This is a genomic window from Streptomyces sp. NPDC058000 (assembly GCF_042886435.1).
GTDB lineage: Bacteria > Actinomycetota > Actinomycetes > Streptomycetales > Streptomycetaceae > Streptomyces.
This window is the reverse complement of sequence record NZ_JBHVQS010000043.1, coordinates 1-56,573: the sequence shown is the minus strand read 5'-3', so window position 1 is coordinate 56,573 and position 56,573 is coordinate 1. Positions and strand designations below refer to the sequence as shown.

Annotated in this window: 50 protein-coding genes, 1 tRNA gene and 1 riboswitch (1 of these 52 running past the window's edge); of the genes, 30 read left to right on the top strand and 21 right to left on the bottom strand. The window is 71.5% G+C overall.

From position 1 onward, the window contains the following. The 6 genes from ACFVT2_RS30965 to ACFVT2_RS30940 form a co-directional block, all read left to right on the top strand. On the top strand, positions 1-86 hold the 3' portion of the coding sequence (locus ACFVT2_RS30965) for a transglycosylase family protein (protein WP_390023129.1). 988 nt of this gene lie to the left of the window's left edge; the window shows 86 of its 1,074 coding nt (coding positions 989-1,074); its start codon lies beyond the left edge, outside the window; the stop codon is at positions 84-86. A 249-nt stretch (positions 87-335) separates the two neighbouring features. Further along, a riboswitch (cyclic di-AMP (ydaO/yuaA leader) is annotated at positions 336-511 on the top strand. A gap of 7 nt (positions 512-518) precedes the next feature. Then, positions 519-1,199, top strand: a complete 681-nt coding sequence (locus ACFVT2_RS30960) for a transglycosylase family protein (RefSeq protein ID WP_390023127.1) — start codon at positions 519-521, stop codon at positions 1,197-1,199. A 347-nt stretch (positions 1,200-1,546) separates the two neighbouring features. After that, positions 1,547-2,827 carry a phosphopyruvate hydratase gene (eno, locus tag ACFVT2_RS30955; RefSeq protein ID WP_390023126.1) on the top strand — a complete coding sequence of 427 codons (1,281 nt, stop codon included), beginning with the start codon at positions 1,547-1,549 and terminating at the stop codon, positions 2,825-2,827. Positions 2,828-3,081: 254 nt separating this feature from the next. Continuing rightward, positions 3,082-3,597: a septum formation initiator family protein gene (locus ACFVT2_RS30950; protein ID WP_390023161.1), complete on the top strand. Its 516-nt coding sequence runs from the start codon at positions 3,082-3,084 to the stop codon at positions 3,595-3,597. Between the two features lie 121 nt (positions 3,598-3,718). Then, positions 3,719-4,321, top strand: coding sequence for a DUF501 domain-containing protein (locus ACFVT2_RS30945; protein ID WP_390023125.1), 603 nt, complete (start codon positions 3,719-3,721; stop codon positions 4,319-4,321). Next, the gene (locus tag ACFVT2_RS30940; protein WP_390023123.1) at positions 4,318-5,271 is read left to right on the top strand and encodes an exopolyphosphatase; all 954 of its coding nucleotides are present in this window, start codon (positions 4,318-4,320) and stop codon (positions 5,269-5,271) included. Before ACFVT2_RS30945 ends, ACFVT2_RS30940 begins: the two co-directional genes overlap by 4 nt. A gap of 52 nt (positions 5,272-5,323) precedes the next feature. Here the strand turns inward: ACFVT2_RS30940 and ACFVT2_RS30935 are convergent, their stop codons facing one another. Together ACFVT2_RS30935 and ACFVT2_RS30930 are read right to left on the bottom strand one after the other, a co-directional pair. Beyond that, on the bottom strand, positions 5,324-5,593 hold the full coding sequence (locus ACFVT2_RS30935; protein WP_390023121.1) for a type II toxin-antitoxin system RelE/ParE family toxin: 270 nt from the start codon (positions 5,591-5,593) through the stop codon (positions 5,324-5,326). Beyond that, positions 5,590-5,862, bottom strand: a complete 273-nt coding sequence (locus ACFVT2_RS30930) for a type II toxin-antitoxin system Phd/YefM family antitoxin (RefSeq protein WP_390023120.1) — start codon at positions 5,860-5,862, stop codon at positions 5,590-5,592. The genes ACFVT2_RS30935 and ACFVT2_RS30930 overlap by 4 nt, the downstream gene beginning before the upstream one ends. Positions 5,863-6,427: 565 nt before the next feature. Between ACFVT2_RS30930 and ACFVT2_RS30925 the strand changes: the two genes are divergently transcribed. Both ACFVT2_RS30925 and ACFVT2_RS30920 read left to right on the top strand, forming a co-directional pair. Further along, positions 6,428-7,816 (top strand): NAD(P)/FAD-dependent oxidoreductase, encoded by a 1,389-nt coding sequence (locus tag ACFVT2_RS30925; RefSeq protein WP_390023118.1) that lies wholly within the window; start codon positions 6,428-6,430, stop codon positions 7,814-7,816. Between the two features lie 199 nt (positions 7,817-8,015). After that, a complete protein-coding gene (locus ACFVT2_RS30920) occupies positions 8,016-9,344 on the top strand; it encodes a class I SAM-dependent methyltransferase (RefSeq protein WP_390023117.1) in 1,329 nt (442 codons plus the stop codon). 130 nt (positions 9,345-9,474) lie between these two features. Here ACFVT2_RS30920 and ACFVT2_RS30915 read toward each other — a convergent pair whose 3' ends face one another. After that, positions 9,475-12,006: an ABC transporter permease gene (locus tag ACFVT2_RS30915; protein ID WP_390023116.1), complete on the bottom strand. Its 2,532-nt coding sequence runs from the start codon at positions 12,004-12,006 to the stop codon at positions 9,475-9,477. A gap of 63 nt (positions 12,007-12,069) precedes the next feature. After that, positions 12,070-12,906 (bottom strand): ABC transporter ATP-binding protein, encoded by an 837-nt coding sequence (locus ACFVT2_RS30910; protein WP_390023115.1) that lies wholly within the window; start codon positions 12,904-12,906, stop codon positions 12,070-12,072. 486 nt (positions 12,907-13,392) lie between these two features. Between ACFVT2_RS30910 and ACFVT2_RS30905 the strand changes: the two genes are divergently transcribed. After that, a tRNA-Leu gene (locus ACFVT2_RS30905) sits at positions 13,393-13,474 on the top strand. Between the two features lie 115 nt (positions 13,475-13,589). On the opposite strand, the gene ACFVT2_RS30900 is transcribed toward ACFVT2_RS30905, so the two are convergent. Then, positions 13,590-14,759, bottom strand: coding sequence for a glycosyltransferase (locus ACFVT2_RS30900; protein WP_390023114.1), 1,170 nt, complete (start codon positions 14,757-14,759; stop codon positions 13,590-13,592). Beyond that, complete coding sequence (locus ACFVT2_RS30895) at positions 14,759-17,608, bottom strand: CDP-glycerol glycerophosphotransferase family protein (protein ID WP_390023158.1); 2,850 nt, start codon at positions 17,606-17,608, stop codon at positions 14,759-14,761. The genes ACFVT2_RS30900 and ACFVT2_RS30895 overlap by 1 nt, the downstream gene beginning before the upstream one ends. Positions 17,609-18,165: 557 nt before the next feature. Here ACFVT2_RS30895 and ACFVT2_RS30890 point away from each other — a divergent pair. Further along, positions 18,166-19,002, top strand: coding sequence for a Bax inhibitor-1/YccA family protein (locus ACFVT2_RS30890; RefSeq protein ID WP_390023113.1), 837 nt, complete (start codon positions 18,166-18,168; stop codon positions 19,000-19,002). Between the two features lie 80 nt (positions 19,003-19,082). Here the strand turns inward: ACFVT2_RS30890 and ACFVT2_RS30885 are convergent, their stop codons facing one another. Next, positions 19,083-19,310, bottom strand: coding sequence for a DUF4287 domain-containing protein (locus ACFVT2_RS30885; protein ID WP_100605152.1), 228 nt, complete (start codon positions 19,308-19,310; stop codon positions 19,083-19,085). Positions 19,311-19,408: 98 nt separating this feature from the next. On the opposite strand from ACFVT2_RS30885, the gene ACFVT2_RS30880 reads away from it, so the two are divergent. Then, entirely contained in the window at positions 19,409-19,801 is a 393-nt protein-coding gene (locus tag ACFVT2_RS30880; protein ID WP_390023111.1) for a hypothetical protein, read from the top strand. On the opposite strand, the gene ACFVT2_RS30875 is transcribed toward ACFVT2_RS30880, so the two are convergent. The 3 genes from ACFVT2_RS30875 to ACFVT2_RS30865 form a co-directional block, all read right to left on the bottom strand. Next, complete coding sequence (locus ACFVT2_RS30875) at positions 19,765-20,784, bottom strand: hypothetical protein (protein WP_390023110.1); 1,020 nt, start codon at positions 20,782-20,784, stop codon at positions 19,765-19,767. The genes ACFVT2_RS30880 and ACFVT2_RS30875 overlap by 37 nt on opposite strands. A gap of 458 nt (positions 20,785-21,242) precedes the next feature. Next, on the bottom strand, positions 21,243-22,463 hold the full coding sequence (locus ACFVT2_RS30870; RefSeq protein WP_390023109.1) for an acetyl-CoA C-acetyltransferase: 1,221 nt from the start codon (positions 22,461-22,463) through the stop codon (positions 21,243-21,245). A gap of 265 nt (positions 22,464-22,728) precedes the next feature. Further along, the gene (locus ACFVT2_RS30865) at positions 22,729-23,766 is read right to left on the bottom strand and encodes an SGNH/GDSL hydrolase family protein (RefSeq protein WP_390023107.1); all 1,038 of its coding nucleotides are present in this window, start codon (positions 23,764-23,766) and stop codon (positions 22,729-22,731) included. 227 nt (positions 23,767-23,993) lie between these two features. Here ACFVT2_RS30865 and ACFVT2_RS30860 point away from each other — a divergent pair, with 227 nt between their 5' ends. Further along, the gene (locus tag ACFVT2_RS30860) at positions 23,994-25,382 is read left to right on the top strand and encodes a cystathionine beta-synthase (RefSeq protein ID WP_390023106.1); all 1,389 of its coding nucleotides are present in this window, start codon (positions 23,994-23,996) and stop codon (positions 25,380-25,382) included. Between the two features lie 371 nt (positions 25,383-25,753). Here the strand turns inward: ACFVT2_RS30860 and ACFVT2_RS30855 are convergent, their stop codons facing one another. Next, a complete protein-coding gene (locus tag ACFVT2_RS30855) occupies positions 25,754-26,158 on the bottom strand; it encodes a hypothetical protein (RefSeq protein WP_390023105.1) in 405 nt (134 codons plus the stop codon). Positions 26,159-26,199: 41 nt separating this feature from the next. Continuing rightward, positions 26,200-27,612 (bottom strand): purine-cytosine permease family protein, encoded by a 1,413-nt coding sequence (locus tag ACFVT2_RS30850; RefSeq protein ID WP_390023104.1) that lies wholly within the window; start codon positions 27,610-27,612, stop codon positions 26,200-26,202. Between the two features lie 192 nt (positions 27,613-27,804). On the opposite strand from ACFVT2_RS30850, the gene ACFVT2_RS30845 reads away from it, so the two are divergent. The 3 genes from ACFVT2_RS30845 (at position 27,805) to ACFVT2_RS30835 (ending at position 30,363) form a co-directional block, all read left to right on the top strand. Beyond that, positions 27,805-28,860, top strand: coding sequence for a sigma-70 family RNA polymerase sigma factor (locus ACFVT2_RS30845; RefSeq protein WP_390023103.1), 1,056 nt, complete (start codon positions 27,805-27,807; stop codon positions 28,858-28,860). A 153-nt stretch (positions 28,861-29,013) separates the two neighbouring features. Beyond that, complete coding sequence (locus ACFVT2_RS30840) at positions 29,014-29,241, top strand: hypothetical protein (protein WP_390023101.1); 228 nt, start codon at positions 29,014-29,016, stop codon at positions 29,239-29,241. A 195-nt stretch (positions 29,242-29,436) separates the two neighbouring features. Beyond that, positions 29,437-30,363 carry a MurR/RpiR family transcriptional regulator gene (locus ACFVT2_RS30835; protein WP_390023100.1) on the top strand — a complete coding sequence of 309 codons (927 nt, stop codon included), beginning with the start codon at positions 29,437-29,439 and terminating at the stop codon, positions 30,361-30,363. Between the two features lie 233 nt (positions 30,364-30,596). On the opposite strand, the gene ACFVT2_RS30830 is transcribed toward ACFVT2_RS30835, so the two are convergent. The 5 genes from ACFVT2_RS30830 to ACFVT2_RS30810 form a co-directional block, all read right to left on the bottom strand. Continuing rightward, complete coding sequence (locus tag ACFVT2_RS30830) at positions 30,597-31,931, bottom strand: diaminopimelate decarboxylase (protein ID WP_390023098.1); 1,335 nt, start codon at positions 31,929-31,931, stop codon at positions 30,597-30,599. A gap of 381 nt (positions 31,932-32,312) precedes the next feature. After that, the gene (locus tag ACFVT2_RS30825; protein ID WP_390023097.1) at positions 32,313-33,296 is read right to left on the bottom strand and encodes an ABC transporter permease; all 984 of its coding nucleotides are present in this window, start codon (positions 33,294-33,296) and stop codon (positions 32,313-32,315) included. Between the two features lie 11 nt (positions 33,297-33,307). Next, a complete protein-coding gene (locus ACFVT2_RS30820) occupies positions 33,308-34,291 on the bottom strand; it encodes an ABC transporter ATP-binding protein (protein ID WP_390023096.1) in 984 nt (327 codons plus the stop codon). Continuing rightward, on the bottom strand, positions 34,288-34,632 hold the full coding sequence (locus ACFVT2_RS30815) for a transcriptional regulator (RefSeq protein WP_390023094.1): 345 nt from the start codon (positions 34,630-34,632) through the stop codon (positions 34,288-34,290). Before ACFVT2_RS30815 ends, ACFVT2_RS30820 begins: the two co-directional genes overlap by 4 nt. Positions 34,633-34,657: 25 nt before the next feature. Next, positions 34,658-35,149: a hypothetical protein gene (locus ACFVT2_RS30810; RefSeq protein WP_390023092.1), complete on the bottom strand. Its 492-nt coding sequence runs from the start codon at positions 35,147-35,149 to the stop codon at positions 34,658-34,660. Positions 35,150-35,386: 237 nt separating this feature from the next. Between ACFVT2_RS30810 and hutU the strand changes: the two genes are divergently transcribed. The 4 genes from hutU to hutI all read left to right on the top strand — a co-directional run bounded on the left by hutU (position 35,387) and on the right by hutI (position 40,882). After that, positions 35,387-37,051: a urocanate hydratase gene (gene hutU / locus ACFVT2_RS30805; RefSeq protein WP_390023091.1), complete on the top strand. Its 1,665-nt coding sequence runs from the start codon at positions 35,387-35,389 to the stop codon at positions 37,049-37,051. Positions 37,052-37,068: 17 nt separating this feature from the next. Next, positions 37,069-38,286 (top strand): allantoate amidohydrolase, encoded by a 1,218-nt coding sequence (locus ACFVT2_RS30800; protein ID WP_390023155.1) that lies wholly within the window; start codon positions 37,069-37,071, stop codon positions 38,284-38,286. A gap of 17 nt (positions 38,287-38,303) precedes the next feature. Beyond that, a complete protein-coding gene (locus ACFVT2_RS30795; protein WP_390023089.1) occupies positions 38,304-39,632 on the top strand; it encodes a formimidoylglutamate deiminase in 1,329 nt (442 codons plus the stop codon). A gap of 68 nt (positions 39,633-39,700) precedes the next feature. Continuing rightward, positions 39,701-40,882 carry an imidazolonepropionase gene (gene hutI, locus ACFVT2_RS30790; RefSeq protein WP_390023088.1) on the top strand — a complete coding sequence of 394 codons (1,182 nt, stop codon included), beginning with the start codon at positions 39,701-39,703 and terminating at the stop codon, positions 40,880-40,882. A 116-nt stretch (positions 40,883-40,998) separates the two neighbouring features. Here the strand turns inward: hutI and ACFVT2_RS30785 are convergent, their stop codons facing one another. Then, positions 40,999-41,937 (bottom strand): RNA polymerase sigma factor SigF, encoded by a 939-nt coding sequence (locus ACFVT2_RS30785; RefSeq protein ID WP_390023086.1) that lies wholly within the window; start codon positions 41,935-41,937, stop codon positions 40,999-41,001. A gap of 272 nt (positions 41,938-42,209) precedes the next feature. On the opposite strand from ACFVT2_RS30785, the gene ACFVT2_RS30780 reads away from it, so the two are divergent. From ACFVT2_RS30780 to ACFVT2_RS30755, 6 genes are all read left to right on the top strand, one after another. Next, a complete protein-coding gene (locus ACFVT2_RS30780; RefSeq protein WP_390023085.1) occupies positions 42,210-42,578 on the top strand; it encodes an STAS domain-containing protein in 369 nt (122 codons plus the stop codon). Positions 42,579-42,749: 171 nt separating this feature from the next. Continuing rightward, on the top strand, positions 42,750-43,238 hold the full coding sequence (locus ACFVT2_RS30775) for an ATP-binding protein (protein WP_390023084.1): 489 nt from the start codon (positions 42,750-42,752) through the stop codon (positions 43,236-43,238). 245 nt (positions 43,239-43,483) lie between these two features. Next, positions 43,484-44,197 carry an LPXTG cell wall anchor domain-containing protein gene (locus ACFVT2_RS30770; protein WP_390023082.1) on the top strand — a complete coding sequence of 238 codons (714 nt, stop codon included), beginning with the start codon at positions 43,484-43,486 and terminating at the stop codon, positions 44,195-44,197. Between the two features lie 19 nt (positions 44,198-44,216). After that, positions 44,217-45,287 (top strand): hypothetical protein, encoded by a 1,071-nt coding sequence (locus ACFVT2_RS30765; protein WP_390023081.1) that lies wholly within the window; start codon positions 44,217-44,219, stop codon positions 45,285-45,287. Continuing rightward, positions 45,284-46,684, top strand: coding sequence for a hypothetical protein (locus ACFVT2_RS30760; RefSeq protein ID WP_390023080.1), 1,401 nt, complete (start codon positions 45,284-45,286; stop codon positions 46,682-46,684). The genes ACFVT2_RS30765 and ACFVT2_RS30760 overlap by 4 nt, the downstream gene beginning before the upstream one ends. After that, a complete protein-coding gene (locus tag ACFVT2_RS30755) occupies positions 46,684-48,123 on the top strand; it encodes a hypothetical protein (protein ID WP_390023079.1) in 1,440 nt (479 codons plus the stop codon). Before ACFVT2_RS30760 ends, ACFVT2_RS30755 begins: the two co-directional genes overlap by 1 nt. Positions 48,124-48,260: 137 nt before the next feature. On the opposite strand, the gene ACFVT2_RS30750 is transcribed toward ACFVT2_RS30755, so the two are convergent. Beyond that, positions 48,261-49,790 (bottom strand): peptide MFS transporter, encoded by a 1,530-nt coding sequence (locus tag ACFVT2_RS30750; RefSeq protein WP_390023078.1) that lies wholly within the window; start codon positions 49,788-49,790, stop codon positions 48,261-48,263. A 510-nt stretch (positions 49,791-50,300) separates the two neighbouring features. Between ACFVT2_RS30750 and ACFVT2_RS30745 the strand changes: the two genes are divergently transcribed. Next, positions 50,301-50,981 (top strand): response regulator transcription factor, encoded by a 681-nt coding sequence (locus ACFVT2_RS30745; protein WP_390023077.1) that lies wholly within the window; start codon positions 50,301-50,303, stop codon positions 50,979-50,981. A 6-nt stretch (positions 50,982-50,987) separates the two neighbouring features. Next, complete coding sequence (locus tag ACFVT2_RS30740; RefSeq protein WP_390023075.1) at positions 50,988-52,235, top strand: ATP-binding protein; 1,248 nt, start codon at positions 50,988-50,990, stop codon at positions 52,233-52,235. Positions 52,236-52,242: 7 nt separating this feature from the next. On the opposite strand, the gene ACFVT2_RS30735 is transcribed toward ACFVT2_RS30740, so the two are convergent. Together ACFVT2_RS30735 and ACFVT2_RS30730 are read right to left on the bottom strand one after the other, a co-directional pair. Continuing rightward, positions 52,243-52,752, bottom strand: a complete 510-nt coding sequence (locus ACFVT2_RS30735) for a GtrA family protein (RefSeq protein WP_390023074.1) — start codon at positions 52,750-52,752, stop codon at positions 52,243-52,245. Positions 52,753-52,914: 162 nt separating this feature from the next. Next, complete coding sequence (locus ACFVT2_RS30730) at positions 52,915-53,355, bottom strand: protease inhibitor I42 family protein (protein WP_390023073.1); 441 nt, start codon at positions 53,353-53,355, stop codon at positions 52,915-52,917. A gap of 161 nt (positions 53,356-53,516) precedes the next feature. On the opposite strand from ACFVT2_RS30730, the gene ACFVT2_RS30725 reads away from it, so the two are divergent. Genes ACFVT2_RS30725 through ACFVT2_RS30715 form a run of 3 tightly spaced genes read left to right on the top strand, consistent with a single transcriptional unit; the run spans position 53,517 to position 56,430 of the window. Then, positions 53,517-54,722, top strand: coding sequence for a 5-(carboxyamino)imidazole ribonucleotide synthase (locus tag ACFVT2_RS30725; protein ID WP_390023071.1), 1,206 nt, complete (start codon positions 53,517-53,519; stop codon positions 54,720-54,722). Then, entirely contained in the window at positions 54,719-55,258 is a 540-nt protein-coding gene (gene purE, locus ACFVT2_RS30720) for a 5-(carboxyamino)imidazole ribonucleotide mutase (RefSeq protein ID WP_390023069.1), read from the top strand. The genes ACFVT2_RS30725 and purE overlap by 4 nt, the downstream gene beginning before the upstream one ends. Continuing rightward, on the top strand, positions 55,255-56,430 hold the full coding sequence (locus tag ACFVT2_RS30715; protein WP_390023067.1) for a dipeptidase: 1,176 nt from the start codon (positions 55,255-55,257) through the stop codon (positions 56,428-56,430). The genes purE and ACFVT2_RS30715 overlap by 4 nt, the downstream gene beginning before the upstream one ends. The last annotated feature ends 143 nt before the right edge of the window (positions 56,431-56,573 follow it).

The following is a 56,573-nucleotide window of genomic DNA, read 5'->3' as shown; positions in this document are numbered from 1 at the left end:
ACCACCGCAACCAGGGCCTCATCGGCTCCGATGCGGACCTCATCCACCCCGGTCAGCTGCTCGATCTCGGCCGACCCCAGGGGTAGTTACCGCCGGTTCGCCCGGTTTCGTAAAAGTGAGATATGGCTCTCGTTGCGGGGGATGGGTCCAGGCCCGTCCCCCGTTTCCATACTGGGGCCTACCTGCGGAAATGCTGGCCGCGATGATCAAAAACGGTCAACTTGGTTCAGAAGATGGGGTTTGAACACCAACGGGATTACTGCTTACGGTCAGGACCGCTCGCCAAAGCGGGCCCTCCGATCGCACGCCGAGTCCTGCCGGCGGTTGGAGTCGACGACGCGCAAGCGCCGAAGGCAGGAGCGGGGGACCCAAGGTAAGTGCCGGCCCCGCCCGTGAAAACGGGTCGACCGGCTTGGGGTGAAGCCCTGCGTGTCGCATCCGCGGCACGCACGGCCGGGCAGCTCACGCCCGAACCCGACAGCTCACCTCGTAGGCGTCGGTGAGGAAACGAACGCACGATGCTGATCAACAAGGGCAAGCACCGCCGCAGCTCCAAGGCCGTCCGCGTCGCCACCCTGGCCGGTGTCGCCGGCGCCGCCGTCGCCGTCCCGCTGCTGGGCGCCACCTCCGCTTCCGCCGCCTCCGTCGCCACCTGGGACAAGGTCGCCCAGTGCGAGTCCGGCGGCAACTGGTCGATCAACACCGGTAACGGCTACTACGGTGGCCTGCAGTTCTCGAACTCCAGCTGGGCCGCCGCCGGTGGCACCCAGTACGCGGCCCGCGCCGACCTGGCCACCAAGTCCCAGCAGATCGCCGTCGCCGAGAAGCTCCTCGCCCTCCAGGGCCCGGGTGCCTGGACCTGCGCCGGCGCCGGCAACCTGACCGCTGGTGGCCCGGCCGCCAACGTCGACACCTCCGGTGCCACCGTCAAGAAGAGCCAGGGCGCCTCCGAGGCCCGCAAGCAGACCCAGGGCACCACCAAGAAGTCCGCCCCGGTCCGCGAGAAGGTCGAGAAGGCCCAGCCGGCCCCGCAGCACTCGCACCGCTCCGGTGACACCTACACCGTCAAGTCCGGTGACACCCTCGCCAAGATCGCCAAGGCGCACGGCACCAACTGGAAGGCGCTCTACGCCGCCAACAAGTCCGTCGTCGGCGGCAACCCCAACCTCATCTTCCCGGGCCAGAAGCTCAGCATCTGAGCCGTCCCGGTTGCCCCAGAGAGCTGCCCCGCCGCGGCGCGTACCCCCGAGCGCGCCACGGCGGGGCTTCTTTCGTTGTCCGGGTCCGGACGCCGCGCCGCGGCCCGTCCACCTGCCCGGCGCCGCCCGGCTGGCACACGTCCTGACGTGCAGCGTTTCCCGATGCCCCGGGCGGCCGGGCGCGGCGTTCCCCGCATAGCGAACATCGTGCGGAAACCTCCCGTGAACTGGGCTTTTGGGCAGCTTGTTGGGTAATTCCGTCCCACGGAGCGGGCCACAGGCGAGCGGATCCGCCCGGGGCCGTTAGGCTCATGCCGAGACCTCCAGACACCCATGAAGGAGACAACGTGCCGTCCATCGACGTCGTCGTAGCCCGCGAAATTCTCGACTCGCGAGGTAATCCCACGGTCGAGGTCGAGGTCGGCCTCGACGACGGCAGCACCGGCCGTGCCGCTGTTCCGTCCGGCGCCTCGACCGGCGCCTTCGAGGCCGTCGAGCTTCGCGACGGCGACCCGAACCGCTACCTCGGCAAGGGCGTGGAGAAGGCCGTCCTCGCCGTCATCGAGCAGATCGGCCCGGAGCTCGTCGGCTACGACGCGACCGAGCAGCGGCTGATCGACCAGGCGATGTTCGACCTGGACGCCACCGACAACAAGGGCTCGCTGGGCGCCAACGCCATCCTCGGCGTCTCCCTCGCTGTCGCGCACGCCGCCTCCGAGGCCAGCGACCTGCCGCTGTTCCGCTACCTGGGCGGCCCGAACGCGCACGTCCTGCCCGTCCCGATGATGAACATCCTGAACGGCGGCTCGCACGCCGACTCCAACGTGGACATCCAGGAGTTCATGATCGCGCCGATCGGCGCGGAGTCCTTCTCCGAGGCCCTGCGCTGGGGCGCCGAGGTCTACCACACCCTCAAGAAGGTCCTGAAGGCCAAGGGCCTGGCCACCGGCCTCGGCGACGAGGGCGGCTTCGCCCCCAACCTGGGCTCCAACCGCGAGGCCCTCGACCTCATCCTTGAGGCCATCAAGGAGGCCGGCTACGCCCCCGGCCAGGACATCGCGCTCGCGCTGGACGTCGCCGCCTCCGAGTTCTACAAGGACGGCAAGTACCAGTTCGAGGGCAAGGAGCGCTCGGCCGCCGAGATGACCGAGTACTACGAGGAGCTGGTGGCGGCCTACCCGCTGGTCTCCATCGAGGACCCGCTCTTCGAGGACGACTGGGCCGGCTGGAACGTCATCACCCAGAAGCTCGGCGCGAAGGTGCAGCTCGTCGGCGACGACCTCTTCGTCACCAACCCCGAGCGCCTCGCCCGCGGCATCGAGGAGAACTCCGCCAACGCCCTCCTGGTCAAGGTCAACCAGATCGGTTCGCTGACCGAGACCCTGGACGCCGTCGAGCTGGCCCAGCGCAACGGCTTCAAGTGCATGATGTCGCACCGCTCCGGTGAGACCGAGGACGTCACCATCGCCGACCTCGCCGTCGCCACCAACTGCGGCCAGATCAAGACCGGCGCCCCGGCCCGCTCCGAGCGCGTCGCCAAGTACAACCAGCTGCTGCGCATCGAGGAGATCCTCGACGACGCCGCGGTGTACGCCGGTCGTAGCGCCTTCCCGCGCTTCAAGGGCTGACCCCCTCAAAGCCCGGCGTGCAGCGCTTCACGGGCTGACGACCACCCCGCCGTCGGCGACCCGCGCGCCGCACGGCAGCACCACAGCACCGCCCGGCTGCGCTCCCGAGGACTCGACCGAGGACTCGACGGGGGAGCAACGCCGCGATGAAGCGCACCGTCCCCGGCGCCGGTCCCGTACCGTTGCCGGGGACGTACGTCATGATGGTCGCCGTGACGACGTCGGGACGGAAGCTGAAGGGGAGGCGAGGCGACGTGCCCGCGGACCGGTTCTCCACCGCGACCCGGCTCAAGGCGCTCGGCGAACAGGCCGCCGCCCGCGTCTACCGCGCCAAGCGGCGGCCCCGCCGCAACCGCCTCACCGGCCGCGCCGCCCTGCTGGCGCTGGTGATGTGCTCGCTGGTGGTCGCCCTCGCCTACCCGATAAGGCAGTACATCTCCCAGCGCTCGGACATCTCCGACCAGCGCCGCAAGGCCCAGGACGCCGCCGCCGCGCTCGACCGGCTGCGCGACGAGAAGGCCCGCTGGCAGGACCCGGCGTACGTCCAGCAGCAGGCCCGCCGACACCTGCACTACATCATGCCGGGCGAGACCGGGTACATCGTCCAGGACGGCTCCGGTGTCCGCGCGGCACCCAAGGCGGCCAAGGCGGCCCAGCTCCCCTGGTACGACAAGCTCTGGGAATCCGTGGACAGGGCCGACACGGCTCACGCCGCCGGCACGGCTCACGCGGCTGACCCGGCTCACGCCGCCGTCGCGGACAAGCGGTAGCCCGCACCGGCCGGTACCGGCGAGACTGTACGGGCGGGTCCGCACGCGGCCCTACGGGACGCCACCGGCTGCCCGCCGTCCGCCACCCGCCCAGTCCCTCCGCCACCCACCGAAAGCGCACATGGACACCGCCCCGCCCCAGACCGAGCCCACCGAGCCCACCGCCGCGGACATCGCCGCCTTCAAGGACCAGCTCGGCCGCCCGCCGCGCGGCCTGCGCGCCATCGCGCACCGCTGCCCGTGCGGGCAGCCGGACGTCGTGGAGACCGCGCCGCGCCTGGAGGACGGCACCCCCTTCCCCACGCTCTACTACCTCACCTGCCCGCGCGCCGCATCCGCGATCGGCACGCTGGAGGCCAACGGCGTGATGAAGGAGATGACCGAGCGACTGGCGAACGACCCGGAACTGGCCGCCGCCTACCGCGCGGCCCACGAGGACTACATCCGCCGGCGGGACGCCATCGAGGTGCTCCAGGGCTTCCCGAGCGCGGGCGGGATGCCCGACCGGGTCAAGTGCCTGCACGTGCTCGTCGGCCATTCGCTGGCCGCCGGCCCGGGCGTCAACCCGCTCGGCGACGAGGCCCTGGCGATGCTCCCCGAGTGGTGGCGCAAGGGCCCCTGCGTGACGCCTTGCGCGGAGGGCGGCCCGAGCCCCGCGCACACCTCCGAAACCCAGCGGAACGCCACCGAAGGCGCTGACGGTCCCGAAGGAGACGCCAAGTGAAGCGGGTCGCCGCCATCGACTGCGGTACCAACTCCATCCGCCTGCTGGTCGCCGATCTCGACCCGGAGACCGGTGAACTGAAGGACCTGGACCGCCGGATGGAGATCGTCCGGCTGGGCCAGGGCGTGGACCGGACGGGGCGGCTGGCGCCCGAGGCGCTGGAACGCACCTTCGCGGCCTGCCGGGAGTACGCCGCGGTGATCAAGGGGCTGGGCGCGGAGCGGCTGCGGTTCGTGGCGACGTCCGCCTCCCGGGACGCGGAGAACCGCGACGTGTTCGTCCGCGGGGTGATGGACATCCTGGGCGTCGAGCCCGAGGTGATCAGCGGTGACCAGGAGGCGGAGTTCTCCTTCATCGGCGCCACCAAGGAACTGACCGGCCACCCGCACATCGAACTCCCCTACCTCGTCGTGGACATCGGCGGCGGCTCGACCGAGTTCGTGCTCGGCGAAGGGACGGTCCGGGCGGCCCGTTCGGTCGACGTCGGCTGCGTCCGGATGACCGAGCGCCACCTCCTCCACGACGGCGAGGTCTCCGACCCGCCCACGGCGGGGCAGATCGCCGCCATCAAGGCCGACATCGCCGCGGCCCTGGACCGCGCCGAGGAGACCGTCCCGCTGACCGAGGCCGCCACGCTGGTCGGCCTGGCCGGCTCGGTGACCACCGTCGCCGCGGTCGCGCTCGGCCTGGACCACTACGAGTCCGCGGCCATCCACCACTCCCGGATGTCCCGGGCCACGGTCGCCGAGATCACCGAGCGGCTGCTGACCTCCACCCACGCCGAGCGCGCGGCGATCCCCGTCATGCACCCCGGCCGGGTCGACGTCATCGCGGCCGGCGCCCTCGTGCTGCTGTCGATCATGGAGCGGGTCGGCGCCGATGAGGTCGTGGTCAGCGAACACGACATTCTGGACGGAATCGCCTGGCATGCCGCACTCGACGACGAGTGACCCTCCAGCTGGGGAGGCAGCCCGGATCCTGCGGGCTCCGGGCTGTCCGCTCTCAGATGTTGCGATAGATGTCGCGCCGGTCACCGACCTTGACGACGAGGATGATGAGTTCGCCGTCTTCGACCTGGTAGGCGATCCGGTAGTTGCCGACGTGGAGCCGATAGAGGCCCGAGGGGCCGGTGAGTTTCTTGATGTCGGCGTCCTCGCGGTACGGATCGTCGCCGAGCGTGGTCAGCGCGGCAAGGATGCGCATGGCGGCAGGCCGGTCGATGGCTCGAAGTTGCCGCTGTGCCGCCATGGTGAACCGGAATGCGTACTTCACGCCGCGCCTTCGGTGCGCTCGGCGAACAGGTCTGCCAGCAGCTCGGCCATGGTCACGGTCGGGCCGCTTTCGGCCAGGACCGCTTCCGCCTCCCGGGCCAGCAGCACATCGGCGGCCTCCTCAAGCGCGTCGAAGTCCGCGATCGGCACCACGGCTGCCACCGGTACGCCATTGCGGGTGATCACCGTAGGTGAGCCCTCCTCGGCGCGATTGATGTGGTCCGCCAGGTGTGCACGGGCTTCCCGTACGGTCACAGTGCTCTCAGCCATAAGGGAAGTGTACGCAGCTTTGTGTACACGCACCCAGGGAAGTAAATGGCGCTTTGAAGGCGATGCTCGACGGAATCGCCTGGAGCATCGCCTGACCGGTGTGCCGGTCGGGCACTCGGAGTGGCGCCGCAACCGCCGTCCGCACCGCGGTTCTTGAGCGGGCGCGGCGCCGTCCGGGGGTGTTTCGGGGGCCCTGGAGGGGTCTCGGAAGGGCGCCCGGAAAGAAAGTTCGTGAAATCCTTCACATGAAAAACCCGCCTCTCGGGCGAACTGTCGGGCCATCCGTCCCTCATTCGAAGGTCCTAGGACTCATCTGCCCGAGAATGGCGGGGTCTACGGTGGGTCTCCGCCGTGTTACGACAGTGCCCTCCAGGGGCCTGGTAGAGCCGCTCGGAGGGGGACAAGCCCTGATCAACAGGGGTATCCAACGTGTCGCGTTATACCGTGGTTCCCCTATCGCGCTATGGCGTCGGTCACGAAGCCGGCGGAGTGTAGCAGATGCCTCCGTCATTCTTGTGAAGGGGCTCACGAGCGACCCCCCATGTGGGGGTGGATACTCGATTGCATGAGCACCACGGAGCGTCCCAGGATCCTCGTTGTAGGCGGTGGGTACGTTGGCCTGTACGCGGCGCGCCGCATCCTGAAGAAGATGCGGTACGGCGAGGCGACCGTCACGGTCGTCGACCCTCGCTCGTACATGACGTACCAGCCCTTCCTCCCTGAAGCTGCGGCCGGCAGCATCTCCCCCCGCCACGTTGTGGTCCCGCTGCGGCGCGTGCTGCCCAAGGCGGAGGTCCTCACCGGCCGGGTGACCACCATCGATCAGGACCGCAAGGTCGCCACCATCGCCCCGCTCGTGGGCGATGCGTATGAGCTGCCCTTCGACTACCTGGTCGTCGCGATGGGCGCGGTCTCCCGTACCTTCCCGATCCCCGGCCTGGCCGAGAACGGCATCGGTATGAAGGGCGTCGAGGAGGCCATCGGCCTGCGCAACCACGTCCTGGAGCAGCTGGACAAGGCCGACTCCACGACCGACGAGGAGGTCCGCCGCAAGGCGCTGACCTTCGTCTTCGTCGGCGGTGGCTTCGCCGGTGCGGAGACCGTCGGCGAGGTCGAGGACATGGCCCGCGACGCCGCGAAGTACTACAAGAACGTGAAGCGCGAGGACATGCGCTTCCTGCTGGTCGACGTGGCGGACAAGATCCTCCCCGAGGTCGGTCCGAAGCTCGGCGCCTACGGCAAGGAGCACCTGGAGTCCCGAGGTATCGAGATCTACCTCAAGACCGGCATGGACTCCTGTGTCGACGGCCACGTCATGCTCAACAACGGCCTTGAGGTGCTGTCCAACACCATCGTCTGGACCGCCGGCGTCAAGCCGAACCCGGCGCTCTCCCGCTTCGGTCTGCCGCTGGGTCCGCGCGGTCACATCGACGCCGAGCCCACCCTTCAGGTCAAGGGCACCGACTACATCTGGGCGGCCGGCGACAACGCCCAGGTCCCCGACCTGGTCGGCCGCAAGAACGGCAACGAGAACGCCTGGTGCCCGCCGAACGCGCAGCACGCGCTGCGGCAGGCCAGGGTCCTCGGCGACAACGTGGTCTCCGGTATGCGGGGCTTCCCGCAGAAGGAGTACAGCCACGCCAACAAGGGTGCGGTGGCGGGCCTCGGCCTCCACAAGGGCGTCGCGATGATCGTCATGGGCAAGGTGAAGATCAAGCTCAAGGGCCGTCTCGCCTGGTACATGCACCGCGCGTACCACGGCATGGCGATGCCGACGTTCAACCGCAAGATCCGGGTCTTCGCCGACTGGACGCTGGCCACCTTCCTCAAGCGCGAGGTGGTCTCGCTCGGCGCCATGGAGAACCCCCGCGAGGAGTTCTACGAGGCTGCCAAGCCGGCCCCCGCGCCGGCCGCCGCGGCCGACGGAGGCAAGCCGAAGGCCAAGGCTTCCTGAATCATCGGTCGGTACTCCGACCAGCCCGAAGGGCGTCCGCCATCCGTGGGGCGGGCGCCCTTCGGCGTGCTCGGGTGTGGCTGAAAGTGCACGGTGTGTTGTTCTCTGTCAGGCGAACGGGACTATCAGGGCGCCCACTTGGCGTTTACGTGGTGGGTGAAACTTCTTTGCCCGACTCGTCATGACGGAGGTGTGCGACATGGCCGGTGCCGCTGGACGGCTCACCAAGCTCGCCGAGGAGGTGCTGGGGGACCCGCTCCCGGTGCGGATCCGCGCCTGGGACCGTAGTGAGTCCGGCCCGCCGGGGGCCCCTACGCTGGTCATCCGCAATCGCCGGGCGCTGCGGCGACTGCTGTTCAAACCAGGCGAATTGGGCCTGGCCCGGGCCTGGGTGGCCGGCGACATCGACGTCGACGGGGACCTCTACGAGGCGCTGGACCTGCTCGCCGGGACGATCTGGGAGCGCGGCGGCGACGCCCCCAAGCCGCAGCGCGCCGCCGTGCTGCGCGCCCTGGCCCGCCCCGAGATCCGGGCCGCCGCCAAGGAACTGCTGTCCCTGGCCGGTCTGCCCGTCCCGCCCGCGCCGCCCGCCGAGGAGGCCCGCCCGCGCCGCGGGGCGCTGCACTCCCTGCTCCGCGACCGGCAGGCCATCAGCCACCACTACGACGTCGGCAACGACTTCTACGCGCTGGTGCTCGGCCCGTCCATGGTCTACTCCTGCGCCTACTGGGAGCCCGATGCGGAAGCGGCCGACGGCGTCGCCACCCTGGAGGACGCCCAGCGCGACAAGCTCGACCTGATCTGCCGCAAGCTCGGCCTGACGGAGGGTCAGCGGCTGCTGGACGTGGGCTGCGGCTGGGGCTCGATGGTGCTGCACGCGGCCCGCGAGTTCGGCGTCCGGGCGGTCGGCATCACCCTCTCCGAGGAGCAGGCCACCTACGCCCGTAAGCGGATCGCCGACGCCGGGCTCGCGGACCGGGTCGAGATCCGGGTGCAGGACTACCGAGAGATCACCGACGGGCCGTTCGACGCGATCTCCTCGATCGGGATGGCCGAGCACGTCGGCCGGGCCCAGTACGCGGAGTACGCGAACGCGCTGTACGCCCTGCTGAAGCCCGGCGGGCGGCTGCTCAACCACCAGATCGCGCGGCGTCCGCTGTCGGACGAGGAGACGTACCGCGTCGACGAGTTCATCGACCGCTACGTCTTCCCCGACGGTGAGCTGGCGCCGGTGGGGCGGACGGCCGGCCAGTTGGAGGACGCCGGCTTCGAGGTGCGGGACGTGGAGGCGATCCGGGAGCACTACGCGCTGACGCTGCGTCAGTGGGTGGCCAACCTGGAGGACCACTGGGCGGAGGCGGTCCGGCTCACCTCCCCCGGCCGGGCCCGGGTCTGGCGGCTCTACATGGCCGCCTCGGCGCTGTCGTTCGAGCGCAACCGCATAGGGGTCAACCAAGTCCTGGCGGTCCGCACGCCGGACTCCGGCGCCGCCGGGATGCCGCTGCGGGCCCGCGACTGGCGGGACTGACCCGGCGGGCGCCCCCGCGGCCGGTGCGGCGCGGCGGGGGCGCACACGGCGAAGGGCCCCGGTCCCACCCGACAGGGCGGGGGACCGGGGCCCTCGGGCCGTCCGGGGCCGCCGGGCGACGGCGGCCGGGCTACTCCGCCTTGATGGCCTGGAGCATGTTGAGCTTCGCCGCCCGGCGGGCCGGCCACAGCGCGGCCAGCACGCCCACCAGCGCGGCCACCGCGAGGAAGACGGCCATCCGGCCCCAGGGCATGACCAGTTCGTACGTCGGCAGCGAGCCGCCGATCAGCTCACCGGCCGCCCAACCGAAGAACACGCCCAGGCCGATGCCCAGCACCCCGCCGAAGAGCGAGATCACCAGCGACTCCAGACGCACCATCCGCTTGATGCCGCGGCGGTCCAGGCCGATGGCGCGCAGCATGCCGATCTCCTGGGAGCGCTCGAAGACCGACATCGCCAGGGTGTTGATCACGCCGAGCACCGCCACGATCACCGCCATGGCCAGCAGGCCGTAGACCATGTTCAGCATCAGCGTGAACGTCTGGGCGATGGCGTTGGAGACGTCCTTCTTGTCCGCGACGGTGATCGCCGGGTTCTTGCCGAGCGCCTTGACCAGGGATTCCTTGGCCTCGGGGGTGGCGCCGTGCTGCGTCTTGACCATCACCTGCATGTCGGTGGCGTGCTTCTGGTGCGGGGCCAGCGTGCCGTTGTCCAGGAGGATGCCGCGGATCACCTGGTTGCCCTCGTAGACCCCGCCGATGGTCAGCGTGCCCTTCTTGCCGTCCTCGAAGGTCACCGGGACGCGGGAGCCGGGGTGCCAACCCTTCTCCTTGGCGAGGGTGTCGTCCACGACGGCCCGGTCGCCGTGCAGCGCCCCGAGGGCGCCCTCGGTGAAGTCGAGCCGGGTGAGCTGGCCGAACTCCTTGCCGTTGACGCCGGTCAGGTACTCGGTGGTGGTGCCGATCCGGGACGGGGAGTTGCGCAGCGGGCTGGACGCGGTGACTCCGTCCGCGGCCGCGAGCTGCTTCGCCACGTCCGGGGAGAGCGGCGAGCGGTTCGCCATGGAGACCACGTAGTCGGCCTTGAGCGCGGAGGTGGCCATCTTGTCGATGCCCTGCTGCACACTGCCGGCGATCACCGTCAGGCCGGTGATCAGGGTCAGCCCGATCATCAGCGCGGAGGCGGTGGCGGCCGTCCGACGCGGGTTGCGGACCGCGTTCTGCCGGGCGAGGACGCCGGAGATCCCGAAGAGCCGCAGCACCGGGGAGGCCAGCGCGATCAGCGGGCGGGACAGCAGCGGCGTCAGCACGAACACGCCGATCAGCAGCAGTGCCGCGCCGGCGCCCATGGTGACCTTGCCGTCGGACATTCCGGTGGCGACCAGGACCGCGGCCGTGCCGGCGGCGGCGAAGAGCGCACCGATGGTGTTGCGGACCACCAGCGACTTGGTGGTGGCGGTGGCGTGCAGGCTGTTCATCGCGGCGACCGGCGGGATCTTCGCGGCCCGGCGGCCGGGCAGCCAGGCGGCCAGGACCGTGACGACGATGCCGACCACCAGGGCGGTCAGGATCGTGGTGGGCGAGACCACCAGCGGGCCGTCGGGCACCGTGGCGCCGGTGGCGACCATCAGCGAGCGCAGGGCGGCGCCGATGCCGATACCGGCCAGCAGACCGGTCACCGCGGCCACCACGCCGACCACGAACGCCTCGGTCAGCACCGAACGGGTGACCTGGCGGCGGCTGGCGCCGACCGCGCGCAGCAGCGCCAGTTCCTTGGTGCGCTGGGCGACCAGCATGGTGAAGGTGTTGGCGATGATGAAGATGCCGACGAAGAGCGCGATGCCGGCGAAGCCCAGCAGGGCGGTCTTCACCCCGTCCATGCTCTGGGCGATCATCTTCGCCTGGTCGTCGGCGAGTTGACGGCCGGTGGTGGCCTCGGTGCCCTGGGGGAGCACCTTCTCCACCGCGTCCTTCAGCGCCGTCTGGGAGGTGCCCGGCGCGGCCTTGATGTCGATCTCGTCGAACTGGCCGGGGGCCGCGAACAGCTTCTGGGCGGTGGCGGTGTCGAACAGCGCGAGGCTGCCGCCGGCGTGGACCCGGGCATCGGCGGTGGTGAAGATGCCGGTCAGCTTCTGCTCCCGGACCGGGCCGTCGACGGATATCCGGACGGTGTCGCCGACCTTGTAGCCGCCGAGGTCGGCGGTGCGGGCGTCCAGCGCGAACTCGTGCGGGCCCTTGGGGACGGCGCCGCTGCGCAGCGGGTAGCGGGCGTCGGTGCCGTCGTGGCCGGGGGAGTAGTTGCTGCCGGTGGTCGAGAAGCCGTCACCGATCATCGTGCCGTTCTTGTCGGCGATGGCGGTGAAGCCGGAGACGGTGCCGGTGACGGAGGCGGCGCCGGGCAGCTGCGCGGTCGTGTCCAGCAGCTTCGCGTCGAGCGCGGAGCGCGCTCCGGGAGCGGCGTCGGGGCGGTCGGAGCCACCCCGCTGGATGGCCACGTCGACGTTGTCGAAGCCCTTGCGGGCGGTGGACTGGAGGGCGTCGGAGATGGTCGAGGTGAAGACCAGGGTGCCGGAGACGAAGGCCACGCCGAGCATCACGGCGAGAACGGTCATCAGCAGCCGGGCCTTGTGCGCAAGCACATTGCGCAAGGCGGTACGGAACATGGGTGGGTCAGTCCTGGAGGAGTGGTCCGGGGTGTCCGGGGTGGGGAAGGTGGCTGCTGCCGGTCAGCTGACGCGGCCCGTGGTGTCGAAACCGGGGGTTCGGGGCCGTGCGGCGGAGCCGCCGGCGCCACCGCCCCCGGAGAAGCCCAGCATGCGCTCCAGCACCATGTCGGCGCTGGGGTCGGACATGTCGTCGACGATCCGGCCGTCGGCGAGGAATATCACGCGGTCCGCGTACGACGCCGCGACCGGGTCGTGCGTCACCATCACCACTGTCTGGCCCAGCTCGCGCACGGAGTTGCGCAGGAAGCCGAGGACCTCGGCGCCGGAGCGGGAGTCGAGGTTGCCGGTGGGCTCGTCGGCGAAGATGATCTCGGGCCGGGAGGCCAGGGCGCGGGCCACCGCCACGCGCTGCTGCTGGCCGCCGGAGAGCTGGCTCGGGCGGTGCTTGAGCCGGCCGGAGAGGCCGACGGTCTCCACGACCTGCTCCAGCCAGGCGCGGTCCGGCTTCCGGCCGGCGATGTCCATGGGGAGGGTGATGTTCTCCAGGGCGGTGAGCGTCGGGAGGAGGTTGAACGCCTGGAAGACGAAGCCGATCTTGTCGCGCCGGAGCTGGGTGAGCTTCTTGTCCTTCAGCCCGGTCAGCTCGATGTCACCGATCTTCGCGGACCCGCCGGAGATCGCGTCCAGGCCGGCCATGCAGTGCATCAGCGTGGACTTGCCGGACCCGGAGGGGCCCATGATCGCGGTGAACTGGGCCTGCCGGAAGTCGACGGAGACCGCGTCCAGGGCGACCACCTGGGTCTCGCCGTGTCCGTAGACCTTGGAGAGATCCGTGGCGCGGGCGGCCACCGCGGTGCTGCGGCCGGCGAGCGAGACGCCGGAGTGGGTGGTGGTCACGGGAAGGGACTCCTGTCGGGACGGGAACGGGCCGCTCCCGCGCCGGCACGGTGCCGCGGCGGGTGGGCGGTGGAACATCGGCTTCCATCGTCCGGCAGCTCACCGGGCCCGGACGTCAACCCGTGTGACCGTCCTTGGGCCACCCCCAGGGATTAGCTCCCCCCGCTTCGTCATCCCTGGGTATGAGGCCCGTCCCTGAGGCCGGCGGCGCAGATGGGGAGCCGCGCGGGCGGTGCCGGAGGGGCTGGGAAGGGCATCGAGGAGCCCTCGCGCGGGCGTCGAGTTTTCGTCAATTCAGGGTCGAATTTCGCCCTGGCAGTCACCGGCGAACATGGGCTTCAGGCATGTGCCGGGGGCCCTGGCGGTCACTGATGCACCCTCAGTTGCCAATAAAATAAGACAACCTCGGGAAGAGCGGCCGATCTGCTTGGTGCACTGCGGGCTACGCTCGTGCTGCCTTCTTTGAGGTGGCATGGGGGACCCCAAGCCCGGATGGTGGAATGCAGACACGGCGAGCTTAAACCTCGCTGGCCTTCGGGCCGTGCCGGTTCAAGTCCGGCTCCGGGCACCTCTCGCGGGCAGCGGGACAAAGACCCGTAAGTACCTGAATATTCAACTTGCTTGTCGAGGAGGGGCCGCCGGGAAAACCCGGCGGCCCCTCCTCGGTATTGCGCGCTCCGCGCTCAGCGCTCCACGAGCGCGAACAGCGCCTCCCAGCGGGCGACAATCTCGTCGGTCGAGAACCGCTGGATGTTCTCCCGGGCGGTGACGCCCATCCGGTCCCGCAGCTCCTCGTCCGACATCAGGGTGTCGAGGTGCCGGGCGAATTCGGTGATGTTGCCCGGCGGGGCCAGGAAGCCGTCGGTGCCGTCCGTGATGATCTCGCGGACGCCCGGCGCCACGTCGAACGCCACACACGGCACCGCGGTGGCCATTGCCTCCATCGGCGCGAGCGGGAAGCCCTCACCGCGCGAGCTCAGTGCGAAGACCGCGCTCTCCCGCAGCGCACCGGCGACGTCGCCGGTCCGCCCCATCCACTCGACCGAATCGGCCACCCCCAGCTCGGCCGCCTGCTTGCGCAGCGCCTCGGCCTCCTCACCGGAGCCGTAGATCCGCAGCGTCCAGTCCGGGTGCTGCGGCGCGACCTTCGCCCATGCCTCAAGGAGCAGGTCGACGCCCTTCTCCTCGTGCAGCCGGCCGATGCTCGCCACGACCTTCCGGGAGCGGTCCGAGGGGACGTCGGGGAAGAACGGCAGCGGGTTCGGCATGAAGCCGACGTTGTCCATCCGCTGCCGGATCCACTTGTCCGCGTCCTCCCGGGTGAGCGGCAGCATTCGGTCGACGTCCTGGTAAAACCGCTTGACGCGGGTGAACCGGGACGACTTGCGGCAGGTCTCGAACGATTCGTGGCTCATCCCGATGACCGCCAGCCCGGCGGTGTCGGCCAGCGCCACCCACTCCATCGCCCACACCTGGGTGACGATCACCACGCCGCCCGGCTGCGCGGCCCGGAACAGCGCGCTCATCTTGGCGGCCTGCTCGTGCATCCCGGCCTCGCGGGCGGCCCGGCGGCGCTGCTCGACGACGTTCAGCTTGTCCTTCAGGCTCCGCACCGGGCGGACGCTCGGCGGGTGCGCGTCGTACAGAGTGGTGGTCTCGTAGGGCAGGTCGGGGCCGAGCTCGTGGACCCGGCCCTCGGGCGGCGGCACGATCCCGACGACGTGCACCCGGTGGCCCTGCTCGGCGAACAGGCGCGCCATCTGGTGCGACCAACTGGTGATGCCGCCCAGCTCGTTGACGCTGTTGGAGACGAAGAAGATGTCCCGCGGCTCGGCTGCGTTCGACTTGGTCATCAACGGCTCCACTGCGCAAAGAACTGGTCGACGATGCTCTGTGCGGCGTCGCCCTGGTCGTATTCCCCGAACTTGGCGACGAATTCCTTGCGGTCCTTGGCGTATTCCAGCTGCTGGGACTCGAAAGACTCCATGGCCTCGAAGAAATCTTCCTCGGTGCGCGCTACCGGGCCCGGTGCGTGCTCCAGCAGATCGAAGTACGTTCCGCGGCCCTCGTGCACGTATTCGTCGTAGTCGTAGGTGAAGAACATCAGCGGCCGGTCGAGCAGTGCGTAGTCGAACATCACCGACGAATAGTCCGTGACCAGGCCGTCGGCCAGCTCCAGGATCGGGGTGATGTCGTGGCGCGCGGAGACGTCGATGACCCGGCCCTGCACGGTCGGCGGCAGCACCACGTGGTTGAGGTAGTGCGAGCGGACGAGCAGGACGTAGCGGTCGCCGAACTCGTCGGCGAAGCGCTCCACGTCGAAGGGGAGCGCGAACCGGCCGTGCCGGCCGCCCGCCTTACGGAACGTCGGCGCGTACAGCAGCACCTTCTTGTCCGCGGGGATGCCCAGCTCCGCCGCCAGCGCGCCGCGCTCGCGGTGGCCCAGCTCGGCCTCCCGCAGCCGGGCCCGCACCAGGGCGTCGTTGCGCGGGTAGCCCACCCGCAGCAGGGTCTTCTCCTTCAGGCGGAACGCCTTGGCCAGCGTCCGGGCATCGTGCTCGGTGCGGCACAGGAACCGGTCGAAGCGGTCCAGCGACTCCTGCTGCTCGGCCTGCTGCTGGCGGGTCTGCGCCTTGAGCGAGGGCTGGTCGAAGCCCATGTTCTTCAGCGCCGAGCCGTGCCAGGTCTGGATGTAGGTGGTCTCGGGGCGCTTGGTCAGCTTGAGCGGGTAGCTCTGGTTGTCCACCCAGAACTCGGCCTGCGCGAGCGCCTTGAGGTACGGCAGCGACCAGCGCTTGACCAGCGTGGCGTCCTTGGGGAAGTCCTTCGGGGACCCGGCGTAGGCCCAGATCGCCTCGAACTTCAGGCCCTGCCGGCGCATCTCCTCGTAGATGGCGCGCGGGCTGTCGCTGTACTGCTTGCCCAGGTGGCTCTCGAAGACCACCGTGCGCTTCTTGATCGGCAGCCGGCTGAACACCTCGTGGTACGCCCGGAGCTTGGTGTCCCCGGAGGTCAGCGTCTTGCGCAGGGCCTTGGCCTTGCGGTAGCCGCTCTTGGCCAGCGTCCCCGGCTTGCCGCGGACGCTCTTGGCGATGAGTTCCTGCACGCGCTCGGCGTTCTGGCTCTGGCTGGTCAGCCGGAACGCCAGGTGGCCCTTGGAGGAGACGTGCGGCTCGATGTGGTCGGCGACCATCCGGGTCAGCCGCGGCCGGATCGGCAGTGGCCCGCCGGCCAGCTCGGTGTCGGCCACCGTCAGCCGGGACGTGGTGGACACCCCGTCGACGTTCAGACGCAGCCGGACGTCCCAGATGGTGTCGACGATGCCCAGCGGGCGCAGCCGCGCGGTGACGTCCGCTGCGGTCTCCCACACCACGGCGTCGCCCTCGTGGCGCAGCGTCTGGATCGGGAAGCTGAAGGACTGCAGGCTGCGGCGGCGGGCGCTGAACTCCAGCGCGCCGCTGAGCTTGGCGCCCTCGGGGATCACTCCGAGCGGGTTGGTGATCCGCCCGGCCAGCGAGACGGTGCTGCCCGCCTCGGAGAACCGGGTGAGCTGGTTGCGCAGGAACAGCTGGTTGACCGGCTTCTCGTGGTAGCCGACCTCGGTCACGTCCAGCACCTGGCGGCCGAACGCGTCGTCGAAGTGCCCGCCGCACCAGTAGATCCGGCCGTCGTGCGGGGCGAGCGGCGAGGAGAGCTTGTCGCGGTTGATGAGGGTGTCGACGGCCGGGATGAGGTTGTCCCAGTCGCCCTTCTGGAGCAGGTAGGCGCAGATGGCCTGTATCGGCAGGACCCGCTCGTACGCCTCGGGCGCGAGGCCGGCGAGGTACTCCTGGGAGAGCGCGGCGAACTCCTGGCGGTACGCCTCGTCCCGGAAGGGCAGGTCCCGCAGGTGCAGCACCAGGTCGTGCTTGAGGAATTTGACGTCCTTGGCGAGCTTCATCTCGGTGAGCCCGCGCTCCACCAGTGCGGCGTCGATCCGCCGGTGGACCTCCAGCCGGTGGATGTAATTGGTCATCTCGTGCCGTCGGTTCGTCACCGACTTCACGGCGGCCTTCTCGAAGACGTTCCAGAAGTAGACCTGATTGGGGATCAGGGTGATGCGCTTCGCCGCGAGATAGGCGTCGGCGATAAACATCAGGTCCTCGTAGAACATCCCCTTGGGGAAGCGGAGATCGTTCTCGATGAGGAATTCGCGGCGGTAGCACTTGTTGGTGGAGAGGGTGTCCCAGACGAAAAGGTCCGGCAATTCCGTAACGGACTCAAAGGTGCGCGTCGTGGAATACAGCCAGGCGTACCACTCGTCACGCTTCTGGTTCCGGGTGTCCTTGTGGATCCGGACGCAGAGGCCGGAGACGATGTCCGAGCCGGTTTCCTCGGCGGCCTCCAGCATATTGCGGCAGGCGTTGTGCTCCAGGACGTCATCGCTGTCCAGGAACATGACGTACTGTCCCCGGGTGTGCTGAATGCCGAGGTTCCGCGGCTCTCCGCCGGCGCCGCTGTTCTCCGGCAGCTGGAAGGCTCTGACCCGCCCGGGGTGGGCAGCAGCGAGCGCCTGCGCGACCTCGAAAGAACGGTCGGTGCTGCAATCGTCGACGATCACCACCTCGACGTCCCGGAGTGTCTGATCCAGCACGGACTGGACCGCGGTCGGCAACCGGTCGGCGTCGTTGTAGACAATGACGACTACTGAGACGTCAGGCACAGGCACCTCAACCCTCTTTCGCTGCTGTTTCCGGCCAGAATAGCCCCATCTGCACACGGGGTTTACGACCACCCGCACCCGGACCGCTACACGTGGTGACGGGGTACTGCCCGGGGAAGGGCAGGTACCGGCTAGCCAGTATGACGGCGACTCTGGTCAATCGGTTGCGTAGGCGCGGCGCGATCAGACATTTATCGGATTCGGATCATGCCGGTGACCCCCAGCTCCCGGAGTTGACGGGGTGGGGAAATGCTCGTTCGACGGCGACGGGAAAAGATCGATTACCCGGATTTTGTCCGGACTATCTGGCGGCCGGACCCGACCGCCCGGTGGGCCGGCGAGTGGCATATGACACAGCGGCAGATGTGACGAAGCCGGCGTCGGCCGGTAGTCGATCGGCCGGTTCGGGCACCTTGGCGCCTCCCTGAACGTCCTCCCTGTAGAGGACGCGTACTCCGTGGGGGTGGGGGAAGATCCTGCCCAAGAACGAGAGACGCGTCTTTGCCAAGCCATTACGCTTGCGTCAAGGCCGCGCAGGGCGGCCATGGAGGAGTGAGATGAGGAGCAGCAACCCGGTCTTCTCGCGACGGGGGTTCAGCCGAGGCAGCGGCTACGCGGGCTTCACCGCACCGCCGCAGGCCGGGGGTCCCACCGCCACCCCGTACGCCGGGGCGAACCCGTACGCCGGAACCAACCCGTACGCCACCCAGGCGCCGCAGTACACCCCGCAGACCCGCCCCATGACGATGGACGACGTCGTCCTGCGCACGGGCCTGACACTCGGCACGGTCATCGTCGGTGCCACCGTCGGCTGGCTGTTCCTGACCGGACAGCTCGGCTTCGCGATCGGCGCCGGTCTGGCCGCGACGGTGCTCGGCTTCATCCAGTCCTTCAAGCGCAAGCCCGCCCCGGCGCTGATCCTGGGCTACGCGGCGCTGGAGGGCGTCTTCCTCGGCGCGCTCAGCGGCTTCATCAACGACCTGCCGAAGATGAACGGCGCCCCCATGCAGGCGGTGCTGGGCACGATGGCGGTCTTCGTCGCCATGCTGGTCGCCTACAAGACCCGGATCGTCCGGGTCACCGCGCGGTTCACCCGCTTCGTGATGATCGCGGCGCTGGGCTTCGTACTGCTGTCGATGGTCAACCTCCTGTTCATGGTGTTCGGCGGGGGTGACGGCCTCGGCTTCCGCAGCGGCGGCCTGGGCATCCTCTTCGGCGTCGTGGGCGTGGTCCTCGGCGCGCTCTTCCTCGCCATGGACTTCAAGCAGGTCGAGGACGGCGTCGCGTACGGCGCACCGCGCGAGGAGTCCTGGCTGGCCGCGTTCGGTCTCACCACGACCCTGGTGTGGATCTACTGGGAGATGCTGCGGCTGATCTCGATCCTGCGCGACTGACACCCCGTACAGCGGACGAGGGGCCCGCGGGCGACTGCCCGCGGGCCCCTCGCGCGTTCCGGGACACGCCCCGGGCCCGGTCAGAACTTGCGGGCGGCGCGCCGGAGATCGTGTTCGTGGACGATCGCTTTGGCGTGGCCGTGCGAGAGATTGTGCGCGCCGCGCAGCCAGCTGACCTTTTCGTCGAAGCGGACGAGAGCGGGGCCCTCGTCGACGGTACGGAGCCAGTCGGAGATATCCCGGCCGGTGCAGTGCGGGATACGGGAGAGCATGTTCCGGTGGGTTTCTTCGGAGAAGGACTGGGACATCGGCGCCTCCGGACGCGGTCGATGCTGGTTCTTCCGCCCACCGTGCCTGAGGGTTCGGGCATTGGCAACCACCCGGGAGTTGCGCCTAGGCTCACGCTGTGCTTGACGTGACGCCTTTGCAGACCGCCGTGGACGCGCTCGCCGACCGCCTCCGGGCGCTGCCGCAGAGCGCCCTGCGCCGCGGTGCCGCGGCCGAAGGGCTCGCGCTGGCGCGGGACTTGGCGGCCCGCGCGCAGCTGATCGAACGCCCTGGGGAGCGGCCCCGGGAGCTTCCGGACGCTGGGATGTTCGCGGCCGGCGACCAACTGGCCGTGGCCGGTCACGACCTCGTCGAGGCGCTGCGGACCGTCGCCGCCCTGGCGGCGACGGATGGCCGGATCGGCCCGGAAGCTGACGCGAAATCAGCCCTCGCCGAGCAACTGGCCCAGGCCGTGCAACGGGTCCGGGACGCGGCTCAGAGCGAGGCGATGACCCGGTCGGCGAGGATGTAGACGTTCTCGTCGCGGCGCTCGCCCCACGAGAACGTCAGGGCGTAGGCCCCGGAGATCCCCGAGCCGCCGAGCAGCACCGGGGTGTGGCCGTCGCGCAGCGCACCGGCCACGCTCTCGGCGGTCTCGCGGTGCCCGGGGGTCAGACACAGCGTCGTGCCGTCGGCGAAGACGTACACGTCCAGGGTGCCCAGCGGGCCGGGGCGGACGTCGGCGAGCGGGGTGCCCGCACGGGCCAGCTCCGCCAGGCGCGCCACGGTGCGCTCGTGGTCGGCGATGGCCGGGACGGGGGAGAAGTCCGGGTGCGAGGGGTGGCGCCGGCGGGCGGCGGCCAACTCGGCGGACTCGGTCTCCTCGGCCAGCTCGAACTCCGGCGCGTCCAGGGACTCCAGCGCCTCGACGGACTCCAGGGCCTCCAGCGACTCCAGCGACTCCAGGGCCTCGACGGGCTCCAGTGCGGGCAGCGGCTCCAGGGCCTCCGGGCCCAGCAGCGACTCCAGCCCGGCCAGGTCCGCCTGGCGCGGCACGAACGGATGGCCGTCGAACCGGTCCAGCTCCAGCCGCTCGGACGACTCCCGCCGGCCCTCGCGGCCGTCGAGCGGGCCGTCGTCGCCGAGCCCGGGCAGCGGCCCGGACAGCGACGGGGCGTCCGCCGTGTTCATGGAGTCACGGGCCTCCTGCGCGGCCCAGAAGGCGCGCGCCTCGGCCAGCTCCCGCTCCCGCTCCTCGGCCAGCGCGTCCGCGACGGCGGCGCGTATGTCCGCGAGCGGGGTCTCGACGGCCGGCACCCCGCGGGCGGCCGGGACCGCCGCGGCGGCCACGCTCGCGGCCTCGGCGCGGGCGCTGGCGTCCGCGCGGGCGGCGACGAGTTCGGTGTGCAGCGCGGTGATCTGGCCGCGCAGCACACGGGCGGTGTACAGGGCGACGGCGCCCAGCACCACGGCGACCGCCGCGGTCAGCAGCAGGACGAGGGTGGTGACAGTCATGCCGAAACCTCGCTTCGCTCGGCCTCGCACTCGCGAGGCGCGCACCTTTCGGTGGTTCGCTCACTTCCGGGCATACGCACACACTGTCGCGGACCGGTCACCGGCGTACTCCCGTTAGCAGATTGTTCTCCGACTTCCTACAACAGCGTGACCGAAGTCGGCGACAGATCGCAGGGTGGTATGTCCTGAAAAGGGGGTGGCATGGGGGCTCCTGGGGTGTAGTGGCCCCCTGCTGAGCTGCAAGAACGCTGCTCCCTCGGGATGTTGGTCACAATCCTGGGGGCGATTGGGTCGCGATCTTGTCACCGAGTGGCCTGGGTCACTCTCCGTCGCGGACGGTGCCCGGACGAGCGCGAAGGGTGCGCGGGGAACGGGAGTTGGTCCGTTTCCCCGCGCACCCTTCGGCGCGCTTGCGGGTGGGCCCGCGTCGACCCGGCCCGGCCGCGCGTGCCGGCTGCTCAGCTCAGCCGCTCGATGACCATCGCCATGCCCTGGCCGCCGCCGACGCACATGGTTTCCAGGCCGAACTGCTTGTCGTGCCACTGGAGGGAGTTGATCAGGGTGGTGGTGATCCGGGCGCCGGTCATGCCGAAGGGGTGGCCGACGGCGATCGCGCCGCCGTTGACGTTCAGCCGGTCCAGGTCGATGCCCAGGTCGCGGTAGGAGGGGATCACCTGGGCGGCGAACGCCTCGTTGATCTCCACCAGGTCGATGTCGGAGACCGACAGACCGGCGCGCCGCAGGGCCTGCTTGCTGGCCTCCACCGGGCCGTACCCCATGATCTCGGGGGACAGGCCGGAGACGCCGGTGGAGACGATCCGGGCCAGCGGGGTCAGGCCCAGCTCACGGGCCTTGGTGTCGGACATGATCACGAGCGCGGCGGCGCCGTCGTTGAGCGGGCAGCAGTTGGCGGCGGTGACCAGGCCGTCGGGACGGAAGACCGGCTTCAGGCCCTGCACGCCCTCCAGGGTCACGCCGGCGCGCGGGCCGTCGTCCTTGGAGACGACCGTGCCGTCGGGCAGCTCGACCGGGGTGATCTCGCGCTCCCAGAAACCGTTCTTGATCGCCTGCTCGGCGAGGTTCTGGGACCGGACGCCGAACTCGTCCATGTCCTGGCGGGTGACGCCCTTGAGGCGGGCGAGGTTCTCCGCGGTCTGGCCCATCGCGATGTACGCGTCCGGGACCAGGCCGTCCTCGCGCGGGTCGTGCCAGTCCGCGCCCTCCTGCTCGGCACGGGCGGCGGTGCGCGCCTCGGCGTCCGCGAAGAGCGGGTTGTGGGTGTCGGGCAGGCCGTCGGAGCTGCCCTTGACGCTGCGCGAGACCGTCTCGACGCCCGCCGAGATGAAGACGTCGCCCTCGCCGGCCTTGATGGCGTGCAGCGCCATCCGGCTCGTCTGGAGCGAGGAGGAACAGTAACGGGTGACGGTGCAGCCCGGCAGGTGGTCCATCCCCATCTGGACGGCCACGATGCGGCCGAGGTTGTGGCCCTGCTCGCCGCCGGGCAGACCGCAGCCGAGCATCAGGTCGTCGATGTCGGTCGGGTCCAGCTCGGGCACCTTGGCGAGGGCGGCCTGGATGATCGTCGCGGTGAGGTCGTCGGGGCGCAGGTCCTTGAGGGAGCCCTTGAAGGCGCGGCCGATCGGGGAGCGGGCGGCTGAGACGATCACGGCTTCGGGCATCACGGCTCCAAGGGGTGAGTGGGTGCGGCGTCCGGTGCCCCGCCCGCGTGATGGCGGCCGGGCGGTGGGCGGCAGAACAGGGCGGACCGTCTGGGAAGTTACCTGCACGTAGTGCAAGAGGTCACGGGGTGTGCGCTGTGATGCGGGCCTCTTTTCTAAGCGGGCGCTTATGGAAACGGGGGAGGTGGGGCGGCTATTCCCGTATTTCCGCAGGGAGGCTCGGCAAGGGGCGGTCCGCGCCCGTGACGTGCACCGGCGCGCGCTGCTACCCCGTGATCGACGGCCGGTCCGCGGTGCCCTCCTCCGGTGCCGGCAGCTGACGGCGCCGACGGTGCTTGAGCAGGGCCCAGGGGGCGCGGGAGGCGGTGACCTCCGTGCCGCCCTCGGAGGCGGCCCGGGCCGCGGCCTGCTCGACGGGGAGGATGCCCTCGCGCCGGGCGGGCTCCGGCCGTTCCTCCTCGGGCCACAGCCCGAGCGCCGCGCACAGTGTCGGGAACACGGCCATCGCAGCGGTGGCGTACCCCTCGGCCGAGGGGTGGTAGTTGTCCGGACCGAACAGCTCCCGGGGGCGGGCCTCGAACTCCGGGCCGAGCAGCGCGCCCAGCGAGACCGTCCGGCCCCCGTTCTCGACCACGCCGATGGTCTGGGCGGCCGCCAGCTGCCGGGACAGCCGGCGGGCCACCCACCGCAGCGGCTGGTAGACCGGCTCGATGGTGCCCAGGTCGGGGCAGGTGCCGACGATCACCTCGCAGCCCGCCGCGCGCAGCGCCCGCACCGCCTCGGACAGGTGCCGCACCGACTCGGCGGGCGGCAGCCGGCGGGTGACGTCGTTGGCGCCGATCATGACGACGCAGAGGTCGGGGGTCTCCGCGCCGTCCGCGAGCAGCAGCTCCACCTGGCGGGGCAGGTCGTCGGACCGGGCGCCGGGCAGCGCCACGTTGCGGAAGTCGACGGGGAGTTCGGCGAGCGCGGCCAGGCCGGAGGCGAGCAGCGCACCGGGCGTCTGCGAGGGGCGGTGGACGCCCTGGCCGGCCGCGGTGGAGTCGCCGAGGAAGCCGAGCCGCAGCGGGGGCCGGTCGGTGCGGTGGCCGAACGCCTCGAACGCTGTGCCGTAGCGGCCGTCGGCGCACGGTGGGATGTCGCTGGAGCCGCCGACCGTGCGGCGGGCCAGCCGGACCTCGGTCAGCAGCAGCCCCACGGTGGCCACGCCCAGCAGCCCGATCCCGCCGCCGCCGAACGCGGCCGCGGTCGCGATCCGCCGTGCCACCCTCGCCCTGGACCCCGTCGTCACCGTCGTCACCATCGGCCGGCACCTCCCCGTGCAGCGCGGGCGCGCCGCGGCCCGCCGGCCGGACGCGCTCGTGAAACGCCAACAACTCCTTCACTGGGTAAATGCCCGTTCCGGCGGCGGCGCAACGCACCGGACCTCCGATGGAGCCCTCCGAACGAACCCGCGGGCCCTTGGTCCACCAGGGCAATAGGCTGGCGGTACGGGCGCAGGAGAGCGTGCCCCCGACCGCGGAGACCACCGTGCAGTTTTACGATTCGATGATTGAGCTTGTCGGCAACACCCCGCTCGTGCGGCTCAACAACGTCACTCAAGGGATCCAGGCAACCGTCCTGGTGAAGGTCGAGTACTTCAACCCCGGAGGTTCGGTCAAGGACCGGATCGCGGTGCGGATGATCGAGGCCGCCGAGGAGTCGGGCGAGTTGCAGCCGGGCGGCACCATCGTGGAGCCGACGTCCGGCAACACGGGTGTGGGGCTGGCGATCGTGGCCCAGCAGAAGGGCTACAAGTGCATCTTCGTCTGCCCCGACAAGGTGTCGACGGACAAGATCAATGTGCTGCGGGCGTACGGCGCGGAGGTGGTGGTCTGCCCGACGGCAGTCGATCCCGAGCACCCGGACTCGTACTACAACGTCTCCGACCGTCTGGTGCGTGAGACGCCCGGTGCCTGGAAGCCCGACCAGTACAGCAACCCCAACAATCCGCGCTCGCACTACGAGACCACAGGTCCTGAGCTGTGGGAGCAGACCGACGGGCGGATCACCCACTTCGTGGCGGGCGTCGGCACCGGCGGCACCATCAGCGGCACCGGCCGCTATCTGAAGGACGTCAGTGACGGCAAGGTCAAGGTCGTCGGCGCCGACCCGGAGGGCTCCGTCTACAGCGGTGGCTCCGGCCGGCCGTACCTGATCGAGGGCGTCGGCGAGGACTTCTGGCCGACCGCCTACGACCGCACGGTCGCGGACGAGATCGTGGCGGTCTCGGACAAGGACGCCTTCCAGATGACCCGGCGGCTGGCCAAGGAGGAGGGCCTGCTGGTCGGCGGCTCCTGCGGAATGGCCGTGGTGGCCGGTCTGCGGGTCGCCGAGCGGCTCGGCCCGGACGACGTGGTCGTCATCCTGCTCCCGGACAGCGGGCGCGGCTACCTCTCCAAGATCTTCAACGACGAGTGGATGGCCGACTACGGCTTCCTGGAGGAGAGCGGCACCGCGGCCCGGGTCGGCGAGGTGCTCCAGTACAAGGAGGGCGCGATGCCGTCCCTCGTGCACATGCACCCGGAGGAGACCGTCGGCGAGGCGATCGAGGTGCTGCGCGAGTACGGCGTCTCGCAGATGCCGATCGTCAAGCCGGGCGCCGGGCACCCCGACGTGATGGCCGCCGAGGTCGTCGGCTCGGTCGTCGAACGGGAGCTGCTGGACGCGCTGTTCACCCAGCGCGCCGCACTGTCCGACCCGCTGGAGAAGCACATGTGCTCGCCGCTGCCGCAGGTCGGCTCGGGCGAGCCGGTCTCCGACCTGATGGCGGTGCTGGAGAACGCCGATGCGGCGATCGTCCTCGTCGAGGGCAAGCCCAAGGGCGTGGTGAGCCGGCAGGACCTGCTGGCGTACCTGGCGCGGGCGGTCGCCAAGTAGCCGTCGCCGCCCGGCGCCGCGCCCGACGCGGTGTCAAGTGTCCGTCAGGAAAAGGCCCGTCGCCGCAAGGTGTACGTATGCGTCACGTGCGCGCAGCACGGGCTTAACACTTTTCCGGCACATTGGGTTGTGCAGGCGATACGGACCTCCGGAGCGGCTCCCGGACCTCCATGATCGCCAGGATGCGATGACCGGCCCTGACCCGGATCGCGTCCCGCGCGGGGACCGCCGTCGTCCCGCCCCCGGCTCCGGCCGGGGTGCGGCGGTCCCCGCACTACTTCTTCTTCCGGCTTCCGGCCTTCCCGTAGAGGTCCCGGTCTTCCGACTTCCGACTTCCGGCTTCCGGCCGTGGTCCCGGTCTTCCGGCCGGGTCAGTCCCAGTCCTCGTCGCGCCGCACCGACCGCGGGGTTCGCGGCCCCAGGCCGTGCACGGCGTTGACGCCGACGATGCCGGCCCAGCACACCGCCAGGCCGACCAGCCCGGCGTTGACCACCGCGATCGCGGACAGGGGGATGGCCAGCACCAGCGAGACCACGGCGAACGTGAACCGCTCCCAGAACTCGCTGTTGACGTTCGTCCGGCGCGGCGGCTGCGCCCCGCGCGCCACCTGCATCTGCTGCTCGGCCAGCTGCCGGCGCACCCGCCGGTCGACGTCCTTGTCGAGCTTCTCCAGGAAGGACTCCACCAGCTCCGACTCGTACTCCGACCCCAGTTCCTTGCGCGTCTGGAGGGTCGCGTCGAGTTCTTTCTTCAGCTCAGGGTCGCGTGTCGCCATAGTGCCGAGAGTACGGCCGGGCGGGCGGCGGTGCGCTGGGGCTAGCCCCCCAACCCGACGGGGGTCCGGCTCCCCTCCCCGGGCTCCGGTTCCGCCAGCCGCGCGGTGTCGTTGCGGGCGGCGATCCAGTAGAGGACGGCGGGCACCGCCAGGCCGATCAGCCAGGAGACGTCGGCGCCGCCGAGCGGGGCGACCAGTGGCCCGGTGTAGAAGTGCGTGGCCAGGAACGGGAGTTGGGCCAGTACGCCGACGACGTACACGGTCAGTGCGCGCACGTTCCAGGCGCCGTACCGGCCGCCGGGGTCGGTGAGCGCCGGGATGTCGTAGCGCTCCTTGGAGATCAGGTAGTAGTCGACCAGGTTGATCGCCGACCAGGGAGTGAAGAACGTCAGCAGGAAGAGCAGGAAGTCCTTGAAAGAGGTGAGGAAGGAGTCCTTGCCCAGGAGGGCGACGGCGGTGCCGGCCACCATGATCCCGGCGATGTACGCGGACCGGCCGCGCGCCGAGAGGGTCCGTTGCCCGCGGAAGCCGCTGACGCTGGTGACCAGCGACATGAAGCCGCCGTAGGTGTTGAGGATGTTGATCGTGAGCTTGCCGAGGGCGATGACGAAGTAGAGGCACGAGGCGATCAGTCCCGTGCCGCCCAGCCCGACGAGGTAGCCGACCTCGTGGCCGACGAACGCGCCCGGGGCCGCGGCCGCCGCCAGCGCCCCGAAGGTCATCGACCACTGCGCGCCCAGCACGGACCCGCCCAGCGTCCACCAGAAGGTCGCCCGGGTCGAGGTGTGGCGCGGCAGATAACGGGAGTAGTCCGCCACGTACGGGCCGAACGCCAGCTGCCAGGACGCCGAGAGCGAGACCGCGAGCAGGAACACCGGCAGCCCGAAGCCGCGGTCGTGCAGCAGCGCGGCGAGGTCGACGCGCTCCAGCAGCCGGATGCCGAGGTAGACGAAGGCCAGCGCGCAGACCAGGCCGGCGACCTTGCCGAGCAGGTGGATGAGGCGGTAGCCGACGGCTGCGGCCAGCGCGGTGACCGCGGCGAAGAGCACGATCCCGACCGTCCCGCCGAGGTGCGTCAGCTCGCCCACCGCCTGCCCGGCGAGCACGCTGCCGCTGGCGAAGAAGCCGATGTACATCACGATGACCAGCGCCAGCGGCACCACCGCCCCGCGCACCCCGAACTGCGCCCGCGAGGTGATCATCTGCGGCAGGCCCAGCCGCGGGCCCTGCGCGGAGTGCAGCGCCATCACCGCCCCGCCCGCGAGGTTGCCCAGCAGCAGCCCGATCAGCGCCCAGAAGGCGTTGGACCCGAAGACCACGGCCAGCGCGCCGGTGACGACGGCGGTGATCTGGAGGTTGGCGCCGAGCCAGAGGGTGAACTGGTTGACCGCGCTGCCGTGCCGTTCGTCGTCCGGGACGACGTCGATGGAGCGCTGCTCGATCACGCCTGCCATGGGTGCCGCCTCTTCCGCCGCGCTGCGTGTATGGATTCATGCAGGATCAGGGTCGATGAATGGAAGGTCAATAGGTGGGCGGCGATTCGCCCGCTCGCGGGGGCCCGGCGCACGGAGCAGACCGGTGCCCGGCGCTCCGGTACCGTCTGGGCACGCAGGCCGGACGTCGGCAGACGGGGAATGGCGGGTCTCATGAAGCAGTCCACCACCAGTGCGGGACACGGTCCGGCCGGCCCGGGCCCGACACCGAGCCCGGGGCAGCCGGCACCCGACGACACCGACCGAAGGCCGCCGGAACCGGGCGACGTCGCCGACCGGCTGGAGGCGTACCGCACCGAACTGACCGGCTACTGCTACCGGATGCTCGGCTCCGTATTCGAGGCCGAGGACGCCGTCCAGGAGGCCATGGTCCGGGCCTGGCGCGGCTACCACCGCTTCGAGGGCCGGGCCTCCCTGCGCTCCTGGCTCTACCGCATCGCCACCAACGTCTGCCTGGACCTCCTCAAGGGCAGCAGCCGCCGCGCCCGGCCGATGGACCTCGCGTCCCCGTCGAGCGTCGACTCCCCGATCGGGACCGGCCTGCCCGAGACGACGTGGATCGGACCGGTCCCCGACGAACGGGTGTTGGCCCGGGCCGGCGATCCGGCGGACACCGCGGTCGCCCGGGAATCGGTCCGGCTGGCGTTCGTCTCCGCGCTCCAGCGGCTGGCCCCCCGGCAGCGGGCGGTGCTGATCCTGCGGGAGGTGCTCAGCTGGTCGGCGAGCGAGGTGGCGGAACTGCTCGACACTTCGGTCGCCTCCGTCAACAGCGCCCTCCAGCGCGCCCGGGCCACCCTGGCCGCCTCCGGCGACGCCCCGACCGCGCCCCCGCCCAAGCCGCTGGACGACGCCCAACAGGCCCTCCTCAAGCGCTACGTCGACGCCTTCGAACGCTTCGACATGGCGGCGCTCACCGCCGTCCTGCACGAGGACTGCACCCTCTCGATGCCGCCGTACGCGCTGTGGCTGCACGGCCGCGCGGACGTCGTCGGATGGATGCTGGGACCGGGCTGCGGCTGCGCGGGCTCGCGACTGGTGCCACGGACCGCGAACGGGATGCCGGCCTTCGGGCAGTACCGCGCCGGCGGCGTCCCCTGGGCCCTCCAGGTCATCGAGATCACCGACGGCCGGATCACCGGGCTCAACGCCTTCCTCGACACCGACCGACTCTTCCCGCTGTTCGGGCTGCCGTTGCGGTACGAGGGGTAGCCGGGGCGTTCGGGGCGTTCGGGACGTCCGGGACGTCCGGGACGTCCGGGTGCGGGCACGGGTGCGGGTGTGGCTCCGGGTGCGTGCGGGGCGGTTACGGGATGACGCCGGGGAGGCCGCCCGGGACGGGGGAACTCGTCCCTCCACCTGCTGGTGCACCCGATCATCGTCGGCAGCGGCAAGCACTTGTTCCCGGAGGGCGACCGGATTCCGCTCCGGCTCGCCTCGTCCAGCACCCTGAGCACCGGTGTGCACTCGCTCGTCTACACCCCGGACGACGAACGAGACGAAGAACGGGGCGACGAACGGGGCGACGGGCGGGACAACGAGCAGGGCGGTGAACGGGGCGACGCGCAGGGTGACAAAAGGGACGCCGGGTAAGGGTGATGAGCAGGACGGGCGAGCAGGGCGGTTGAGCCGGAGACGGCGCCGGCGGGCGGGCGGGGCGCCGGTCGGATGGCCGGAGCACGCCGCCACGCCCCGCTCCGCCCGGACCCGGGACCGACGCGGCCGAGGAATTCCGTACAGTCGGTGCACCGACATCAAGGCCCCGGACCGGGCCGGGAAGAAGAGGCGATGAGCGGGGACGGGGACAACGGCGTCCGTACCAACGGGACGCAGCGACGGGGCACGGGTACGGGCGCGGCGGGGAGCACGGCAGCGGGCGGCGCCACCGGCACCGCCGCCCGCCTCCAGCGGCTCTTCGAAGGGCACCGGCTGACGCCCACCCAGCGGCGGATCGCCCACTGCATGGTGCGGCGGGCCGCCGACGCGCCGTTCCTCTCCAGCGTCGAACTGGCCGAGCTGGCCGGCGTCAGCCAGCCGTCCGTGACCCGCTTCGCCGTCGCGCTCGGCTTCGACGGCTACCCGGCGCTCCGCCGCCACCTGCGGGACGTCGCCCCCGCCGAGCAGTCCGGCGTCTCCGGAGCGGACAACGAGTACCAGCAGGCCGTCCTGGCGGAGATCGAGAACCTCCGCCACCTCGCCGACGCCCTCGCCGACCCCGGCCCGGTGACCGAGGCCGGCCGCCTCCTCGCCGCCTCCCGTCCCCTTCCGGTGCTCGGGCTGCGTGCCGCCACCGCCCAGGCCGCCGGTTTCGCGTACTTCGCGCGCAAGGTCCACCCCGACGTCCGTCTGCTGGACGAGGGCGGCACCATGCTCACCGACCGGATCGACGCCGCGGCCCACGCCGGCGCCAGCGCCCTGCTCTGCTTCGCCCTGCCCCGGCACCCCCGCGAGGTCATCGACGCCCTGGCCTACGCCCGCACCGTCGGGCTCACCGTCGTCACCGTCGCCGACAGCGCCTTCGCCCCGGTGGCCCACCACACCGACCTGCTCCTGCCGGCCCCGGTCGGCACCGGCCTGGCCTTCGACACCGCCTGCGCCCCGATGCTCCTGGGGCGCGTCCTCCTGGAGGCGATGTGCGACGACCTCCCGGACGCCCAGGCCCGCCTGGAGGAGTTCGACGCCAAGGCGGCGGAGCGCGGGCTGTTCGTGGAGTGAGGACGCTCCGGGGGAGGGCGGATCCGGCAGAGCGTCGCTTCAGGCGGGCTTTTCGGGTGGGGGCGGTGCGGAAGAGCGCTGCTTTGGCGGCGGGTGGGGCGTTTCGCCGCTGGGGCTTGTGGGTTTCACCGTTCCCGGGGCCCGGCTCCCGGTTCCGGCCCCGGTTCCGGCCCCGGTTCCGGGGCCGGTTTCTGGGGCCCCGGCTCTCGTTCCGGGCCCCGGCTCTCCGCTCCTCAGCCCAGTGCCAGTTTCCGCAGGTCGTTGGCGTGCTCGGCACCGCTCTCCGCGGTGAGTTCGTCCAGCGTCTGCGGGGTGCGGACGGTCGCGAAGGCGTAGGTGCCGTCGGGGGCCGGCGCATAGCCGTAAACACCGGGGCGGGGGAGCGAGTTGTAGGCGAAGTGGGTGGAGAAGTAGTACGCGCCGGTGTCCAGGAGGGCGACGTGGTCGCCGGAGTCCAGACGGGGCAGCGGCCGGTTCTCGGCGACCAGGTCGCCGGCGAAGCAGCACGGGCCAGCGATGTCCTGCGGGACCGGCGCCCCGGTCTTCGGCCGGCCGGCGGAGTCGTACGCCGCCACCCGGATCGGCCAGGACGACGGTGCGAAGACCGTGCGGGTGGCGACCTGGGCCCCGGCGTGGGTGAGGGCGATCGGTCGGCCGCCGGCCCACTTCGCGTACTCGACGCGGGCCACGACCATGCCGTGCTTGGCCAGTAGTGACCGCCCGAACTCGGTGACCAGGCCGTAGCGTCCGGAGAACAGGCCCGGGACGGTCGAGCGGAGCAGCGCGGCGTACTCGCGGTAGGTCGGGGTGACGGTGTCCGAGGAGAAGTTGACCGGCAGGCCGCCGCCGATGTCGAGGGTGGTGATGCGAGGACCGCCGGCTTGTTCGTTGACCTCCTCGGCGAGGTCGTAGAGCGCCCGGACGCCCTCCGCCATCCGCTCCAGCGGCATGCCCTGGGAACCGACGTGGGCGTGCAGCCGGGTCAGCCACGGGCGGTCCAGGCAGGCCCGGACGACCCACTCGCGGGCGCCCGGGTCGCGCAGCGGGATGCCGAACTTGGAGGTGTCGGTGGCGGTGCTCATCGCGCCGATGCTGCCGCCGCCGATCTGCGGGTTGACCCGCAGCCCTATCGGCGCGGTGGACGGGGCCGAGGCCATCATCCGGTCGATGCGGGAGAGTTCCTCGTGGTTGTCGACGTTGATGGCGATGCCGAGGGCCAGTGCCTCACGGAGTTCGGCGAGGGTCTTGGTGGGGGAGTCCAGGACGGTGTGCCGGGCCGGGACACCGGCCGCCCGGGCAAGCGCCAGCTCGCCGGGGCTGGCCACCTCACAGCCGATGCCTTCCTGTGCCAGCAGCCGCAGTACGGGCACGAGTGAGGCGGCCTTCACCGCGAACGCGTGCAGCACCTGGGTGCCCGGGGCGGTGAACTCCGCGAAGGCGGCTCGGAGTTCGGCCGCCGACCGGCGGATCCCGGCGACGTCGAGCAGCCCGGCCACGGGCTGGCCGGTGCCGACCAGCCCTTGAGCGATGGCTGCCTGAACGGCACGGTCTCGGTCCGTGAAGGTCATGACTCAACTTCATCATCCGACGGGCGCCCCGCGCCACGATCGAAGGGGAAGGTCGGAGCCCTTCCGGTGCTGATGTTGTGCTGATCTTGTGCACCCGATCGCGGCGTTACCGATCGTGACGTTTCCGAGCTTCGCGTTACTGAGCGTCGCGTTACCGAGCGTGCGCCCGCTGCCCGCGGCTGGCTGCCCGCCGGACGCCCGCCGAGCCTGTGCCGTGGGCCGCGCCCGTGTCGCCTGCTGCGCCCGTGCAGTGCGCCGAGCCCGTGCCGTGCACCGCGCCCGTGCCGTGCGCCGGCGGGAGCCCTGCCCGGGGCTCCCGTCGGCCGGGGCGGGGCCCGGAGCCCCCCCGGCTCCGGCCTCCGCCCTCCCCCCCGTCGCGCCCTATGCCGGGCGGGCGCCGCTGAGCTGTGCCTTGCTCTGGCGGGCGGTCAGGCGGGAGCCGGACTCGCGGCGGGCGGCGCGGCGCAGCAGCGGTATCGCCAGGAGGAAGCCCAGGACGGCCCAGGCGGCCAGGACCAGGGCGACCGTCGGCAGCTGCCAGGAGCCGGCTGGTTCCACGGCGCGGGCGGCGTCCGGCAGCAGGGCCGCGCGCAGGCCCTGCGCCATCCACCGGAGCGGGAAGACCGAGGCGATGTTCTGAACCACCGTCGGCATCCGGGATATCGGGAACATCGCCCCCGACGTGACCAGGAGGGCCATCGCGGGCAGCATGATCATTGCCAGTGCCTCACGCGGATTGGGCAGCACCGCCCCGATCGCCGCGCCCAGCGGTACGACGGCGAGCAGGCCGAGGGCGGTGACCCACAGCAGCGTCACCCAGCCGACCGGACTGTGCGGCAGCGGCCCGTCGACCAGTACGGCGCCGGCGCCCAGCAGGACCACCAGGGTGCCCAGTGCCATGACCACGATCAGCAGCGACTTGGCGATCAGGTAGGCCGGTATGCCGCCGGGGGTGGTCCGCAGCCGCAGCAGGGTGCCCTCCTCGCGCTCGGTCACCAGGATCTGCGGGAGGCTGATCAGGCCGATCTGGAACAGCAGGTACGCGGCGAAGCCCGCGAGGGTCAGCTGTGCCATCGGGATCCGGGTGCCGGGCACGTCGTCGCTGATGAAGGTGGCGAGCAGCAGGGCCACCACGACGTTGGTCAGATAGCCGCTCAACTCCTTGCGGTTGCGCAGGAGGTGGCGCAGCTCGATGCCGCCGCGCCGGAGCCCCGCCTGCCAGGCGCGGAGCCGCGCGGGACGGGCCCCGCCCCGGCCGGTGGTGCCCTGGCCGGTAATGCCCCGGTCGGTGGTGCCCGGCCCCCCGGCCGCCGTGTCGCGGTCCCGGTCCGGCGCGCTCGGGCCGGTGTCCGTCGTCGCTGTCATCTCGGTCCCCCTCATGCTGCTGCCTCCCCCGTGCCGTCGCCGGCCGGGAAGCCGGTGCGGTGTGCCTCGTCGTCCGTGTCGTCCGTGCCCTGCCGGTGCACCATGTGCAGGTAGGTGTCCTCCAGCGTCGGGCGGCGCACCTCCAGGTCCGCGATCGGTCCGGCCGCTTCGCGGTGCAGTTCCCAGACCAGGCGGGACGGGTCCGCGGTGCGCTCGTGGCACGGCCTGCCGTCGGACGCCGTCCAGCGGACCTCGGCCCGTGCGGCGGCCCGTCGGGCGAGTTCGGCCGGGGTGCCGCAGGCCCGGATCCGGCCGTCGACCAGCATCGCTATCCGGTCGGCCAGCCGCTCGGCCTCGGCCAGGTCGTGGGTGGTCAGCAGGATCGTGACGCCCTCCGTGCGGGCCAGGCGCTCGACCAGGTCGTGGAAGGCGCGGCGCGCCTCGGGGTCGAAGCCGGTGGTGGGCTCGTCCAGGAAGAGGAGTTCGGGGCGGCCGACGATGGCGAGTGCGACGTCGAGGCGTCGGCGCTGGCCGCCGGAGAGCCGGTCGACGCGCTGCCGCGCCTGGCTGGTGAGGCCGACCAGGTCGAGCAGTTCGGTCGGGTCGCGCGGATCCGGGTAGTACGTCGCGAAGTGCGTCAGCAACTCGGCGACCTGCCAGCGGCGGTGGTCGCGCCAGGACTGGAGGACCAGCCCGATCCGGCCGCGCCAGACGTCGTCGGCGCGTGCCGGGTCGGCCCCGAGGACGCGCACCTCGCCGGCGGACCGCTGCCGGAAGCCCTCCAGGATCTCGACGGTGGTGGTCTTCCCGGCGCCGTTGGGCCCGAGCAGGGCGAAGATCTCGCCGCGCCGGATCTCCAGGTCGACGCCGCGCAGGACGGCGGTGCTGCCGTACGACATCTGGAGGCCGCGGGCCTCGACGACCGGCGCGGCGCCGGTCGGGGCGGTGGGTGTGGTGGTCATCGATGTGCTCTCCGGGCGTGCGGTCGTGGTCATCGGCCCGCCTCCGCGTGGTGCTGGGGCGCAGGCCGGGTCGCTGTGGGGCCCGCGCCCTCGACGATGGCGCGGAGGGCGGCGACATGGCCCTCGAAGGCGGTGCGGCCCCGGGCCGTCAGTCGCACTTTGGTGCGCCGTTTGCGGCCGCCGCCCTCCTTGCGGATCTCCAGGTATGCGGCCTCCTCCAGCGTGTGCAGCTGTTTGGAGAGCGCGGAGTCACTGAGCGAGAGGCTGTCGCGGATGAACGGGAAGTCGGCCCATTCCGTGGCGGCCAGCAGGGCCACCACGGACAGCCGGGTGGACGGATGGATCAGTTCGTCGAAGCCCGAGGGGGTGCTCATCGGTCTGCCTCCTCATGGACGGTTCTCACGGTGCGGTCGCCGCTGCGCGGTTCCGGAGCGGGCTGATCGCCCACCGGTTGGCCGGGCCGACGAACAGGACGAAGGCGCCGGCGGAGACGGTGGCCTGGATGAGGTGGGGGTAGGGCAGTGCCAGCCACCCGGTCAGGAAGCCGGTGAGGATGATCGTGCCGCCGCTGAGGACCGCGCCCGCGAGGAAGGTGGCGACGCTGCGCCAGGTGTACCGCGAGCGGTGCAGCCGCACGCGGGTCCGGCGGCTGTAGACCACCGCCAGGGCGACCAGGGCGCCGATATAGACGGCGAGGAGCAGGAAGGAGCCCCACCGCGGGAGCTTGAGTCCGTCGCTGGCGAGGAAGAGCCACATGAGGGCGGCGGTCACATACGTCGACCGTCGGTCGCCGTGTGCGCAGCGCTCGACCTCGTCGTACACCCGCTCCTGAGGGACCCGGATGCGCTGGAGATCCTGCCAGGCCTTCTCGGCATCCACTGATGTCGTCATGTCCTTCGCCTCCCCGTAGACGTGTCGGACGGTCCGTGTCGGACGGACGGTACGGGGATCGCCGGCGGCGCCCCGTACAACTTTCCCACTCGGAAAGTTAGCACTTGGCTTTCCTGTCGGGCAAGTCGAATGGGGCGAGTTGGGGAAAGCTGCTCGCCGCGCCCTGTTGACTAGCGGTATTCAGTGCCCCCAGACTGTGAATAGGTCAATCCATTCAGAGTCAGGGAGGCACGGCCCATGTCGGGACCGCGACCCGTGCGAGCACCGCGCGGTACGGAGCTGAGCGCACGGGGATGGCAGCAGGAAGCCGCGCTGCGCATGCTGCAGAACAACCTCGACCCGGAGGTGGCCGAGCATCCGGACCAGCTCGTCGTCTACGGCGGCACCGGCAAGGCCGCCCGTGACTGGCGTTCCTTCGACGCCATGGTGCGCACCCTGACCACGCTCAAGCAGGACGAGACGATGCTCGTCCAGTCCGGTAAGCCGGTCGGCGTGATGCAGACGCACGAATGGGCGCCGCGGGTGCTGATCGCCAACTCCAACCTCGTCGGCGACTGGGCCAACTGGGAGGAGTTCCGCCGCCTGGAGGCCCTCGGTCTGACCATGTACGGCCAGATGACGGCCGGTTCGTGGATCTACATCGGCACGCAGGGCATCCTCCAGGGCACCTACGAGACGTTCGCGGCGGTCGCGGCGAAGAAGTTCGGCGGGACGCTGGCCGGCACCATCACCCTCACCGCCGGCCTCGGCGGCATGGGCGGCGCCCAGCCGCTCGCCGTCACCATGAACGACGGCGTCGCGATCTGCATCGACTGCGACCCGCGCGCCATCGAGCGCCGCATCGAGCACCGCTACCTGGACGTGAAGGCGGACAGCCTCCAGCACGCCCTCCAACTCGCCGTCGAGGCCCGCGACCAGCGCAAGCCGCTCTCCATCGGCCTGCTCGGCAACGCCGCGGAACTCCTTCCGCAGATGCTCGCCGAGGGCGCCCCGATCGACATCGTCACCGACCAGACCAGCGCCCACGACCCGCTGGCCTACCTTCCCGTCGGCATCGACTTCGCCGACATGGCGGCCTACGCGGCCGAGAAGCCCGCCGACTTCACCCAGCGGGCCCGCGAGTCGATGGCCCGGCACGTCGAGGCCATGGTCGGCTTCATGGACGCCGGCGCCGAGGTCTTCGACTACGGCAACTCCATCCGCGGCGAGGCCCAACTCGCCGGATACGGGCGCGCGTTCGCCTTCCCCGGCTTCGTCCCCGCCTACATCCGGCCGCTCTTCGCCGAGGGCAAGGGACCGTTCCGCTGGGCGGCGCTCTCCGGCGACCCGGCCGACATCGCGGCCACCGACCGCGCCATCCTCGACCTCTTCCCCGAGAACGAGTCGCTGGCCCGCTGGATCAAGCTGGCGGGGGAGCGGGTCCACTTCCAGGGCCTGCCCGCCCGGATCTGCTGGCTCGGCTACGGCGAACGCGACAAGGCCGGCGAGCGGTTCAACGAGATGGTCGCCGACGGCACCCTGAAGGCACCGCTGGCCATCGGCCGCGACCACCTCGACTGCGGCTCCGTCGCCTCCCCCTACCGCGAGACCGAAGCCATGAAGGACGGCTCGGACGCGATCGCCGACTGGCCGCTGCTCAACGCCATGGTCAACGTCGCCTCCGGCGCCTCCTGGGTCTCGCTGCACCACGGCGGCGGCGTCGGCATGGGCCGCTCCATCCACGCCGGCCAGGTCACGGTCGCCGACGGCACCCCGCTGGCCGGCGAGAAGATCCGCCGGGTGCTCACCAACGACCCGGGCATGGGCGTCATCCGCCACGTCGACGCCGGCTACGAGCGCGCCGACGAGGTGGCCGCCGAGCGGGGCGTCCGCATCCCGATGCGCGAGGGCGAGGGCGAGTGACCTCCTCGTTCCACGAGATGTGGGAGGAGTTGCGGCCGCTCGGCCGTGACTCCTCCTCCGGGGGCTACCGCCGCTTCGCCTGGACCGGCGCGGACACCGACTGCCGCGCGTGGTTCCGGGCCCAGGCCGAGGCCCGCGGGCTCGGCTACGAACTCGACCGCAACGGCAACCAGTGGGCCTGGCTCGGCGCCACCACCTACCAGGACGTGGCCCCCGGCGACGCCGTCGTCACCGGCTCGCACCTGGACTCCGTCCCGGACGGCGGCGCCTTCGACGGCCCACTCGGCGTGGTCTCCTCCTTCGCCGCGCTCGACGAACTCCGCGAGCGAGGAGCGGAGTTCACCAAGCCGCTGGCGATCGTCAACTTCGGCGACGAGGAGGGCGCCCGCTTCGGACTGGCCTGCGTCGGCTCCCGGCTGTCCGCCGGCGCGCTGACCACCGAGGCCGCGCACCGCCTGCGGGACGCCGACGGCGTCACCCTCCCGCAGGCCATGGAGCGCGCCGGCCACGACCCCGAGGCGATCGGCCCGGACCCGGAACGGCTCGCCACCATCGGCGCGTTCGTCGAGCTCCACGTGGAGCAGGGCCGTGCCCTGGACCTGTCCGAGGACCCGGTCGGCATCGCCTCGGCCATCTGGCCGCACGGCCGCTGGCGGTTCGACTTCCGCGGCGAGGCCAACCACGCCGGCACCACCCGCCTGGAGGACCGCCGCGACCCGATGCTCTCCTACGCCGCGACCGTGCTCGCCGCCCGCGAGCAGGCCCGGCTGGCCGGCGCCCTGGCCACCTTCGGGAAGATCAGCGTCGAGCCGAACGGCGTCAACGCCATCCCGTCGCTGGTCCGCGGCTGGCTGGACGCCCGCGCCGCCGGCCAGGACACCCTGGACACCGTGATCACCGGGATCGAACGGGCCGCCGCCGAACGGGCCGCCCGCGACGGCGTCGACCTGGACGTCGTCCGGGAGTCCTTCACCCCCGTCGTGGAGTTCCAGCACGCCCTGCGGGACGAACTGGGCGCGCTCCTCGGCAAGCGGGCCGAGCGGCCGGTACCGGTCCTGGGCACCGGCGCCGGACACGACGCGGGTATTTTGTCCGCAACCGTTCCGACGGCCATGCTGTTCGTCCGCAACCCCACCGGCGTCTCGCACTCGCCCGCCGAAGCGGCCACCGAGGACGACTGCGTGGCCGGGGTCACCGCACTCGCCGACGTACTGGAGGGGCTGGCGTGCCGCTGACGCCGCAGGCAACACCGATGACGTACTGGCTCGAACACGCCTGGCTGGGCGCGCACGTCGAGTCGGGCGTGGCCGTGACGGTGGCGGACGGCCGGATCACGGCCGTCCGCCCCGGCACCCCGGCACCCCCGCCGGGCGCCGAGGCCCTCTACGGGCTGACCCTCCCGGGCCTCGCCAACGCGCACAGCCACGCCTTCCACCGCGCCCTGCGCGGCACCGTCCAGGTCGGCAGCGGCACCTTCTGGACCTGGCGCGAGGTGATGTACGGCATCGCGGACCGCCTCACCCCCGAGAGCTACTACGCGCTGGCCCGCGCCGCCTACGCCGAGATGGCGCTGGCCGGCATCACCTGCGTCGGCGAATTCCACTACCTGCACCACGCGCCCGGCGGCACCCGCTACGAGGACCCCAACGCCATGGGGCAGGCGCTGATCGTGGCCGCCGCCGACGCCGGCATCCGGATCACCCTCCTCGACACCGCCTACCTCTCCGCCGGCTTCGGCGATCCGCCCAACCGGCACCAACTGCGCTTCTCCGACGGCACCGCCGACGCCTGGGCGGAGCGCGCCGACGCACTCAAGGGCACCGAGCACGCCCGGATCGGCGCCGCCGTGCACTCCGTACGCGCCGTCCCCGCAGCGGAGCTGAGCACCGTCGCCGACTGGGCCCGGCGGCGGCAGGCACCGCTGCACGTCCACCTCTCCGAGCAGACCGCCGAGAACGACGCCTGCCGGGCGGCCCACGGCCGCACCCCCTCCCAACTGCTGGCCGACCACGGGGTGCTGGGCCCGCGCACCACGGCCGTGCACGCCACCCACCTCACCGACGAGGACATCGCCCTGCTCGGCGGCAGCACCACCGGCGTGTGCATGTGCCCGACCACCGAGCGGGACCTCGCCGACGGCATCGGACCGGCCGTGGCGCTCCAGGAGCAGGGCAGCCCGCTCTCCCTCGGCAGCGACAGCCACGCCGTCATCGACCTGCTCGAAGAGGCCCGCGCCATGGAGCTGAACGAGCGCCTGCGTACCCGCACCCGGGGCCACTGGACCGCCGCCGCCCTGCTCCGCGCCGCCACCGCCGACGGGCACGCAGCCCTGGGCTGGGACGACGCCGGCACCCTGGCACCCGGGGCGCTCGCCGACTTCACCACGATCCGGCTGGACTCCGTACGCACCGCCGGACCGCTGCCGCGACTGGGCGCCGAGACGGCCGTATTCGCCGCCACCGCGGCGGATGTGCGACACACCGTCGTGGGTGGTCGGCAGATCGTCCGCGACGGGACGCACACGCGCGTGCCCGACGTGCCCACCGCCCTCGCCGACGCCATCGCCGCCGTGCGCGGCTGACCCCCACCCCAGGTACCCCCACTCCGCCCGGGCCCCGCCGCCCGCGGACGAAGGAGAACACCCCCGCGATGACGACGACCTCAGCGCCGACCACCGCCATCACCCACATCGCCCAGCTCGTCACCAACGACCCCTCCCTCGGTGAAGGCCCCCTCGGTCTGATCCAGGACGCCGCGGTCGTCGTCGACGGCGACCGCATCGCCTGGGTCGGTCCCTCAAGCAAAGCACCCGCCACCGACAACGCCGTCGACGCGGCGGGCCGGGCGGGCCTCCCCGGCTTCGTCGACTCCCACTCCCACCTGGTCTTCGCCGGCGACCGCACGGCCGAGTTCAACGCCCGGATGTCCGGCCGCCCTTACTCCGCCGGCGGCATCCGCACCACCGTCGCCGCCACCCGCGCCGCCAGCGACGACGCACTGCACGCCAACGTCGCCCGCTACCTGGCCGAGGGCCTGCGCCAGGGCACCACCACCCAGGAGACCAAGTCCGGCTACGGCCTCACCGTCGAGGACGAGGCCCGCGCGCTGCGCATCGCCGCCGCGCACACCGACGAGGTCACCTTCCTCGGCGCCCACATCGTCTCGCCCGACTACGCCGACGACCCGGCCGGCTACGTCGATCTGGTCACCGGCCCGATGCTGGACGCCTGCGCCCCGCACGCCCGCTGGGTGGACGTCTTCTGCGAGCGCGGCGCCTTCGACGGCGACCAGGCGCGCGCCATCCTCACCGCAGGCAAGGCCAAGGGCCTGGTGCCCCGGGTGCACGCCAACCAGCTCGGCCACGGCCCCGGCGTCCAGCTCGCCGTCGAACTCGGCGCCGCCTCCGCCGACCACTGCACCCACCTCACCTACGCCGACATCGACGCGCTGGCCCAGTCCGACACCGTCGCCACGCTCCTCCCGGGTGCCGAGTTCTCCACCCGCGCCCAGTGGCCCGACGCCCGCCCGCTGCTCGACGCCGGCGCCACCGTGGCGCTCTCCACCGACTGCAACCCCGGCTCGTCCTTCACCAGTTCGATGCCGTTCTGCATCGCACTGGCCGTCCGCGACATGGGGATGACGCCCGACGAGGCGGTGTGGGCGGCGACCGCGGGCGGCGCCCGGGCGCTGCGCCGGGACGACGTCGGCCGGATCAGCCCCGGCGCCCGCGCCGACCTGGTCCTGCTGGACGCCCCGTCCCACGTCCACCTCGCCTACCGTCCGGGCGTGCCGCTGGTGACGGACGTCTGGCACAAGGGCGTTCGCCTCTGAGGGCGGCGGGCGACACCGCCGGCAGACGCACAGAGGGCCCGTCCCGGACGATTCCGGGGCGGGCCCTCTGTGCACGGGCGTCCGCCGGCCGTACGGGCCGGCGCCGACCGCGGGGGCTATTCCTCAATCATCAGGCCCTTGCGGAGCCGGACGAGGGTGCGGGAGAGCAGCCGGGAGACGTGCATCTGGGAAATGCCCAACTCCTCGCCGATCTCGGACTGCGTCAAATTGGCGACGAATCGCAGCGAGAGGATCTTCCGGTCCCGGGACGGGAGTTCGGCGATCAGCGGCTTCAGCGATTCCACGTATTCGATGCCTTCGAGGCCGTGGTCCTCGTAACCGATCCGGTCCGCCAGCGCGCCTTCGCTGTCGTCCTCCTCGGGCTGGGCGTCCAGCGAGCTCGCGGTGTAGGCGTTGCTCGCGGCCATCCCTTCGACGACCTCGTCCTTGGTGATGCCGAGGCGTTCGGCGAGTTCGCCGACCGTGGGTGCCCGGTCCAGCTTCTGCGCCAGTTCGTCGCCCGCTTTTGCCAGGTCCAGGCGGAGTTCCTGAAGTCGCCTCGGAACCCGTACCGACCAACTGGTGTCGCGGAAGAAACGCTTGATCTCGCCGACGATGGTCGGCATCGCGAACGTCGGGAATTCCACGCCGCGGCTGAGCTCGAAACGGTCGATCGCCTTGATCAGACCGATGGTGCCGACCTGGACGATGTCCTCCATCGGTTCGCTGCGGGAGCGGAACCGGGAGGCCGCGAACTTCACGAGGGCGAGGTTCAGTTCGACCAGGGTGTTACGGACATAGGCGTATTCGTGGGTGCCTTCGTCCAGGGATTCCAGACGCGCGAAGAGCGTTTTCGACAGGGCCCTCGCATCCACCGGACCCACTTCGTCGAACGGTGGGATCTCGGGCAGGCCGTCGAGCTCGGGCACGCTCGCCGGCACGGCGGCCGCGGCATGCGCCTGGGAAGGAATGTGACCGGTCACATCGGACCGGGGTGTCGACGATGCGGGGCGTTGATCGTCCTTGCTACGCAATTCGTCGAGCCGGGGTGACATGTGTCTCCTCCATCGTTTTCGGCATATGGCTGCCGAAGCCTCTGCATGAAGCTGCGGTGTGCGGCGCCTCCAAAGCCGGCCGTTTCGAATGTGTCCTTCTACGCCTACCTGGCTTCGATGGAAGAAGGCAAGTGCGTGTTGTCCGCAATCCTTCGCTATGCCCTTTGTGCGGCTACCGGCGGGCGTCAGGAAGGCGTAGGGTTCGACGCGCGCAGTCATGAGCAATGTCGTCACCACAACAGTCGTCTAGGCAGCAAAAGGGGTGCGCTCGCATGGACCGCGGGACGGTCGGCAGTGCAAGCCGGGGTCGGCTTCACGTCGAGATCCGCCATCACGGCCCCAGCGCGGTCGTGACCGTCGCCGGTGAGCTGGATCACCACACCGCGGATCTGTTGCGGGAATCACTGGAAGGCTGTGTCGACGAGGGATACGCACGCCTCGTGGTGGACTGCTCACCCCTTGAATTCATGGACTCCACCGGTCTGAACGTCCTGCTCGGTGCCCGGCTGAAAGCGGAGGCCGCGGGGGGCGGCGTCCATCTGGCCGGGATGCAGCCTGTGGTGGCCCGGGTCTTTGAGATCACCGGCGCGGAGGCGGTTTTCACGGTGCACGACTCACTCGAAGCGGCCTTGGTCGACTGACCGGTCGGGAAGTCCGGAAGGATGCGTTCCGGGCGCGTAGTCGGCATCACAACTTCCGTACCCAAGAAGTGGGTGTTCTCGCGGTCCGGTCGGGCAGGAGACACCTGAATCCGTTGAATCAGTGAGTTATCTGTTGTCCGTGAACAGGCGAATCGGTGAGGTGAAGCGCTGATGAGCACCACCCGGCCGTACCCGCCGGGCGATCTCGGCCCGGAGCCGGGCGGCGCCGGCGCTTCCGCTTCCGTCCCCGCAGGTCAGATCCGTCGGCTGCGGCTGGCGGGCACCCGGGGCGCCGTGGCGCGAGCCCGTGACTTCGCCCGGGAGGCGCTGCACGACTGGGGCTGGCTGCCGGCCGCGACCGCCGATCAGCGGGCCGCGGCCGAGGACGTACTGCTCGTCGTCTCCGAGCTGGTCACCAACGCCTGCTTGCACGCCGAGGGCCCCGAGGAGCTGCGGCTGCGCTGCGCGGCCAAGGTGCTCCGCCTGGAGGTCAGCGACCTGGGTGCGGGTTCGCCGGCGCCGCGCAGCCCGCACCGCCCCGGACGTCCGGGCGGCCACGGCATGTTCATCGTGCAGCGGCTGTGCCTGGACTGGGGCGTGGTGCGGAACGCCGACGGTGCGGGCAAGACCGTCTGGGCGGAGCTGGCCGCACCGTCCTGAAGCGGCGGCGGACCGGGAGACGTCGAGCGCGGGCCTACGGGCCCGCGCTGTGTCGTTTCCGGGGACGGGTCGGAGTCGGGTCGTGGCCGCGGTGGGCCGTCTTCCGGACGGATCCGGCCGGTGCCGCGTATCGAGGCTGTGCCGTGCCTTCCCTCGGCAACCTCCCGGGCGTACCTTGAGCGCCCAATCTGATGCGCCGTCAGTAACACGTGGCGGCGCGCCGACCGGGAGAAGGGGAACTCAAGGTGGCCCGCTTCCACGCACAGCACGGCAGGCGGCCGCGGCGGGCGGCCGGGCTGGCCGCGGCCGCGGCGACAATGGCCGGTTCCGCGGTGCTGTTCACCGCACCCGCCGCGCACGCCGAGGTCGTCGACGTCAACTACCAGTGCAAGACGCCGATCGGTAACAAGGGGGCGGTCTCGCCCATCGACATCAAGGGGACGCCCAGCGGGAGCTCGTACAAGCTCGTGATGTCGTTCCAGAAGGGCGTCTCCTCCAGCCCCGTCGAACTGGGCAAGGGCGCGATGAAGCCCAGCGCGCTGATCCAGCTGGGCGGCGCGGAGAGCGGCACGGTGCAGGTCAGCGGCGCGCCCAACGACCAGGCGGTACCGGCCAACACCCCGATCAAGATCAGCGATTTGAGCGGCACGTACACCCCGAAGGCCAGCGGGAAGGTCACCTTCACCGCCTCCACGCTCACCATCAAGGCGCTGGGCACCACCACCACCTGCACACCGAGCAACCACCCCAAGCCGGCACTGTCCCTGGACGTGAAGGGCAGCGGCGGTTCCGGCGGCAGCGGTGGCTCCGCGGCGGCGGGCGGCTCGACCGGCGGCGGTCAACTGCCGCAGACCGGACCGACGGACTCCACCCTCGCCCTGGGCACCCTCGGCGGCACCGTCCTCCTGGCCGGCGCGGCCGGAGCGCTGTGGCTGACCCGCCGTCATCAACGGGCCTGACCTCCACCGGGAGCCGCCGATGCCGTTCCGTCCCCGCACCGCGGCCACCGGCGCCGCCCTCGCGGCCGCCGCCGTCCTGCTGTGCCCCGCGGCGGCCGCGGCCCGTCCGCCCGCCGCCGTACCGGCCGGGCCGTCCGCCCCCGCCGCACCGGGCTGGTCCGCCGCGCCGACCGGGGCCGCCCGGACGTCCTTCTACCTGGAGGGGCCACCGGGCGCCGCGCTCACCGACCGGCTGGCCGTCCGCAATCCGTCCGACCGGCCGGTCACCGTACGGCTGGCCGGAGACGGCGCCGGGGCGTGGCTGGCGTTCGGCACGGCGGAGGTGACGGTGCCGCCGCGGACGCAGGCGAGCGTGCCGTTCACGATGACCGTGCCGCGCACCGCCACCCCCGGCGGCCGCTCCGGCGCGCTCACCGTGACCGGCACCGCGCCCGGCGCCCGGACCCGGATCCCGGTCCGGCTACGGGTGACCGGGCCCACGCTGTCCGCGCTCACCGTCGAACACGTCTCGGTGACCCGGCGGGGGAGCGCCGCGGAGATCCACTACACCCTGGTCAACCGCGGGAACACCGCGCTCCGGCCGCGACTGGCGGTCCGCGCCGACGGCCTCTTCGGGCCGCTGCTGCGCCGGCCCGCCCGCCCCCTGCCGGGCGTCCTCCCACCCGGCGCCCGCGTCGACCGGACCGAGACCTGGCCCGATCCGCCCGCCCTGGACGCGGTGGACGTACGGCTCACCGCGACCGCGGCGGGCGGCGCGCAGGACACCGCCACCGCCCGGTACACCGCCGCCCCCTGGGGCGCGGGCGCCGCGCCGCTGCTCCTCCTGGCGGTGGGCGGGGGCGGCTGGGCGGTCCTCCGGCGCCGCAGACGCACCGGCCGCGCGGACCGTACGGGAGGCAGCTGGGCCGGCGGAGCGCACGACGACGGCGGCGGCCCACCGGACCGGCCCGGGACCCGGGCTACCGACGGCGCACGGCGGGCGAGCGGAACCGGGACGGACAGCACGGGCAGCACGGGCAGTACGGGCAGTACGGACGGGACGGGGCCCACCACGACGGCCGCGAGGACGGGATCAGGGGTGCGCGGGTGAACGCAGAGAAGGGCGAGAGCGACGAGAGCAGCGGGAACGCCGAGAGCGGTGGGAACGGCGAGAGCGGTGGGAACGGCGGGAACGGCGGCAAGGGCGAGTGGGGGGCGGCGCCGGCTGGCGCCGGGACTGGGGCCGTGGTCGCGGCCGTGGCCATGGCCGTGGCCACGGCTGTGTCCGCAGGCACGGCGGGACGGCTGCGGACCGATCGGTGGACCAGCCGATGGACCGGCCAACGGACCGGCCTGTGGACCGGTCGGCTGACCGGCCGGTGGAGCAGGTGGCACCGCCGCCCGCCCGTTCTGCGCGCTGCCCTCGCCCTCGCGCTGGCCCTGTTCCCGGTCCTGCTGCCCGGCCTGCCCGCCCCGGCCGCGAGCGCCGCCCCGGCCGGCGGCGCGCCCTCCGTAGCGGTCTCCCAGAAGGAGGCGGGTGCCGGCGGCAGCGTCACCGTCACCGGGCAGGGCTGGCGCCCGCGCACCCTGCTGACGTTGCTGATCTGCGGACAGAACATGATCGGCGGCACCAACTCCTGCGCCAACGGCGACGGGCGGGCCGTCACCACCGACGACCGGGGCGCGTTCAGCAAGCCGCTGCCGGTCGCCGAACCGCCCAAGCCCTGCCCCTGCGTGGTGCACGTGGCGACCGTGACCGGCCCGGCGGCCGCCGCGGACGCCGCGTTCAAGGTGGCCGGGCACCCGGTCGCGCCGCTGCCGCAGGACGTCAGCGCCGGCCGGCTGGCCGTCCTGGCGCAGCCCCGGCTGACCGGCAGCAGCGGACTGCTCACCTGGTTCGGCGCCCCGCCGCAGCGCGAACTGACCGTCACCGTAGGCAACTTGGGCTCGGCGCCGGCCAAGGACCCGGTCTTCCAGGTCGGCACCTCGCACGGCGTCTTCGCGCCCCAATGGGAGGACCAGCAGTGGCGGGGGACCGTCCCCGCCGGGCGGAAGACCGAGGTCAGACTCCCGGTGGAGCTGGCCGCCGGGGCGCACGGGGACTACCTGGTCTCCCTCAAGTACGGCGGCAAGCTGCTGGTCGAGCAGCCGTGGGAGGTCGGCCGGCCGTGGGGCGTGACGCTCTTCTGGGTGTTGCTGTGCGTGGTCGTGCCGACGGCGGTGTTCCGGACCGGGATGGCGGTCGTCGACCGCGTCCGCCCGCCCCGCCCGGGCACCACCGTCCGCCCCGGGAGGACCCCGCACCGTCCGTACCCCCGGCGAACCACCAAGGACCAGCAGGGGAAACCGCGCAAGAGCCGCCAGAAGAGCCGACAGCAGGACCAGCACGGCACGGACCACGGCACCGGCGCCGCACCGGACGGCACCGCCGCCCTGCCGTGGTTCACCCCGGACACCGCACCGTCCACCACATCAACCGAACAACCCCCCTCGAAAGGTTCCGCGTGATGACGTTGATGAGGCTGACCCGGCCCACGAGGCCGACCGGACAACGCAGACGAGCGGGCACCGCCGCGGCGGCCGCGCTGGTACTCGCGGGGGCGGGTGTGGTCACCGCCGCCGGGACCGCCCAGGCGGCCGAGGTGGCGTACCGGACGGAGTGTCAGCCGCCGCCGATATCGGGGCTGCCGCCCGTCGAAGGCACCACCAAGGTCGAGGTCACCGCGCCCGCGACCGCCAAGGTCGGCGATGCGGTCGAGGTGGTCTGGACGACGGTCCAGGCCGCCTCCCAGAACCCCGGCATCCTCGACCTGGCCAAGGACACCGTCCAGCCGACCGGCACGATCAAGGTCGCCGGGGCGCAGACCGGGGACCTGGCCGTGCAGGGCCCGCGGCAGAACCCGCCGATCCCGAAGAACAGCCCGATGAAGCTGTCCGCCATGAAGGGCACGCTGAAACTCACCGCGCCCGGGGAGGTCACCCTGACGCCCGGTGCGTACAACATCAACGTCAACAAGCCGATCTCCACGGACACCAAATGCACGCCCAAGGAGGCGGTGCACCCGGCGGTCACCATCAAGGTGACGGACGGCGGCGGCTCTACCGGCGGCGCGACCACCGGCGGGACGACCAGCGGTGGAACGAGCAGCGGCGGGACGACCGCCGGCGGCACCAGCTCCGGCGGCACCGGCTCCGGCGGCGCGACCACCACCGGCGGCGGCAGCGCGGGCACCAGCGGCGGCACCTCCGGCACCTCCGGCTCCACCGGCGGCTCGGGCGGCGACCCCGACGGCACCGCGTACAAGGGCAAGGAGGTGCAGGTCCCCTACGCCTGCAAGACGCCCATCGGCGACAAGAAGGCCACCTCGCCGGTCCAGATCAACGGCGTCAAGAAGGGCGGCGCCTACGACCTGACGGTGCACTTCGCCAAGTCCGTCATGGACAGCCCGGCCGACATCCCCAAGGGCTCGGTCAAACCGTCGATGGACGTGAAGGTGGGCGGCGCCGACAAGGGCTCCGTCCCGGTGGCGGGCCCCACCAACAGCCAGCCCATCAAGGCCGGCCAGCCCATCGAGATCCCCGACCTCAAGGGCACCTACAAGCCCGGTGCCACCGGCAAGACGACGCTCACCCCGGGCGTCCTCACCATCAACGCCCTCGGCACGACCACCACCTGCACCCCGGAGAAGGACCCCGGGGTCTCGCTCGCCCTGGACACCGCCGCCCAGCCCGGCGGTACCTCGGGCGGCTCGACGGGCGGTGCGTCCTCCGGGAGCGGCGCGGCCGGACCGGCCAGCGTGTCCGGCGGCAGCGGCAGCGCCGGCGGCCTCGCCCAGACCGGCGCGGACGACCACGGTGCGCTGACCGCCCTCGGCGTGCTCGCCGGCACGGTCGTCCTGCTCGGCGCCGCGGTCTTCACCTTCGCCCCGCGGCGACTGCGCCGATGAGGCCCTGGGTGTACTGATCACGAGTGTCGACAACGCTCGTGATCAACACACCTGGTACCGGGACTCACGGCCCCGGCATACGGAAGGGCCCGGCACGCATCAGCGTGCCGGGCCCTTCTCCTGCTACCGGGGGCGCGTCAGCGCACGTCCCCCATCAGCGCCACGATCTTCTTCCGGTACGTGTAGACCGCGATACCGGCCAGCACCGCCAGACCGGCCTCCAGGGCCAGCACCGGGATGCCGCTCAGGTCCACCCCGCCGATGGACAGCAGGCTGGTGATGCAGTCGCCGGCGGTGACGGCGAGGAACCACACGCCCATCATCTGGCTGGCGTACTTGGCCGGCGCCATCTTGGTGGTGACCGAGAGGCCGACCGGCGACAGGCACAGCTCGCCGATCGTCTGGATCATGTAGATCGAGATCAGCCACATCGGGCTCACCTTCGTGCCGTGCGTCGCCATCCCCATCGGGACGATGAAGACGAAGAACGAGGCACCGATGATGACCATGGCCATCGCGAACTTCACCGTGGTGCTGGGCTCGCGGTCACGGCGCGTCAGCCACATCCACAGCCAGGCGAAGACCGGAGCCATCGCCATCACCCACAGCGGGTTCACGGACTGGAACCACGAGGACGGGAAGTCGAAGCCCAGCACGTCGCCGTTGGTCTTCTGGTCGGCGAAGGCCGACATCGTCGAGCCGCCCTGGTCGTAGATCATCCAGAAGACGGCGGCGGCCACGAAGAACCAGATGTAGCCGCTGACCTTGGTCTGCTCGGATTCGGACAGGTCCTTGTCGCGCTTGATGCGCACCAGCACGCTGATCGGGATGATCAGGCCGAGCAGGCTGATCGGGATCAGCGCCCAGTTCAGGGTGAAGTGCCCGGTGGCGATGACCACGCCGTAGAAGACCGCGGCGATCGCCGTCCAGATCAGGCCCTTGCGCAGCCACATGGTGCGCTCCTCGGCCACCATCGGCTTCGGGACGACGCTGGACTTCGGGCTGAGGTGGCGGGTGCCGATCAGGAACTGGACCAGACCCAGCGCCATGCCGACCGCGGCCAGCGCGAAGCCCAGGTGCCAGTTGACGCTCTGGCCGACGGTGCCGATGACCAGCGGCGCGGCGAAGGCACCGAGGTTGATGCCCATGTAGAAGACGGTGAAGCCGCCGTCCCGACGCGGGTCCTGCGGACCGTCGTAGAGGTGGCCGACCATCGTGGAGATGTTGGCCTTCAGCAGACCCGAACCGGCCGCGACCAGCGCCAGACCCACGAAGAACATCGCCTGGCCGGGGACGGCCAGCGTGAGGTGACCGACCATGATGACGCCCGCGGCGACCGCGACCGTCTTACGGGGACCCCACACCCGGTCGCCGAACCAGCCGCCGGGCATGGCCAGCAGGTAGACCATGGCCAGGTAGACGGCGTAGATCGCCGAGGCCGTGGTCATTTTCATGGCCAGGCCGCCGCCCTGGGAACCGGATCCGGCATCGGGACCGCCGGAGATCAGGTACAAGATGAGCAGGGCACGCATGCCGTAGAAGCTGAAGCGCTCCCACATCTCGGTCATGAAGAGAGTGGCCAGACCGCGGGGGTGGCCGAAGAAGGTCTTGCCGCCGTTGACAGGGGTTCCCTGCTGGGCCGCGTCCTTCGTCAGGCTGGACGCCATGGGTGGTTCCTTGCTTCTCGGGACGCGTCCGAGGGACTCGGTATGCGCCCGGGTGGGGGTGACCGGCACCGACGCCGCCCTGCCCGCCCTCACGTCTGGGAGGTTTCGACACCACATGGAGAGGGTCGACGGGAGGCCGAACGCCGGGATCCACGCCCCCGTGCCGCGATAGCGCGGCCGGCGGACCCGGTCGACAGGTCTTTCACTGTGTAAGGGACTGGGGATACCAGCCCCGCACACAACAAGGACCGATGACGTCAGTTCCGCGCCACGGGTCCTGGGGTTGTGCGTTGGACGTTCCGGACACCATACGTCCGCTTGCCAGCACGTTGGGAGTCGTGAGAGAACGCTCACACTGGCACGGGGAACCGCCGGTACCCGTCTCTGCGACCGCGTTTACACCCGCGCGCCCGCGGCCCGGGCGCGCGAGCGGGCGCGGAAACGGGCCCGCTGTCGCCCATCCGTGCTGGTCCGCCCTTTCCTGTCGGTACATCGGACTACCATCGGCCCATGACCCGTGTACTGCTCGCCGAGGATGACGCGTCCATCTCGGAGCCGCTCGCCCGCGCCCTGCGCCGCGAGGGTTACGACGTCGAGGTGCGTGAGGACGGCCCGACGGCGCTCGACGCCGGTCTCCAGGGCAACATCGACCTCGTGGTCCTGGATCTGGGACTGCCCGGTATGGACGGTCTTGAGGTCTGTCGCCGGCTGCGCAACGAAGGCCATTCCTTCCCGATCCTGGTGCTGACCGCCCGCGCCGACGAGGTGGACACCGTCGTCGGCCTGGACGCCGGCGCGGACGACTACGTCACCAAGCCCTTCCGGCTCGCCGAGTTGCTCGCCCGGGTCCGGGCCCTGCTCCGCCGCGGCTCCACCGCCGAGCCCCAGCAGCCGCCCGCCACCCACGGCGTGCGGATCGACGTCGAGTCGCACCGTGCCTGGATGGGCGAAGAGGAACTCCAGCTCACCGCGAAGGAATTCGACCTGCTGCGGGTCCTGGTGCGGGACGCCGGCCGGGTCGTCACCCGCGACCAGCTGATGCGCGAGGTCTGGGACACCACCTGGTGGTCGTCCACCAAGACGCTGGACATGCACATCTCCTGGCTCCGCAAGAAGCTCGGCGACGACGCCGCCAACCCGCGGTACATCGCCACCGTCCGCGGGGTCGGCTTCCGCTTCGAAAAGAGCTAGGGGCCCGTGCGCCGCCGACTGATCAACTCCACGCTCGCCGTGGTGCTCGTCGTCATCGCCGTCTTCGGCGTCTCCTTGGTGATCGTCGAGACCCGCACCATCCAGTCCGGCGCACAGGAGAGCGTGGCCTCCGAGGCGGTCCGGCTGGTCGGGATAGTGGAGAGCCGACTGGGCAGCGGCGAGAAGATCACCCCGCAGATCCTCTCCGAGCAGATCACCGCCTACCGCTACGCCGAGATCACGGTCCCCGGCAAGCCGAAGATCCAGATCGGGCAGCGCCCGGTCGGCGACGTGATCGAGTCGTCGGTGCGCGGCGACCGCGGCGAATCGGTCACGGTCCAGGAGTCCCGCTCCACGGTCAGCGCCGAGATCGGCCGGACCCTGCTGGTGATCCTCGCCGTCGCCCTGCTGGCGATCCTGGCGGCCGTGGTGCTCGCCATCCGGCAGGCCCGCCGCCTCACCGCCCCCCTCACCGACCTCGCCGAGACCGCCGAGCGGCTCGGCTCCGGCGACCCCCGGCCCCGCCACCGCCGCTACGGCGTCCAGGAGCTGGACCGGGTCGCCGACGTCCTGGACGGCAGCGCCGAGCGGATCGCCCGGATGCTCACCGCCGAGCGGCGGCTCGCCGCCGACGCCTCGCACCAGCTGCGCACCCCGCTGACCGCGCTGTCCATGCGGCTGGAGGAGATCACCCTCACCGACGATCCGGACACCGTGAAGGAAGAGGCCACCATCGCCCTGGCCCAGGTGGAGCGGCTGACGGACGTGGTGCAGCGGCTGCTGACCAACTCCCGGGACCCGCGCACCGGCTCGGCGGTCGCCTTCGACCTGGACGAGGTGGTCAAGCAGCAGATCGAGGAGTGGCGCCCGGCCTACCGCAGCGCCGGACGGGCCATCGTCCGCTCCGGCAAGAAGAGCCTGCGGGCCGTAGGCACCCCGGGCGCGGTCGCCCAGGTGCTGGCCACCCTGATCGAGAACTCCCTGATGCACGGCGACGGAACGGTCGCGCTGCGCACCCGCGTCACCGGCAACCAGGCGGTCGTCGAGGTCACCGACGCCGGCCCCGGAGTCCCGCCCGACCTCGGCTCACGGGTCTTCGAGCGGACCGTCTCCGGCCGCAACTCCACCGGCCTGGGGCTCGCCGTCGCCCGCGACCTGGCCGAGGCGGACGGCGGCCGGCTGGAACTGCTCCAGCAGCACCCGCCGGTCTTCGCGCTTTTCCTGGCCCGGGAGGGCGAGCCCACCGAGGAGTGAGCCGGGCCTACTTCCGGGACGCGCCGCTCGGCAGCCGGGAACCGTCCGTCAGGAACGACTCGGCGGTCTCCACCGCCTCCCGGGCGGGCAGCGCCCGGAAGACCCAGGTGCGGTACGACCAGAAGCGGAACAGCGTGGCGATCCCTATGCCGAGGAACTTGAAGACGTTGCTCTGCAGCGGACTGTCCCAGTCGAACCCGTAGGTCGCGGTGTACAGGATGCCGTTCTCGATGACCAGGCCGACCACGCTGAACAGCAGGAACAGCGTCAGCTCCCGGGTCCGGCCGTGCTTGTCGCGGTCCCGGTAGGCGAAGTAGCGGTAGCCGACGTAGTTGGTGACCGTGGCCACCACCGTCGCCACGATGCTCGCCCGGACCACGGGGAGCTCGGTCAGATGCCGGACGAGGTTGAAGACCGCGAAGTTCACCACGACCCCGGCGCCGCCGACGGCACCGAACTTCACGATTTCCCGGGTGAGCGCCTCCAGCCTCGACCGCAGCGCGCTCCGTTCACTCATGGTGATCGTTCAGCTCCCCGTCGTGGGCGGTAGGCGGGCCGGCGGCCCGGTAGGCCCCTCATGCTAACCACGTGCGCCACGCCGCGGTGCGCGGGTGGTCCGTCCCGCGACCGGGCGCACGAATACGGTCACGACAGGGGGCGACCGGCCGTCAACCGACCGTCAACCGACCGTGACCCGGAAGTTGAGAGCGCGGGCCCCGGGCTCGTCCGCCGCCCCCGTCGCGCACCGCCGACAGCGCAGCAACCGCAGGTCGGTGCGGCCCGAGTGGACGGCCTCGAAGCCCAGCGCCCGGGAGCCGCGGCCCGGGGGCGGTGGCCCGCCGACGGGGGCCGGTGGGGCGGCCCTGTCGCCGGTGGCCCGTAGAACGGCCGGATCCGGTCGCGGGGCGGCGATGATCCACTGATAGCCGTCGCCGGGGTCGTCGGGGACCTCGATGGTGAAGCGGTCGCCGGCGGAGACCGCGATCTCGGTGTCTTCGGGGCCGTACACCTCCGGCCCGGACAGTTCGCTGACCACCGTGTACAGGGCGATCAGCAGCGCGGCGACGGCGATGACGGTCACCAGCGCCCGGGAGCTCCTCGTTATGTCGCCGCTCTCCATGCGGCCTCCCCCTATCGCCGGGCCGGGGCCGGAACCGTCCGCCGCCGGTCCGGAACCCCACCGCGGTGGTGGAACTTCCCGATCACCCTCGAACGCCTGCCCTTAGATGATCCTCCAAGCGCGGGTCGGGTGCACGACCGTCGGGCGGCTACCCTGGGGGCGTGACGTTCCCGGTAGTCGGCATGGTCGGCGGCGGTCAGCTCGCCCGTATGACCCACGAGGCGGGTATCCCCCTCGGCATCAAGTTCAAGCTCCTCAGTGACACCCCGCAGGACTCGGCGGCTCAGGTGGTCAGCGAAGTCGTCGTCGGCGACTACCGCGATCTGGACACCCTGCGCGCCTTCGCCCGCGGCTGCGATGTCATCACCTTCGATCACGAGCACGTCCCCACCGCGCACTTGCGGGCGCTGGAGGCCGAGGGCATCCCGGTCCGCCCAGGCCCGGACGCGCTGGTGCACGCCCAGGACAAGGGCGTGATGCGGGCCAAGCTGGACGCCATCGGCGCCCCCTGCCCGCGCCACCGCATCGTGTCCGACCCGGCCGACGTGGAGCGGTTCGCGGCCGAGATCAGCGAGGGCGGCGCGGAGCGCCTCGTTGAGGGGCGGTGGCCGGGCGACGGGTCGGGCGGCTTCCCGGTGGTCCTCAAGACCGTCCGCGGCGGCTATGACGGCAAGGGCGTATGGGTCGTGCGATCCTCCAAGGAGGCGGCGGAGCCGTTCCTCGCCGGCGTGCCCGTCCTGGCGGAGGAGAAGGTCGCCTTCGTCCGCGAACTCGCTGCCAACGTCGTCCGCTCCCCGCACGGCCAGGCCGTCGCCTACCCGGTCGTGGAGTCCGTGCAGGTCAACGGCGTCTGCGACACCGTGATCGCGCCGGCCCCCGGCCTCTCCGACGAGCTCTCCACCCACGCCCAGCAGCTCGCCCTGCGGATCGCCGACGAACTCGGCGTCGTCGGGCACCTCGCGGTCGAGCTGTTCGAGGTCCGGGACGCCGACGGCTCGCCCGCCGTCCTCGTCAACGAGCTGGCCATGCGCCCGCACAACTCCGGCCACTGGACCCAGGACGGCGCGATCACCTCGCAGTTCGCCAACCACGTCCGGGCCGTCCTCGACCTCCCGCTCGGCGACCCGCGCCCGCGCGCCCGCTGGACGGTGATGGCCAACGTCCTCGGCGGCGACTACCCGGACATGTATGCGGCCTATCTCCATTGCATGGCCCGCGATCCGCAGTTGAAGATTCACATGTACGGCAAGGACGTGAAGCCGGGCCGCAAGGTCGGGCACGTCAACACCTACGGCGACGACCTGGCGGATGTGCGTGAGCGCGCCGCACACGCCGCCGGCTATTTGCGAGGAACGATCACGGAATGACAGCGAGCACCCCCGTCGTCGTCGGCATCGTCATGGGCTCCGACTCCGACTGGCCCGTCATGGAAGCCGCCGCCCAGGCCCTGGACGAGTTCGAGATCGGCTACGAGGTCGACGTGGTCTCGGCCCACCGCATGCCGCACGAGATGATCGCGTACGGCGAACGGGCGGCCGGCCGCGGCCTGAAGGCGATCATCGCCGGCGCCGGGGGAGCCGCCCATCTGCCGGGCATGCTCGCCTCCGTCACCCCCCTGCCGGTCATCGGCGTCCCCGTCCCGCTGAAGTACCTCGACGGCATGGACTCCCTCCTCTCCATCGTCCAGATGCCGGCCGGCGTCCCGGTCGCCACGGTCTCCGTCGGCGGCGCCCGCAACGCCGGACTGCTCGCCGCCCGGATGCTCGCCGCGCACGACCCCGAACTCCTCTCCCGCATGAAGGAGTTCCAGCAGGAGCTGAACGACCAGGCCACCGAGAAGGGCAAGCGGCTGCGCAACAAGGTCGCCGGGTCCGCCGGCTTCGGCTTCGGCGGCGGCAAGTGACGGCCTCCCGCGAAGCCGCGCTGGAGCTCCTCGCCCGCTGGCCGGTCGTCGACGGCCACAACGACCTCCCCTGGGCACTGCGCGAACAGGTCCGCTACGACCTCGACCGGCGCGACGTCGCCACCGACCAGAGCGCCAGCCTGCACACCGACATCCCCCGCCTGCGGGCCGGCGGGGTCGGCGCGCAGTTCTGGTCGGTGTACGTACGCTCCGACTACGCCGGCGACCGGGCCGTCAGCGCCACCCTGGAACAGATCGATGTCGTACAGCAGCTGACGACGCGTTACGCAGCCGATCTGCGTCTGGCGGCCACCGCCGACGACATGGAGGAGGCTCGTGCGCAGGGCCGCATCGCCTCCCTCATGGGAGCCGAGGGCGGCCACTCGATCAACAACTCGCTGGCCACCCTGCGGGCCTTCCACACCCTGGGCGTCCGCTACATGACGCTCACCCACAACGACAACAACGACTGGGCGGACTCGGCGACCGACACCCCGCGCCACCACGGCCTGTCGGCCTTCGGCGAAGAGGTCGTCCGCGAGATGAACCGCTGCGGGATGCTCGTCGACCTCTCGCACGTCTCCCCGGACACCATGCGCGCCGCGCTCCGGGTCAGCACCGCGCCGGTGATCTTCTCGCACTCCTCGGCCCGTGCGGTCTGCGACCACCCGCGCAACATCCCCGACGACGTCCTGGCCCAACTACCCGCCAACGGCGGGGTCGCGATGGCCACCTTCGTCCCGAAGTTCGTGCTGCCCGCGGCGGTCGAGTGGACGCTGCGCGCCGACGAGAACATGCGCGCCCACGGCCTGCACCACCTCGACACCACCGAGGCGGGCATGACGGTCCAGCGCGCCTTCGAGGCCGCCAACCCGCGCCCGACGGCCACCGCGGCCACCGTCGCCGACCACCTCGACCACATGCGCGAGGTCGCCGGCATCGACCACGTCGGCATCGGCGGCGACTTCGACGGCACCGCCTTCACCCCCGCCGACCTGGCCGACGTCGCCGGCTACCCGAACCTCATCGCCGAACTCCTCGACCGCGAGTGGTCGCCGGCCGACCTGGCGAAGCTGACGTGGCAGAACGCGGTCCGGGTACTCCGCGACGCGGAGTCCGTCGCCCGCGCCGAGCGGGGGCGGCGGGGGCCGTCGAACGTGACGCTCGGCTGAGCCGTCCGTTTGAGCCGTCCGTTTGAGCCGTCCCACGTTGCCGGGTGCGGCGCCGTTTCGCCTGGCGGCGGCGGGTCCGCTGCGCGGGCTGTTCGGCCGCGGTGCCGGTTCTGTGGGGCTGGGGTGGGGCGGGCGGCGTGGGA

Bases quoted from the DNA above. Each gene is read 5' to 3' on its own strand.
- ACFVT2_RS30900 (WP_390023114.1), bottom strand. From the start codon at position 14,759: ATGACCAAGTCGAACGCAGCCGAGCCGCGGGACATCTTCTTCGTCTCC.
- ACFVT2_RS30750 (WP_390023078.1), bottom strand. From the start codon at position 49,790: ATGGCGTCCAGCCTGACGAAGGACGCGGCCCAGCAGGGAACCCCTGTC.
- ACFVT2_RS30865 (WP_390023107.1), bottom strand. From the start codon at position 23,766: ATGGTGACGACGGTGACGACGGGGTCCAGGGCGAGGGTGGCACGGCGG.
- ACFVT2_RS30820 (WP_390023096.1), bottom strand. From the start codon at position 34,291: ATGACCACGACCGCACGCCCGGAGAGCACATCGATGACCACCACACCC.
- ACFVT2_RS30780 (WP_390023085.1), top strand. From the start codon at position 42,210: ATGGACCGCGGGACGGTCGGCAGTGCAAGCCGGGGTCGGCTTCACGTC.
- ACFVT2_RS30730 (WP_390023073.1), bottom strand. From the start codon at position 53,355: ATGGAGAGCGGCGACATAACGAGGAGCTCCCGGGCGCTGGTGACCGTC.
- ACFVT2_RS30755 (WP_390023079.1), top strand. From the start codon at position 46,684: ATGACGTTGATGAGGCTGACCCGGCCCACGAGGCCGACCGGACAACGC.
- ACFVT2_RS30925 (WP_390023118.1), top strand. From the start codon at position 6,428: ATGAGCACCACGGAGCGTCCCAGGATCCTCGTTGTAGGCGGTGGGTAC.
- ACFVT2_RS30930 (WP_390023120.1), bottom strand. From the start codon at position 5,862: ATGGCTGAGAGCACTGTGACCGTACGGGAAGCCCGTGCACACCTGGCG.
- purE (WP_390023069.1), top strand. From the start codon at position 54,719: ATGACAGCGAGCACCCCCGTCGTCGTCGGCATCGTCATGGGCTCCGAC.
- ACFVT2_RS30855 (WP_390023105.1), bottom strand. From the start codon at position 26,158: ATGGCGACACGCGACCCTGAGCTGAAGAAAGAACTCGACGCGACCCTC.
- ACFVT2_RS30890 (WP_390023113.1), top strand. From the start codon at position 18,166: ATGAGGAGCAGCAACCCGGTCTTCTCGCGACGGGGGTTCAGCCGAGGC.
- ACFVT2_RS30800 (WP_390023155.1), top strand. From the start codon at position 37,069: ATGTGGGAGGAGTTGCGGCCGCTCGGCCGTGACTCCTCCTCCGGGGGC.
- ACFVT2_RS30945 (WP_390023125.1), top strand. From the start codon at position 3,719: ATGGACACCGCCCCGCCCCAGACCGAGCCCACCGAGCCCACCGCCGCG.
- ACFVT2_RS30735 (WP_390023074.1), bottom strand. From the start codon at position 52,752: ATGAGTGAACGGAGCGCGCTGCGGTCGAGGCTGGAGGCGCTCACCCGG.
- ACFVT2_RS30825 (WP_390023097.1), bottom strand. From the start codon at position 33,296: ATGACAGCGACGACGGACACCGGCCCGAGCGCGCCGGACCGGGACCGC.
- ACFVT2_RS30875 (WP_390023110.1), bottom strand. From the start codon at position 20,784: ATGACTGTCACCACCCTCGTCCTGCTGCTGACCGCGGCGGTCGCCGTG.
- ACFVT2_RS30885 (WP_100605152.1), bottom strand. From the start codon at position 19,310: ATGTCCCAGTCCTTCTCCGAAGAAACCCACCGGAACATGCTCTCCCGT.
- ACFVT2_RS30815 (WP_390023094.1), bottom strand. From the start codon at position 34,632: ATGAGCACCCCCTCGGGCTTCGACGAACTGATCCATCCGTCCACCCGG.
- ACFVT2_RS30920 (WP_390023117.1), top strand. From the start codon at position 8,016: ATGGCCGGTGCCGCTGGACGGCTCACCAAGCTCGCCGAGGAGGTGCTG.
- ACFVT2_RS30915 (WP_390023116.1), bottom strand. From the start codon at position 12,006: ATGTTCCGTACCGCCTTGCGCAATGTGCTTGCGCACAAGGCCCGGCTG.
- ACFVT2_RS30785 (WP_390023086.1), bottom strand. From the start codon at position 41,937: ATGTCACCCCGGCTCGACGAATTGCGTAGCAAGGACGATCAACGCCCC.
- hutI (WP_390023088.1), top strand. From the start codon at position 39,701: ATGACGACGACCTCAGCGCCGACCACCGCCATCACCCACATCGCCCAG.
- ACFVT2_RS30960 (WP_390023127.1), top strand. From the start codon at position 519: ATGCTGATCAACAAGGGCAAGCACCGCCGCAGCTCCAAGGCCGTCCGC.
- ACFVT2_RS30830 (WP_390023098.1), bottom strand. From the start codon at position 31,931: ATGACCTTCACGGACCGAGACCGTGCCGTTCAGGCAGCCATCGCTCAA.
- ACFVT2_RS30795 (WP_390023089.1), top strand. From the start codon at position 38,304: ATGACGTACTGGCTCGAACACGCCTGGCTGGGCGCGCACGTCGAGTCG.
- ACFVT2_RS30775 (WP_390023084.1), top strand. From the start codon at position 42,750: ATGAGCACCACCCGGCCGTACCCGCCGGGCGATCTCGGCCCGGAGCCG.
- ACFVT2_RS30850 (WP_390023104.1), bottom strand. From the start codon at position 27,612: ATGGCAGGCGTGATCGAGCAGCGCTCCATCGACGTCGTCCCGGACGAC.
- ACFVT2_RS30870 (WP_390023109.1), bottom strand. From the start codon at position 22,463: ATGCCCGAAGCCGTGATCGTCTCAGCCGCCCGCTCCCCGATCGGCCGC.
- ACFVT2_RS30745 (WP_390023077.1), top strand. From the start codon at position 50,301: ATGACCCGTGTACTGCTCGCCGAGGATGACGCGTCCATCTCGGAGCCG.
- hutU (WP_390023091.1), top strand. From the start codon at position 35,387: ATGTCGGGACCGCGACCCGTGCGAGCACCGCGCGGTACGGAGCTGAGC.
- ACFVT2_RS30835 (WP_390023100.1), top strand. From the start codon at position 29,437: ATGAGCGGGGACGGGGACAACGGCGTCCGTACCAACGGGACGCAGCGA.
- ACFVT2_RS30845 (WP_390023103.1), top strand. From the start codon at position 27,805: ATGAAGCAGTCCACCACCAGTGCGGGACACGGTCCGGCCGGCCCGGGC.
- ACFVT2_RS30810 (WP_390023092.1), bottom strand. From the start codon at position 35,149: ATGACGACATCAGTGGATGCCGAGAAGGCCTGGCAGGATCTCCAGCGC.
- ACFVT2_RS30765 (WP_390023081.1), top strand. From the start codon at position 44,217: ATGCCGTTCCGTCCCCGCACCGCGGCCACCGGCGCCGCCCTCGCGGCC.